54 protein-coding genes (2 of these 54 cut by a window edge) are annotated in these 55,781 nt (G+C 68.5%); 23 read left to right on the forward strand and 31 right to left on the reverse strand.

Annotated elements, in window-relative coordinates:
- Positions 1 to 424, forward strand: the 3' portion of a protein-coding gene (locus tag ABNF93_RS14710; protein ID WP_349328579.1) for an FxsA family protein. 74 nt of this gene lie to the left of the window's left edge; the window shows 424 of its 498 coding nt (coding positions 75-498); its start codon lies beyond the left edge, outside the window; it ends in the stop codon at positions 422 to 424.
- An 85-nt stretch (positions 425 to 509) separates the two neighbouring features.
- On the opposite strand, the gene ABNF93_RS14715 is transcribed toward ABNF93_RS14710, so the two are convergent.
- From ABNF93_RS14715 to ABNF93_RS14725, 3 genes are all read right to left on the reverse strand, one after another.
- Entirely contained in the window at positions 510 to 923 is a 414-nt protein-coding gene (locus ABNF93_RS14715; RefSeq protein ID WP_349328580.1) for an RNA polymerase-binding protein RbpA, read from the reverse strand.
- A gap of 224 nt (positions 924 to 1,147) precedes the next feature.
- Complete coding sequence (locus ABNF93_RS14720; RefSeq protein WP_349328581.1) at positions 1,148 to 2,527, reverse strand: MFS transporter; 1,380 nt, start codon at positions 2,525 to 2,527, stop codon at positions 1,148 to 1,150.
- Between the two features lie 8 nt (positions 2,528 to 2,535).
- A complete protein-coding gene (locus ABNF93_RS14725) occupies positions 2,536 to 3,330 on the reverse strand; it encodes a glycerophosphodiester phosphodiesterase family protein (RefSeq protein WP_349328582.1) in 795 nt (264 codons plus the stop codon).
- A 154-nt stretch (positions 3,331 to 3,484) separates the two neighbouring features.
- Between ABNF93_RS14725 and ABNF93_RS14730 the strand changes: the two genes are divergently transcribed.
- Complete coding sequence (locus ABNF93_RS14730; protein WP_349328583.1) at positions 3,485 to 4,201, forward strand: Clp protease N-terminal domain-containing protein; 717 nt, start codon at positions 3,485 to 3,487, stop codon at positions 4,199 to 4,201.
- A gap of 10 nt (positions 4,202 to 4,211) precedes the next feature.
- Here the strand turns inward: ABNF93_RS14730 and ABNF93_RS14735 are convergent, their stop codons facing one another.
- Positions 4,212 to 7,604: a discoidin domain-containing protein gene (locus ABNF93_RS14735; protein WP_349328584.1), complete on the reverse strand. Its 3,393-nt coding sequence runs from the start codon at positions 7,602 to 7,604 to the stop codon at positions 4,212 to 4,214.
- Positions 7,605 to 7,892: 288 nt separating this feature from the next.
- On the reverse strand, positions 7,893 to 8,816 hold the full coding sequence (locus ABNF93_RS14740; protein ID WP_349328585.1) for a phosphotransferase family protein: 924 nt from the start codon (positions 8,814 to 8,816) through the stop codon (positions 7,893 to 7,895).
- A gap of 110 nt (positions 8,817 to 8,926) precedes the next feature.
- On the opposite strand from ABNF93_RS14740, the gene ABNF93_RS14745 reads away from it, so the two are divergent.
- The 5 genes from ABNF93_RS14745 (at position 8,927) to ABNF93_RS14765 (ending at position 14,758) form a co-directional block, all read left to right on the forward strand.
- Complete coding sequence (locus ABNF93_RS14745) at positions 8,927 to 9,919, forward strand: pirin family protein (protein WP_349328586.1); 993 nt, start codon at positions 8,927 to 8,929, stop codon at positions 9,917 to 9,919.
- A 73-nt stretch (positions 9,920 to 9,992) separates the two neighbouring features.
- The gene (locus ABNF93_RS14750) at positions 9,993 to 10,778 is read left to right on the forward strand and encodes an SDR family NAD(P)-dependent oxidoreductase (RefSeq protein ID WP_349328587.1); all 786 of its coding nucleotides are present in this window, start codon (positions 9,993 to 9,995) and stop codon (positions 10,776 to 10,778) included.
- Positions 10,775 to 12,358, forward strand: a complete 1,584-nt coding sequence (locus ABNF93_RS14755; RefSeq protein WP_349328588.1) for an N-acyl-D-amino-acid deacylase family protein — start codon at positions 10,775 to 10,777, stop codon at positions 12,356 to 12,358. Before ABNF93_RS14750 ends, ABNF93_RS14755 begins: the two co-directional genes overlap by 4 nt.
- Positions 12,355 to 13,680, forward strand: a complete 1,326-nt coding sequence (locus ABNF93_RS14760; RefSeq protein ID WP_349328589.1) for a type III PLP-dependent enzyme domain-containing protein — start codon at positions 12,355 to 12,357, stop codon at positions 13,678 to 13,680. The genes ABNF93_RS14755 and ABNF93_RS14760 overlap by 4 nt, the downstream gene beginning before the upstream one ends.
- A gap of 88 nt (positions 13,681 to 13,768) precedes the next feature.
- Positions 13,769 to 14,758 carry a phosphotransferase family protein gene (locus ABNF93_RS14765; RefSeq protein ID WP_349328590.1) on the forward strand — a complete coding sequence of 330 codons (990 nt, stop codon included), beginning with the start codon at positions 13,769 to 13,771 and terminating at the stop codon, positions 14,756 to 14,758.
- Positions 14,759 to 14,806: 48 nt separating this feature from the next.
- Here the strand turns inward: ABNF93_RS14765 and ABNF93_RS14770 are convergent, their stop codons facing one another.
- Both ABNF93_RS14770 and ABNF93_RS14775 read right to left on the reverse strand, forming a co-directional pair.
- The gene (locus tag ABNF93_RS14770) at positions 14,807 to 15,421 is read right to left on the reverse strand and encodes a TIGR03086 family metal-binding protein (protein ID WP_349328591.1); all 615 of its coding nucleotides are present in this window, start codon (positions 15,419 to 15,421) and stop codon (positions 14,807 to 14,809) included.
- Positions 15,422 to 15,435: 14 nt separating this feature from the next.
- Positions 15,436 to 16,446, reverse strand: coding sequence for a sigma-70 family RNA polymerase sigma factor (locus ABNF93_RS14775; protein WP_349328592.1), 1,011 nt, complete (start codon positions 16,444 to 16,446; stop codon positions 15,436 to 15,438).
- A gap of 176 nt (positions 16,447 to 16,622) precedes the next feature.
- On the opposite strand from ABNF93_RS14775, the gene ABNF93_RS14780 reads away from it, so the two are divergent.
- From ABNF93_RS14780 to ABNF93_RS14790, 3 genes are all read left to right on the forward strand, one after another.
- Complete coding sequence (locus tag ABNF93_RS14780; RefSeq protein WP_349328593.1) at positions 16,623 to 17,048, forward strand: DoxX family protein; 426 nt, start codon at positions 16,623 to 16,625, stop codon at positions 17,046 to 17,048.
- 96 nt (positions 17,049 to 17,144) lie between these two features.
- The gene (locus ABNF93_RS14785) at positions 17,145 to 17,537 is read left to right on the forward strand and encodes a VOC family protein (RefSeq protein WP_349328594.1); all 393 of its coding nucleotides are present in this window, start codon (positions 17,145 to 17,147) and stop codon (positions 17,535 to 17,537) included.
- A gap of 84 nt (positions 17,538 to 17,621) precedes the next feature.
- A complete protein-coding gene (locus tag ABNF93_RS14790; protein ID WP_349328595.1) occupies positions 17,622 to 17,969 on the forward strand; it encodes a TFIIB-type zinc ribbon-containing protein in 348 nt (115 codons plus the stop codon).
- Positions 17,970 to 17,979: 10 nt separating this feature from the next.
- On the opposite strand, the gene ABNF93_RS14795 is transcribed toward ABNF93_RS14790, so the two are convergent.
- The 5 genes from ABNF93_RS14795 to ABNF93_RS14815 all read right to left on the reverse strand — a co-directional run bounded on the left by ABNF93_RS14795 (position 17,980) and on the right by ABNF93_RS14815 (position 23,797).
- Positions 17,980 to 18,738: a Clp protease N-terminal domain-containing protein gene (locus tag ABNF93_RS14795; RefSeq protein WP_349328596.1), complete on the reverse strand. Its 759-nt coding sequence runs from the start codon at positions 18,736 to 18,738 to the stop codon at positions 17,980 to 17,982.
- Between the two features lie 56 nt (positions 18,739 to 18,794).
- A complete protein-coding gene (locus ABNF93_RS14800) occupies positions 18,795 to 20,777 on the reverse strand; it encodes an N-acetylmuramoyl-L-alanine amidase (RefSeq protein WP_349328597.1) in 1,983 nt (660 codons plus the stop codon).
- Between the two features lie 152 nt (positions 20,778 to 20,929).
- Entirely contained in the window at positions 20,930 to 22,150 is a 1,221-nt protein-coding gene (locus ABNF93_RS14805; protein WP_349328769.1) for an ABC transporter substrate-binding protein, read from the reverse strand.
- Entirely contained in the window at positions 22,150 to 22,671 is a 522-nt protein-coding gene (locus tag ABNF93_RS14810) for an ABC transporter substrate-binding protein (RefSeq protein WP_349328598.1), read from the reverse strand. Before ABNF93_RS14810 ends, ABNF93_RS14805 begins: the two co-directional genes overlap by 1 nt.
- Positions 22,672 to 23,197: 526 nt before the next feature.
- Entirely contained in the window at positions 23,198 to 23,797 is a 600-nt protein-coding gene (locus tag ABNF93_RS14815) for a putative glycolipid-binding domain-containing protein (RefSeq protein ID WP_349328599.1), read from the reverse strand.
- Between the two features lie 142 nt (positions 23,798 to 23,939).
- On the opposite strand from ABNF93_RS14815, the gene ABNF93_RS14820 reads away from it, so the two are divergent.
- The gene (locus tag ABNF93_RS14820) at positions 23,940 to 26,945 is read left to right on the forward strand and encodes an AfsR/SARP family transcriptional regulator (protein WP_349328600.1); all 3,006 of its coding nucleotides are present in this window, start codon (positions 23,940 to 23,942) and stop codon (positions 26,943 to 26,945) included.
- A 40-nt stretch (positions 26,946 to 26,985) separates the two neighbouring features.
- Here the strand turns inward: ABNF93_RS14820 and ABNF93_RS14825 are convergent, their stop codons facing one another.
- The 4 genes from ABNF93_RS14825 to ABNF93_RS14840 all read right to left on the reverse strand — a co-directional run bounded on the left by ABNF93_RS14825 (position 26,986) and on the right by ABNF93_RS14840 (position 31,438).
- Positions 26,986 to 27,852 (reverse strand): alpha/beta fold hydrolase, encoded by an 867-nt coding sequence (locus ABNF93_RS14825; RefSeq protein ID WP_349328601.1) that lies wholly within the window; start codon positions 27,850 to 27,852, stop codon positions 26,986 to 26,988.
- Positions 27,849 to 28,289 carry a helix-turn-helix domain-containing protein gene (locus ABNF93_RS14830; RefSeq protein WP_349328602.1) on the reverse strand — a complete coding sequence of 147 codons (441 nt, stop codon included), beginning with the start codon at positions 28,287 to 28,289 and terminating at the stop codon, positions 27,849 to 27,851. Before ABNF93_RS14830 ends, ABNF93_RS14825 begins: the two co-directional genes overlap by 4 nt.
- A gap of 364 nt (positions 28,290 to 28,653) precedes the next feature.
- A complete protein-coding gene (locus tag ABNF93_RS14835) occupies positions 28,654 to 30,786 on the reverse strand; it encodes a S9 family peptidase (RefSeq protein WP_349328603.1) in 2,133 nt (710 codons plus the stop codon).
- Between the two features lie 10 nt (positions 30,787 to 30,796).
- Positions 30,797 to 31,438, reverse strand: coding sequence for a TetR/AcrR family transcriptional regulator (locus ABNF93_RS14840; protein WP_349328604.1), 642 nt, complete (start codon positions 31,436 to 31,438; stop codon positions 30,797 to 30,799).
- A gap of 73 nt (positions 31,439 to 31,511) precedes the next feature.
- Between ABNF93_RS14840 and ABNF93_RS14845 the strand changes: the two genes are divergently transcribed.
- From ABNF93_RS14845 to ABNF93_RS14855, 3 genes are all read left to right on the forward strand, one after another.
- Entirely contained in the window at positions 31,512 to 33,098 is a 1,587-nt protein-coding gene (locus ABNF93_RS14845; protein WP_349328605.1) for an MFS transporter, read from the forward strand.
- Positions 33,099 to 33,291: 193 nt separating this feature from the next.
- On the forward strand, positions 33,292 to 34,623 hold the full coding sequence (locus tag ABNF93_RS14850) for a GNAT family N-acetyltransferase (protein WP_349328770.1): 1,332 nt from the start codon (positions 33,292 to 33,294) through the stop codon (positions 34,621 to 34,623).
- 35 nt (positions 34,624 to 34,658) lie between these two features.
- Positions 34,659 to 35,105, forward strand: a complete 447-nt coding sequence (locus ABNF93_RS14855) for an NUDIX hydrolase (protein WP_349328606.1) — start codon at positions 34,659 to 34,661, stop codon at positions 35,103 to 35,105.
- Between the two features lie 57 nt (positions 35,106 to 35,162).
- Here ABNF93_RS14855 and ABNF93_RS14860 read toward each other — a convergent pair whose 3' ends face one another.
- The 5 genes from ABNF93_RS14860 to ABNF93_RS14880 all read right to left on the reverse strand — a co-directional run bounded on the left by ABNF93_RS14860 (position 35,163) and on the right by ABNF93_RS14880 (position 38,809).
- Positions 35,163 to 35,762, reverse strand: a complete 600-nt coding sequence (locus tag ABNF93_RS14860; protein WP_349328607.1) for a dihydrofolate reductase family protein — start codon at positions 35,760 to 35,762, stop codon at positions 35,163 to 35,165.
- Positions 35,759 to 36,622, reverse strand: coding sequence for a metalloregulator ArsR/SmtB family transcription factor (locus ABNF93_RS14865; protein WP_349328608.1), 864 nt, complete (start codon positions 36,620 to 36,622; stop codon positions 35,759 to 35,761). The genes ABNF93_RS14860 and ABNF93_RS14865 overlap by 4 nt, the downstream gene beginning before the upstream one ends.
- A 169-nt stretch (positions 36,623 to 36,791) precedes the next feature.
- Positions 36,792 to 37,190: an NUDIX domain-containing protein gene (locus ABNF93_RS14870; protein ID WP_502877585.1), complete on the reverse strand. Its 399-nt coding sequence runs from the start codon at positions 37,188 to 37,190 to the stop codon at positions 36,792 to 36,794.
- Positions 37,191 to 37,428: 238 nt separating this feature from the next.
- Positions 37,429 to 37,893 carry an NUDIX hydrolase gene (locus ABNF93_RS14875; RefSeq protein WP_349328609.1) on the reverse strand — a complete coding sequence of 155 codons (465 nt, stop codon included), beginning with the start codon at positions 37,891 to 37,893 and terminating at the stop codon, positions 37,429 to 37,431.
- Positions 37,894 to 38,068: 175 nt separating this feature from the next.
- A complete protein-coding gene (locus ABNF93_RS14880) occupies positions 38,069 to 38,809 on the reverse strand; it encodes a class I SAM-dependent methyltransferase (RefSeq protein ID WP_349328771.1) in 741 nt (246 codons plus the stop codon).
- A gap of 109 nt (positions 38,810 to 38,918) precedes the next feature.
- Between ABNF93_RS14880 and ABNF93_RS14885 the strand changes: the two genes are divergently transcribed.
- Together ABNF93_RS14885 and ABNF93_RS14890 are read left to right on the forward strand one after the other, a co-directional pair.
- On the forward strand, positions 38,919 to 39,371 hold the full coding sequence (locus ABNF93_RS14885; RefSeq protein ID WP_349328610.1) for a GNAT family N-acetyltransferase: 453 nt from the start codon (positions 38,919 to 38,921) through the stop codon (positions 39,369 to 39,371).
- A 107-nt stretch (positions 39,372 to 39,478) separates the two neighbouring features.
- The gene (locus tag ABNF93_RS14890) at positions 39,479 to 40,102 is read left to right on the forward strand and encodes a histidine phosphatase family protein (RefSeq protein ID WP_349328611.1); all 624 of its coding nucleotides are present in this window, start codon (positions 39,479 to 39,481) and stop codon (positions 40,100 to 40,102) included.
- Between the two features lie 165 nt (positions 40,103 to 40,267).
- Here the strand turns inward: ABNF93_RS14890 and ABNF93_RS14895 are convergent, their stop codons facing one another.
- Entirely contained in the window at positions 40,268 to 40,816 is a 549-nt protein-coding gene (locus ABNF93_RS14895; RefSeq protein WP_349328612.1) for a DinB family protein, read from the reverse strand.
- 182 nt (positions 40,817 to 40,998) lie between these two features.
- Between ABNF93_RS14895 and ABNF93_RS14900 the strand changes: the two genes are divergently transcribed.
- Together ABNF93_RS14900 and ABNF93_RS14905 are read left to right on the forward strand one after the other, a co-directional pair.
- Positions 40,999 to 41,478 (forward strand): MarR family winged helix-turn-helix transcriptional regulator, encoded by a 480-nt coding sequence (locus ABNF93_RS14900; protein ID WP_349328613.1) that lies wholly within the window; start codon positions 40,999 to 41,001, stop codon positions 41,476 to 41,478.
- Positions 41,475 to 42,107, forward strand: coding sequence for a hypothetical protein (locus ABNF93_RS14905; protein ID WP_349328614.1), 633 nt, complete (start codon positions 41,475 to 41,477; stop codon positions 42,105 to 42,107). Before ABNF93_RS14900 ends, ABNF93_RS14905 begins: the two co-directional genes overlap by 4 nt.
- Positions 42,108 to 42,122: 15 nt before the next feature.
- Here ABNF93_RS14905 and ABNF93_RS14910 read toward each other — a convergent pair whose 3' ends face one another.
- The 4 genes from ABNF93_RS14910 to ligD all read right to left on the reverse strand — a co-directional run bounded on the left by ABNF93_RS14910 (position 42,123) and on the right by ligD (position 45,136).
- Entirely contained in the window at positions 42,123 to 42,593 is a 471-nt protein-coding gene (locus ABNF93_RS14910; RefSeq protein WP_349328615.1) for an HIT family protein, read from the reverse strand.
- 79 nt (positions 42,594 to 42,672) lie between these two features.
- The gene (locus ABNF93_RS14915; protein WP_349328616.1) at positions 42,673 to 43,182 is read right to left on the reverse strand and encodes a MarR family transcriptional regulator; all 510 of its coding nucleotides are present in this window, start codon (positions 43,180 to 43,182) and stop codon (positions 42,673 to 42,675) included.
- Between the two features lie 172 nt (positions 43,183 to 43,354).
- The gene (locus ABNF93_RS14920; protein WP_349328617.1) at positions 43,355 to 43,939 is read right to left on the reverse strand and encodes a hypothetical protein; all 585 of its coding nucleotides are present in this window, start codon (positions 43,937 to 43,939) and stop codon (positions 43,355 to 43,357) included.
- A gap of 186 nt (positions 43,940 to 44,125) precedes the next feature.
- The gene (gene ligD, locus ABNF93_RS14925; protein ID WP_349328618.1) at positions 44,126 to 45,136 is read right to left on the reverse strand and encodes a non-homologous end-joining DNA ligase; all 1,011 of its coding nucleotides are present in this window, start codon (positions 45,134 to 45,136) and stop codon (positions 44,126 to 44,128) included.
- A gap of 121 nt (positions 45,137 to 45,257) precedes the next feature.
- On the opposite strand from ligD, the gene ABNF93_RS14930 reads away from it, so the two are divergent.
- Both ABNF93_RS14930 and ABNF93_RS14935 read left to right on the forward strand, forming a co-directional pair.
- Positions 45,258 to 46,646: an MFS transporter gene (locus ABNF93_RS14930; protein ID WP_349328619.1), complete on the forward strand. Its 1,389-nt coding sequence runs from the start codon at positions 45,258 to 45,260 to the stop codon at positions 46,644 to 46,646.
- A 42-nt stretch (positions 46,647 to 46,688) separates the two neighbouring features.
- Positions 46,689 to 47,501, forward strand: a complete 813-nt coding sequence (locus tag ABNF93_RS14935) for an alpha/beta fold hydrolase (protein ID WP_349328620.1) — start codon at positions 46,689 to 46,691, stop codon at positions 47,499 to 47,501.
- A gap of 21 nt (positions 47,502 to 47,522) precedes the next feature.
- Here the strand turns inward: ABNF93_RS14935 and ABNF93_RS14940 are convergent, their stop codons facing one another.
- The 5 genes from ABNF93_RS14940 to ABNF93_RS14960 all read right to left on the reverse strand — a co-directional run bounded on the left by ABNF93_RS14940 (position 47,523) and on the right by ABNF93_RS14960 (position 52,502).
- Entirely contained in the window at positions 47,523 to 48,092 is a 570-nt protein-coding gene (locus ABNF93_RS14940; protein ID WP_349328621.1) for a ferritin, read from the reverse strand.
- Between the two features lie 57 nt (positions 48,093 to 48,149).
- The gene (locus ABNF93_RS14945) at positions 48,150 to 49,655 is read right to left on the reverse strand and encodes an FGGY-family carbohydrate kinase (RefSeq protein WP_349328622.1); all 1,506 of its coding nucleotides are present in this window, start codon (positions 49,653 to 49,655) and stop codon (positions 48,150 to 48,152) included.
- A gap of 3 nt (positions 49,656 to 49,658) precedes the next feature.
- Entirely contained in the window at positions 49,659 to 50,711 is a 1,053-nt protein-coding gene (locus tag ABNF93_RS14950; protein ID WP_349328623.1) for a 2-hydroxyacid dehydrogenase, read from the reverse strand.
- 64 nt (positions 50,712 to 50,775) lie between these two features.
- Entirely contained in the window at positions 50,776 to 51,744 is a 969-nt protein-coding gene (locus ABNF93_RS14955) for a 1-phosphofructokinase family hexose kinase (RefSeq protein WP_349328624.1), read from the reverse strand.
- A complete protein-coding gene (locus ABNF93_RS14960; protein ID WP_349328626.1) occupies positions 51,741 to 52,502 on the reverse strand; it encodes a DeoR/GlpR family DNA-binding transcription regulator in 762 nt (253 codons plus the stop codon). The genes ABNF93_RS14955 and ABNF93_RS14960 overlap by 4 nt, the downstream gene beginning before the upstream one ends.
- 196 nt (positions 52,503 to 52,698) lie before the next feature.
- Here ABNF93_RS14960 and ABNF93_RS14965 point away from each other — a divergent pair, with 196 nt between their 5' ends.
- The 3 genes in view from ABNF93_RS14965 to ABNF93_RS14975 are tightly spaced (each overlapping or abutting the next) and all read left to right on the forward strand, a layout consistent with a single transcriptional unit that may run on beyond the window.
- Positions 52,699 to 54,174: an ABC transporter substrate-binding protein gene (locus tag ABNF93_RS14965; protein WP_349328627.1), complete on the forward strand. Its 1,476-nt coding sequence runs from the start codon at positions 52,699 to 52,701 to the stop codon at positions 54,172 to 54,174.
- The gene (locus tag ABNF93_RS14970) at positions 54,175 to 55,101 is read left to right on the forward strand and encodes a carbohydrate ABC transporter permease (RefSeq protein WP_349328628.1); all 927 of its coding nucleotides are present in this window, start codon (positions 54,175 to 54,177) and stop codon (positions 55,099 to 55,101) included.
- A protein-coding gene (locus ABNF93_RS14975; protein WP_349328629.1) for a carbohydrate ABC transporter permease crosses the window boundary here: on the forward strand, positions 55,098 to 55,781 show its 5' portion. Its footprint extends 231 nt past the window's final position; 684 of the gene's 915 nt are visible here — the first part of the coding sequence; the start codon lies at positions 55,098 to 55,100; its stop codon lies beyond the right edge, outside the window. The genes ABNF93_RS14970 and ABNF93_RS14975 overlap by 4 nt, the downstream gene beginning before the upstream one ends.

Here is a 55,781-nt window from a genome sequence, read left to right on the forward strand (position 1 = left end):
CGGCCAGGTCATCGGCGCCTGGTGGACGATCGCGCTGCTGATCGCCGTCAGCGTGCTCGGTTCCTGGCTGATCCGCAGGGAAGGTCGGCGAGCGTGGCGGGCCTTGACGGCCGCGACGGCGGCCGGCCGGCTACCCGACCGTGAGCTGCTCGACGGGGGACTGGTGCTGGTGGGCGGTGTCCTGATGGTGACTCCCGGGTTCGTCTCCGACCTTGCCGGCCTCTTCCTGATCATGCCGCCCACCCGCCCACTCGCCCGACGAGCGGCCACCTGGCTCCTGGGGCGCCAGCTCGCCCGTCAGGTGCAACGCGGTGGCCATCTCGGTGGGATGCCCGGAATGCCCTATCCACCCGGGCAGCCGAGGCCGAGGGACCGGGGAGTGACCATCCCGGGCGAGGTCGTCGACCGCGACGATCGGAGCTGATACCGACGGGCCAAGCTCCACGCGTGGCCGGACATGGCCGAGCCGCGTCACCCGGAGGCGACGCGGCTCGTACCAGGGGATCCAGTCAGGCGGTGCGACGGCGTTGGCGCGGCGCCTTGGGCTTCGAGGACTTGTCGGCTTCTTCCCGGTGCAGGTGGTCGGGCCCGATCTGACCCGAACGCAGGAGTTCGAGCCGCTCGGACAGAAGAACCTCGAGCTCGTCGATGCTGCGGCGTTCGAGGAGCATGTCCCAGTGCGTCCGGGGTGGCTTCACGTGCTTGGGTTCGGGTCGATCACCGTCGACCCGGATGGCCTCGCCCCCGCAGCGTGGGCACTCCCACACCGGAGGGACCTCGGCGTCAGCGGCGAGTGGCAACTCGAAGTGGTGGGAATGTGGGCAGTCATACGCGACCAGCTGGCGTGGCGCTGGGGCAATCTCCCGATCATCCTCATAGCTCGCCGCACCGAGCCGGGAGCCTCGTAGTGCACGCTCCGACATAAGCTCTCCATCCCCCTCCATCGTTGTTCGGGCCGAGCGCCGCAGCCAGGGCACGGCAATTCCATCGCTCTGCGGGCTCAGTGGGCATAACGTCTGGGCCCCCGGCCAGGATTCCCCGCTCCTGTTCCGGCGAACCGCAGCGTCTCCCGTGCCTCACTGCTAGTAGCGCCTATGACCGTAGCGTGACTGGCCCGAGACGCCCACATCGGCACGCAGAGTTCTCCTCAGATGACCTTCGGGAGTTCGTTGCCGGCGTCCCTGATCGCCCGCCGTGGATCGACCCGGAGCAGCAGGACGAACCCGACGACGAAGAAGAACACCAGCGCGATGATCGCCGGCCGGTACGAATGGGTGAGCTGGTGGACGAGCCCGAAGACCAGGGTGCCGAACCAGCTGGTCCCACGTTCTGCGGCTTGGTACAGGCTGAAGTACTCCGCCTCCCTGCCCTTCGGGACGAACTGGCTGTAGAGCGAGCGGGACAGGGCCTGGGTGCCGCCGAGCACGATGCCGATGAACACGCCCAGAACCAGTACGGGGGCGACCTGTCGCACCGGCAGGAAGTACGCGGCGACCACGACACCGACCCACACCCACAGGGCCGCGAGGATGCAACGACGGCTGCCCCAGCGGGCGGCCAGGCGCCCGAACAGCAGTGCCCCACCGAATGCCACGAACTGCACGAGCAGGATCGTGGCGATGAGCACACTCTGCCCGAGGCCGAGCTGGCTGGCGCTGTAGATGGACGACGCGTAGATGACGGTCTGGACGCCGTCGTTGAAGAAGAGGTACGCCACGAGGAACAGCAGCGTCATGGGATAGGCCCGCGCCTCGCGCAGGGTGGTGAAGAGCTGCCCCAGGCTCTGCCGGGCGACACCACCGGGTTCGGGAACGACCGCGATCGGCGGCCGGTCCCGCAACCGGAGGAAGGGTACGAAGGTGAAACCCGCCCACCAAAGCCCGGCCGACAACAAGCTGAGGCGGACGGCCGACGTGGTGGAGAGCCCGAGAAGCGTGTGTCCCTGCACCAGGGCCAGGTTGATCACGAGGAGCAGGCCGCCCCCGAGGTAGCCGAGCGCCCATCCGCGCGAGGACACCCGGTCGCGTTCGTCGGGGGTGGCGATGTCGCACAGGATCGCGTCGTACACGACGATCGACGAGGCGAGACAGAGGTTGCCGACGAAGAGCAGGAGAACGCCGAGCTGCCAGTTCGTACCGGCGACGAACACCATCGACGACGCTGCACCCGCGCCGAGCCAGGCGAACGCGCCGAGGATCCGCTTCTTGTGGTGTGACCGGTCCGTGATGGCACCGACGATCGGGAGCGCCAGGGCGGACAACAGCGTGGTGGCCGTGATGACGTACAGCGGTAACGAGCCGGGCGAGATCGGAATGCCGAGGAGGCGGAGGTCCACCGTGCACGGGCGCTCTGGTGTGCCGGCGGCGCCACAGGCGGCGGTCTCCGCGACGGACGCGAGGTACGGGCTGAACAGCACCGTCAGCACCGTCGTGACGTAGGCAGAGTTGGCCCAGTCGTAGAAGTACCACGCCCGCTGCTCGCGGCGCCGCTCCACCTCGTCCGGGTAGAACACCGGTGTGGTCGTCATGGGATCGCTCATCCCGCCCATTGCCCGCGACTGGTGAGAACCTCACGCAAGGTATCGATCCGGTCGGTGATGAGGCCGTCGACGCCGATGTCGAGGAGGGCGTTCATCTGGTCGGCGTTGTCGATCGTCCAGACGTGGACCTGCTTGCCGAGGGCGTGTGCGCGCTCGACGAAGGCAGGTGTCACGAGGCGGATGCCGGCGTAGCCGACCGGGACCTGGACGCAGGGAGCACGCGAGATCAGCATCCGGCCGAGGGGGTGCGGGAGCGGCAAAGCGAGCAGTGCCACGCCGATCGGGGTCATCCCGGTCACGACGCGGGGGCCCAGCAGGCGGTGTACGGCGTTGACGCGGTGACCGGAGAAGGACGAGACACACACCCGGTCGTGGGCGACCGTCTTGACGACCGCCTCGGCCAAGGGCCGGATCGCGTTCTCCTCCTTGACGTCGACGTTGACGCGGATCTCGGGCCAGGTGCCGAGGACCTCCTCGAGGGTGGGGATGGGTTCGCGGCCCCCGATCCGCGCCTTCGCCACCTCTGCGTACGGCAGGTCGGCGATCTTTCCGGCGCGGTCCGTGACGCGGTCGAGCGTGTCGTCGTGGAAGGCGACGAGGACTCCGTCGGCGGTCGCGTGGACGTCGGTCTCGAGGTACCGGTAGCCGAGTTCGATGGCGTTGGCGAACGCGGCCATGGAGTTCTCGATACCGACATTGGGGGCATAGCGCGCGCCGCCACGGTGAGCGAACGCAAGCGGGCCCGGATGGTCGAGAAACGGGTAGTGGCGGCGGGAGGGCGTCACTGGCACGGGCGGAAGTATGCCGGTTCGCCGCCGCCCTGTCCCTCCTTTCAAGATCGGGTTGTGTTTCGCGATTGTTTCCCTTGGAAGGAGCGGATTCACGAACGGTCAAGCATCAACCTAGGGTTGACGCCCGGGAGTGGGTCAACCTAGGGTTGACCCTATGGCGCCTGCACCCAGCCTCCACGAACTCATCGAGACCGTACGCACGGACGCCGCCAGCGACGACGTGCTCGACCAGCTCGCCGCCGCCCGTGCCGTGGTGGCCGAACTCAGCGAGACCGGAGACGCGGTCCTCGGCCACTTCGTCGACCGGGCGCGGGGCAGTGGCCGGTCGTGGACCGAGATCAGCAAGGTCCTCGGCGTCACCAAACAAGCCGTCCACAAACGCTTCACGAAGCTCAGCTTGTACCTGGACTTGTCAGCGCCAACGTTTGAGCGCTTCACGCCGCGTGCCCGACGTGCGTTCGATGCCGCCACGGAGCAGGCACGGGCGTTGGGGCATTCGTACGTTGGCACTGAGCACCTGCTGCTGGGGCTCCAGGCCGAACCTGACGGCGTCGCGGCGAAGGTTCTCGCAGGCGCGGGCGCCGGACCCGACGCCACCGAGGCCGCGGTGCTCCGTCTCGTGCCGCGCCAGAACAACCCTGTCGAGGGTGAGTTGCCGCACACTCCGCGAGCGAAGGGCGCCCTCGCCGGTGCCCTCGCGCAAGCGATCGAGTGGGGACACAACTACATCGGGACAGAACACCTGTTGCTCGGCCTCTACCGCGAGCCGCAGGGGCTCGCGGCTCGGGTCCTCACCGAACTCGGCCTCGACGCGGACTCTGCCGAGACCCGGACCGTCGAGATCCTGGCCAGCTTCCAGACTCAGCAGTAGGGCGGAGATCTCAGCCGGTGCCGAAGAGTTCCAGTTCGGTGAGGCCGATGTAGACGCCGAAGTTGACCGGGTTCTGGTTCGTACCGACGAGCCGGAACCCCTCCGCCGACACGGGTGCGAACTCTACGGCGTTGAAGCCCGCGGCCGGCGCCTCCGGCGTGCGGGCGGTCTCGGTGACCGGATGCCACACCGACCCGTCCCAGTACTCGATCGTGTAGTCCTTCGGCGGTTGCACTCCGCCCTTGTCGTCATAGAAGTGCAGCGCGATCCGGCTGGCCACGACGGACCGGTCGAACTGCACGGCGTACCAGTCCTGGGGGTTCTTCGAGTTCCACGACGTCCAGCGCGGTGAGTTGGCGTACGACCCGTCGAGCGGGCCGAGCACCGTGTCGCCGGGATAGGTGTACGACGCGGTCGGCGTCACCGTGAGGCCGAGCCCCGAGGCGTCCGAGAGCAGGTTCGAGTTGCGGACCTCGATCTCACGGACCTCGACGCCGTCCCCAGCCCCGTCCGGTTCGAGGAGGACGCGGAGCTTGCGGGTCTTCACCGTGGCGAAGCTCAGCGTGTTGCGACCCTCGACCGGATCGATTGGCCGCGCGGTGACGTTGGCCACGTCGAGCCAGTCGCTACCAGACCAGGACTGGACCCGCAGCGACGCCGGCGCGGCGGATCCGGCATATACCGTCAGCGCGTTCACCGGGCGAGGACGCATCAGGTCGACCGCCACCCACCCGTCGTCGTCGCCGGACCGCCAGCCGTTGCCAGCCTGCACCGATCCGTCGAGCAGCGACCACACGTCGCCCTCACCGGCCGACGCGGAGGGGACGGGTGTGCCGAACGCCGCCGCCTCCCCGGCACCGTTGCCGGCCAGGTTCCCCGCCGACAGGGCGGCCAGCTCGGCAAGCCCGACGCCGGCACCGCCGGTCGGGTTGGTGACGACCACCCGGAGCTTGTCGGTCGACACCGGATCGAACGCGATGACGTTGCGGCCGGTCGTCGGAGCTTCGGGGGAGTGCCGCGCGCTGTCCACCGCCTTCCACGTCCCGTCGGCGGAGTACTCCACGCGGAGCTCGGCCGGTGCAGCGAGACCTGAGCCCGCGGCGATGTCGAGGCGTATTTCGTCGATTGTCCGGGCGACTCCGAAGTCCACGTCGAACGTGTCCTCGGCATGGCCGGAGCCGGCGGTCGACCACACCGCGCCGTCCGTACGTCCATCGAGCGGCGCCCACCAGTCGTCCTCGGCGCCGGTCGACGCCGAGGGCGTCGGAGCACCCTCCGCCGCCTGGTTGAGGGCAACGTTCGGAGCGACGTCGGGAACCGCGGGGGCGTCGGTGAAGGACAGCGCGTCGAGCCAGAGCCGGTACGGGCCGCCGCTGGCGGTGGTGTGCAGTTCGAGCGCCGTCACCGCCTCGAGGTCGGGCGATCCCGTCACCTCGCGGGCCCAGGTGGTGTCACCGCCCAGTGGTACGACCACCCGCTGCCAGCCGCCGCGCGCCTCGTAGTTCGGCAACGACCAGGGGCTGAGGTAGTTCTTCGCGGGCGTGTACTCGACATAGTTGTCGGCATCCTGTATCAGCCGGATCACCGGCTGGTTGCCCTCGAAGCCGTCGCGGATCTCCTGCTCCGATGCGAGCCAGAACTCGAGTTGGTCCGCGTCGGACGCATCGACTCCACGGCTCGGTTGGTATCGCCAGGTGACGTCGTGGGCGCCTCCGGACAGGCGCACCGATCCCTTACCGAGCAGGCCACGCTCGTGATCGGCGGCAACGCGCGCCGCACCGTCGCCGCCCGGTGCCGCCTCGGCTGCCCAGCGGCCAGCGTCGGACGGCTCGGTGCCGGTCTCGTCACCCTCGCCGAGCACGTGGACGTCGAGATGGTCCAGACCGGCCAACGCACCGTCGTCGACGGTGAGGCCCACCCGATGGAAGCCCGGGTCGAGGAACCGGTGCGTCGCGCGGGCGGTCGTCGCCACGTCACCGTCACCGAACTCCCACCGGAAGGACAGCGCGTCACCGTCGGCGTCGGCCGATGTCGACGCGTCGAACGTCACCACCTCGCCAGCGCGCACGACCTTCGATGACATCCGCGCCACGGCCTTCGGGGCGTGGTCGCTCGCCTCGCCGGACAGCTCGAACACGCCGGAAACGTTGGCATCCCTCTTGACCGGACCCGAGCCGTTGCCGGCGATGTCGTTCGCGCCGAGGGTGATCCAGCGGGAGTCGCGGAGGTAGATGCCGTAGGTGTCGTTGTCGTGGATCCGGTTGCGCTGGAGCACCCAGTGGTAGGCCGGGTAGTCCGCGAGGTAGCCGATCGCGACCCCGACAGAGGTGTTGTCGTGCACGTGGTTGCCGTCGAGCACGAAGTGGCTGGACGACCCGTTGACCACGGCGATGCCGGCATTGCCGAACGGCTCGGGGGCGTTGTGGTTGTCGCGGCCGTTGAACGCGGCCTCGTTGCCGATCAGCACGGTGTCGTCGGAGTTGCCGAGCCAGAAGCCGTAGCTCGAGTGGTTGCCCATGTTGCGGACGTAGGTGTTGCCAGGCGACCACGACTCCCATGCGTTGTTGTGCGCCCAGGACGCGTCGTTCTCCTCGAAGTAGTTGCCGGTCGAGACGACGCCGTTCAGCGGTCGAAGGAAGACGCCGTCACCGCCGTGGGTGAAGTCGTTGCGCAGGATCCGGTTGTCGTTGGATGCGGTCTCGATGAGCGCGGACGTCGAGTCGCGGGCGTGGGTCTCACCCGGTGCGATCCGGATTCCCCAGCTGAAGTTGTTGTCCTCGATGCGGTTGCGCGAGGCTGACCACATCTTCAGACAGACGTTGGAGCAGTGCGAGAAGTCGTTGTCGCGTACGACGTTGTGATCGGAGTAGTGCAGCGCCAGGCCGTTCCAGTTCTCGTGTGCGGTGTTGTCGGCGATCGTCGAGTCGCTCACGTGCTCCAGCAACACCGCGCCCGCGAGCTTGCCGTCGCCCCAGCCGAAGTCGGGGTCGGTGTAGTTGCCCGAGAAGTCGTTGCCCTTGATGGTCCAGCGTCGTCCGGACTCGACGTGCAGGGCGCGTTCGAATCCCGAGACCGTGAGTCCGGTGAGGGTCGCGCCCGACACGCCTTTCGCGTGGACACCGGTGCCGACGAAGCTGTCGGGCCCGCCGACCTGGCCGGGACCCTTCAGGACCGCGCCGTTGCCATCGACGCGTACGCCGTCGGCCCCGATGACGATGCCCTCACCGTCACTGAAGTCGTACTCCCCGGGTTTGAATGTCGTGTCCTTCGTGAGGACCATGCCGGGTCGTGGCTCGACCAACTCGGGCGCGGCAGCTGCGGGCATGGCCACCATCGTGACAAACGGCGTGACAAGTAGCGCGACGGCGGCGATGAACGCAGGCGCGTGGCGGGTGACAGGCACGGATGCACTCCTCGACGGACCGCCAGGGCTTGGCATGCATGGCCGTGGGTCCGAGGCTCGGTAGAAAACGATTGCCAGCGTTCCTAGTCTCGGGGCTGCGGCGCGTCAAGAGATCTTGAGCGAACCCGCCGTTCTCGGCACACGTGTCGACTGGCTCTCCGCCGTCCCGAGCGGAGAAACGATTTCTCAACCACTCCAGGGAAACGAGTTTCCCAACCAGACAAGGGAATTGTGGACCCATCTGAGCTACAGAGCTCTACTTCCGCGGACCGGCGCGGGTCGCCCGGCTTACAGGTAGGCGAGGGTGCGCTCGACCCATTCTTCGAAGCGGGCGTACTTCATCCGGGTCTCGGGGTTCGTGGGCTCGGGCAGGTTGAGGATCCCGTCGGCGGCGTCGAGGAGGTCCCAGTACGGATGGTGCCCGTCGACTCCGCCGGCCGCGTGGTAGGTCGCAAGGAAGTGGTCGGCCACCTCCGCGCCGTAGCGGCCGGCAAGGTTCAGTCGCATCCGGGCCAGGTCGATGCCACGCGGGCCGAGGCAGCCGGTCGTCCAGTCGACCACGCCCACCAGCCGCTCACCGTCCCACAGGGTCTGCCCAGGGTGGTAGTCGCGATGGATGAAGCCCATCGTCGCCGGCGGAGGTCCACTGGCCAGCACGCCGAACACCCGGTCCCACAGCTGGAAGTTCCGCGACCAGACCGGCGGTCGGCGGTGCCCGTCCAGCTGTGGGTCGTAGTACGGCCGGTACGGCGGCAGCGCCTTCACGACCGGCAGGTCGACGCGGTGAATGGCGGTAAGGGTCTCCGCGAGGCCGACGAGCACCGCGGGATCCTTCGAGCTCTGGGGAGGTACGCCCGGCAGCCGTGTGGTCAGCAGGGTGGGCACGTCGCACATGGTCGGCCCGGTGTCCGCGCCGAGCAGCCGAGGTGCCGGGACGTCGGTGCTGCCCAGAAGTCCCAGAACGGTGGCTTCGTTCGGAGGGAGATACCACGGGTCGCTGCGGAGGCGGTCGAGGTGATGGAAGCGCCGGAGCGTCAGGTAATGCAGGACGCCGGTCGCGCTCATCACATCCAGGGCATGGAGGGTCGTCGAATCGACGCTCATCAGGCGTACGGACGCGACGATGCTCCCCGGTCCCACGACCTCCCGCACCCACTGGAGCGTCGCCTCGGACGGTGGGGCGGCGCCGTCCTGCCGCTGGTCAGCACTCATTCTGTCCGGCAAGACTACCGACGGTCCGGTTCGGAATATCGCCCCGGCCGGGGCGGCTACACGGTACGCATCGGGACGCATCGGCCACCCGATGGTGAGGAGCCCTGGTCATGCCTGCTGTCACCGCTGACACTCTGACCCTTCCGCGACTGGCCCTGCCGCCTGCCGAGGCGCGGATCCGGGCGGTCCGCAAGGTCATCACCGCGCACCGCCAGACCGAGGGCGAGGGGTTCGTCGTACGCCGGCCGTTCCCGGGTATGGACCTGTCTCTGGCGGATCCGTTCCTGCTGCTCGACCACATGGGAGCGGTGGAGTACGGCCCGGGGGAGGCCAAGGGGGCGCCGTGGCACCCGCACCGTGGCTTCGAGACCGTGACGTACATGCTCGACGGAGCGTTCGAGCACAAGGACTCCACCGGTGGCGGCGGCCTGCTCACCGAAGGCGCGACGCAGTGGATGACGGCCGGGAGCGGCATCCTGCACTCCGAGCTGCCACCGCAGGAGTTCGTGGCCAAAGGCGGGCTCTTCCACGGGGTCCAGCTCTGGGTCAACCTGCCGCGGTCGCTGAAGTGGACACCACCTCGCTACCAGGACATCGGGGCCGGTGACGTGACGCTGCTGTCCAGCCACGACGGAGGTGCTCTGCTCCGCGTGATCGCCGGCGAGTTCGGTGACCACAAGGGCCCGGGCGTGACCTGGACACCGATCAGCTACGTCCACGCCACCCTGGCGCCCGGATCCGAGCTGACCACGTCGTGGCCGGCAGACTTCAACGCCCTGGCGTACGTCCTGGCTGGTCGCGGCAGCGTCGGCCCGGAGAGCCGCCCGGTCGACGAGGGGCAGCTCGCCGTCTTCGGCCCGGGCCACGCACTGGCTCTCCGGGCGGCTGACCGTCAGGACTACCACGGTCGTACTGGCTGGGAGGTGCTCCTCATCGGCGGACTGCCGATCCGCGAGCCGATCGCCCGGTACGGGCCGTTCGTCATGAACACCAAGGCCGAGATCCTGCAGGCGTTCGAGGACTACCAGGCCGGTCGGCTCGGTGTCGTCGAACCGGATCAGGTTCCCCACCAGACTGCCGCTGACGACGCCCTGGACCAGTGAGACCATTCGTCCGCTAGCCTCCGACGAGGTCCGCCGTGGTCAGGTCCGGGTCAGGCGAGGTGGAAGGGGACGGATGCGTCGGTTCGAGGATCGCGTCGCCTTCATCACCGGCGCGGCGCACGGCATCGGTCGGGCCACCGCCCAGCGGCTCGCCCGCGAGGGAGCGTCGGTCGTCGTCAGCGACATCGAGGCCGACGCCGCCGACAAGGTCGCCTCGGCTCTGGCCGGCGACGGATCAAGGGCCCTCGCACTGTGCTGCGACGTCGCCCGGCCGGACCAGGTGGAGGCGGCCATCGCCGCCGCCGTCGACCGATTCGGCCGGCTGGACGTCCTCGTCAACAACGTCGGTGTCGCCACGGACACGGCGTTCGAGGATCTCGGCGAGGAAGAGTGGCAACGCCAGGTCGACCCCACCCTGGGCGGCGCGGTCCGCTGCATCCAGGCGGCCCTCCCGCACCTGCTGGCCGCACCGGGCGGCGGCGCCGTCGTCTCGGTCGGATCGATCAACGCGCTGGCCGCCTTCGGCAACGAGGCCTACTCCGCGGCCAAGGCCGGGCTGGTCAGCCTCACGCAGAACCTCGCGATGCGCTACGCCCGGCGGGGAGTGCGGTTCAACCTCGTGGCCCCCGGGACCGTCCGCACCAGGATCTGGGAACGCCGGCTCGCCAAGGACCCGAGCGTCCTGGAACGGATGACCTCGCTCTATCCACTCGGCCGGATCGGCGAGCCGGAGGACATCGCGGCCGCGATCGCGTTCCTCGCCTCCTCCGATGCGGCCTGGGTCACCGGCACGGTGCTCCGCGTCGATGGCGGCGTCCTCGCCGGCCATACCGGCTTCCTGCGTGAGGTGTTCGAGTGAGCGAGCGAACCCGCGTGAGCGACTACGACATCCTGCTGACCGGCGGCACGATCGTCGACGGCACGGGCGGGTCGCCCTATGCCGCCGACCTCGGCGTGCGGGACGGCACCGTCGCTGCGATCGGCGACCTTGCCGGTGCGAGTGCCGCGAGCGTGATCGACGCCCACGCGAGGTTCCTCATGCCCGGGTTCGTGGACACCCACGTCCACGCCGACGCCGTCCTTGGCCGGGCAGACGTCCAGGAGGCCATGCTCCGCCAGGGCGTGACGTCGGTGGTCCTCGGCCAGGACGGGCTCTCGTTCGCGCCGGCGTCGAGCGGCACGGTCGACTACGTTGCCCGCTACTTCGCCGCCGTGGACGGCACGCCACCGGTGGAGCTCGCGGGCGGGTGCACCGTCGCCGGGCTGCTGGACTTCTATGACCGCCGTACGCCGCTGAACATCGCCTACCTCGTGCCCCTCGGCACCGTCCGCCACGAGGTTCTGGGGGCGGAGGACCGCCCGGCGGGGGAGAAGCTCGCGGACCTGCTCCGCCTCGTGGAGCAGGGACTCGACGAGGGTGCCGTCGGTGTCTCGACGGGCCTGGAGTACGTACCCGGTGTCTTCGCCGACCTCGACGAGCTGACCGCGCTGTGCCGGCCGGCGGCCGCGGTCGACGCCCCCTACGTCAGCCACCTCCGCAGCTACGACGGCGGCCGCGCCCCCGGCATGGTGGAGGCTCGAGCCCTCGGCCAGGCGACCGGCGTACCCGTCCACGTGTCGCACTACCGCGGCCTTGCCGAACCTCTCCTCGACCACCTCGAGGAGGCGGCCACGGCCGGAGTCGACGTGACGTTCGACGCCTACCCGCACCTCTACGGCAACACCATCCTCGCCATGAAGGCGCTCCCGCCCCAGGTGCAGGCCGGTGGGGTCGAGGAGACGCTGCGGCGGCTCGCGGCCCCGGCCGTCCGCACGGAGCTCCAGGCCAGGTGGTTCCCCGCGGCCGAGGCGGCGCTGGGTCCGGCGATCTTCGGCTACATCGCGGGCACCGACTACCAGTGGGCGGAAGGGCTCACCCTCGCCGCCGCCGGCGCGCGGGCGGGACTTTCGTTCGGTGAGCTCGTCTGTGAGGTCCTGCTCGCCAGCGACCTCGCGGTGGGAGCGATCGTCCCGAGCCCAGGTGGCGACGACGCCGACCTGCGGGCGATGATCCGCGACGACCGGCACATGGGCTGCTCGGACGCCATCTATCTCGGCGGGCATCCGCACCCGCGCGGTTGGGGTGCCTTCGCGCGGTTCCTCGGCCACCACACCCGTGAGCTGGGCGACTGGACCTGGGCGCAGGCGGCGTGGCACCTGGCCGGCCATCCGGCGCGGCGGTTCCAGCTCGCAGGGCGTGGGACCCTCTGCGAGGGGGCGGCGGCCGACATCGTGGTCGTCGATCCCACGTTGGTCACCGACCTCGCGACGTATGACCACCCATGCCAACTGGCCGTCGGCATCCGCGACGTCCTGGTCGCGGGCGAACCGGTCCTCACCGACGGAAAGCTCACCGGGGCGACACCCGGCCGGGCGCTACGACGAGGAGAACCCGCATGACCGAACGAAGTGAGGTCAGGGCTCAACACCGCATGACCCATGCCTACGATCCGGCGGCCCTCAGCACGGCGCTGCACGCGTGGCGAGAGCGTCCGATCGAACCGTTCGAGACCGGCTTCACCGGCACCGGTGCCACGACGGCCGCCGAACTGGTCGACCGCAAGGTCCGGCTGCGTGGCGGTGAGCTGACTTTCCCGCTCATGGTGATCCGGGAGAGCGCGCTCTCGTCGAACATCGCGACCCTGGCGGCCTGGTGCGCCGACCAGCGGGTCGAGCTGGCGCCGCACGGCAAGACCACGATGTCGCCCGAACTCATCGCCCGCCAGCTCGAGGCCGGCGCGTGGGGCGTGACGGCCGCGACGATCGGGCAGGTGCGTGCGTACCTCGACTTCGGCGTACGCCGGGTGGTGCTCGCCAACCAACTGGTCGACCCCGCCGGCATCGGCTGGCTCGCCCGGGCGACGACCGAGGATCCGGATCTGACGGTGATCGGGTACGTCGACTCGAGAGAGGGCGTCGCCCTGCTGGACCGGGAGTTGACGCGGCACGGCGCGACCCGGCGGCTACCGGTCCTGGTGGAGCTCGGCCTCACCGGTCGCCGGACCGGCGCCAGGAGCATGGAGGCGGCAATGGCCGTGGCCCAGGCTGTCGCGAACACCTCCACGCTGGCCGTGGCGGGCGCGACCGGGTACGAAGGCGTGGTCGGCCACGGTCGTACTCCCGAACAGCTCGACGCGGTGGCCGCCTTCTGCCGGGACATCCGGGCGTTGGGGCTCCGGCTGCGGGACGAAGGTCTGGTCGACCCGGCGCAGGAGTTGTTGCTCTCCGCGGGAGGCAGCACGTACTTCGACGTGGTGGCGCGCGAGCTCGTCGGCGATCCGGCGACGGCGGTGCTCCGCAGCGGTGGCTACGTCACCCACGACGAGGGCCTCTACGGGCCGTCGACGCCGCTGCCGACAGGCGGCTCCCCGTACGAACTCCGCGCCGCGTTGGAGGTCTGGGCGTACGTCCTCTCGCGGCCGGAGGCCGGCCGGGCGCTGGTGGGCGCCGGGCGACGCGACCTGCCGTTCGACGTCGAGCTTCCGGTGGTCTACCGGATCGTGTCCCCCAAGGGATCAGAGCGGCACGCCGTCGGGGCCGTCGTCAGCGCCCTCAACGACCAGCACGCGTTCATCGACCTGCCGCGCGACGCCGAGGTTGCTGTCGGCGACCTGGTGGCGTTCGGGATCTCGCACCCGTGCACGGCCTTCGACAAGTGGCGGGTCATCCCCGTCCTCGATGACGACGACCGGATCGTGGAGATCGCCCACACCCTGTTCTGACCGGTCCGGAACCCGGTGTGGGCGAGCGGGTGGGTCATTCGGTGTGCTTCCAGACCGTCCGAAGGTGCAAGCTTCTCAAGGGAGCAGCATGGAGTTCCACCCCATCGAGCGCGCGCCGGCCGCCTTTCAACAGACGGTGACCGCTGCCGAGGTGCGAGCGATGTGCCACCGCGCGTTCGGCGGTGAGGTCCGGGTCGCCTCGGCCGTCGAACTCGGCTGGGGGACCTACAACAGCACCTATCGCGTCGACATCGGAGCGGATCGTCCGGTGATTCTGCGCGTGGCACCCGAGCCAGGGAAGCAGTTCCGCATCGAGCGGGAGCTCATGCGCAACGAGTACGCCAGCACGCCGTACCTCGCCCCGCTCGGGCCGCTGCTGCCACGCACCCTCGCCGTTGACTTCACCCACGAGGTCGTCGGGCGGGACTACGTCTTCCAGACGATGCTCGACGGGATCCCCGCGCCGGAAGGCCTCGGCGCCTATCCTCGCGTGGAGTGGGCGTCGTTCTTCGGACAGATGGGCGAGATCGCGCGCCGGATCCACGACGTACGCGGCACGCGCTTCGGGCCGGTGTACGGCCCGGCGTACGCCACCTGGAGCGAGACGGTGATCGCATACCTGGACGACACCGCGGCCGACCTCGACGACGTGGGTCTCGACGCGGCGGACGTCCGCGAGGTCGCCGCGCTGGCCGCACACCAACGCGGGGTCCTCGACGAGGTCGCGTCGCCACGGCTGCTGCACGGCGATCTCTGGACGGTCAACGTGATGATCGACCCCGCGGCGTCGAGGCCCACGATCACCGGCGTCATCGACGGCGACCGAGCCATGTGGGGTGATCCGGCGGCGGACTGGACGATCTACCGGGCCGGCAGACGCCCGGGCACGGAGCGCGATGCGTTCTGGGAGGCCTACGGACCGCCGACGAGCACACCGGCCGCGGCAACGCGCGCGCTGTTCTACCGCGCCCGCCACATCGGCGCCTCACGGCTCGAGCGCCATCGGCTCGAAAACCGCAGAGACCTCCCCGAGACGTACGACGACCTGCGCGAGGTCCTCACCCACCTCACCCGGTGAGGTAACGGCGAAGGCATCCCCGACCGGGGGCGTAGGGCGCCGGACGGATCAGGGCTGGCGACCGAGGAATGCGACCAACCGGTCACTCGGGCTGGCCGGCTCCGGCGGGGTGACGGGCGGAGCGAAGAGCCCTTGGCGGTCGGCGGTCGCGACGAACATCGGCGAGAGCGCGAGCATCTCCTCGGCCAGGGATGCAGGAATCGGCCGCTCCCATCCGCAACCGCGGGCGACGTCCCAGCCGTGGACCGCGACCTCGATCGCGCCGGTCCCGGTGACGACGCCGGTGCTGAGTGGCAGGCCGGCGACCGAGACCTCGTGGCGACCGGCGATGGTGCAGGCGCCGACCAGGTCCCGGGCCCGGGCACGGACATCGTTCACGAAGTCGGCCCGGCCACGGTCGCTGTGCATGCTCCCGGCCCGTCGCCCGACAGGAGGTGAGGTCCTGCCGGGCGCCATCTGTCCACCGTCGACCGCCTCGAACAGCGCGGTGAGCGAGTCGTCCAAGTGCGCCAACAGGGACCCGAGGTCCCACTCGTCGCAGGGAGTCGGCCGGGACAACTCGCCAGCCCCGACCAGGTGCAGGCTGCCGAGCGTGTAGTTGATCGCCCGCTCCAGCAGAACGATTCCCCCTGCGGCGGCCGCCCTCTCACAGACGTCCGTCATCGTCATCTGCCCGGTCAGCCGGCCACGGGTCGCGGCTCTGCCGGCAGAGACTCCGGGAGCCCGAACGTGGCGAAGAGCCGGAGGTCGAAGAAGCAGGAGACGTGGGTGACACCGGTCGGGCCGAGGGTGAGCACCGGCAGGTTGAAGGGTCGGTAGGTGCCGTCCTCGGCACGCATGTAGAGCCCGAACGCCGGCTGGCCGTTGGCCTCGGTGGGGACGAGCCGCATGCCGCCTGGGCCGTCGCAGGGGCAGTGCCTCGCGATGAGCTCGCCAATGTCCTCGGGGCCCTGGTACCAGCCAGCGAAGGGTGGCATCTCCCATACCGCGTCGGCGGTGAACAGCTCCACGATCGCAGCGATGTCCATGCTCTCGAACGCGCTGACGTAGCGGTCGAGCAGCTCGCGTTGGTCGGCGTCGACGGGTTCGACGATGTCGTCCTCGCGCGGTGTCAGCTGGTCGAGCTGCGCCCGGGCCCGTTGCAGGATGCTGTTGACGGCAGTGGTGGTGGTGTCGAGCACCTCGGCGACCTCGGCGGCGCGCCACTGCAGGACGTCACGCAGGATCAGTACGGCACGCTGCCGGGGCGGCAGGTGCTGCAGAGCCGCGATGAGGGCGAGCCGGACGCTGGCCCGGTTTGTGACGATTGCGGCGGGGTCGGCATGGTCGGCGCCGATCATGGCGTCCGGAATGGGCTCGAGCCACGGCACTTCCGGCTGCTCGACCAGGGAGTCGCGCGGACTGGAGCTGGGCGCCCCCAGTCCGGTCGGCATGGGCCTCCTGCCGCGGCTCTCCAGGGCGGTCAGGCACGCGCGGGTGGCGATCCGGTGCAGCCAGGTGCGAAGAGACGACCTGCCTTCGAAACCGTGGTAGGACCGCCACGCGCGCAGATAGGTCTCCTGCACGAGGTCCTCGGCGTCGTGGACCGAGCCGAGCATGCGGTAACAGTGCGCCAGCAGCTCCCGGCGGTAGGGGTCGGCCTGTCGGAGGAAGTCCTCTTCGTCCAGTTTGTCCGTCGTCGTCGTCACAACCCTCTCCCTCTCCCGGGCCGGCCAGGTGGCTCACCCACACGTGTTCTGCGGACCGGTCACATGAGTACAGACTGCGCCGCGGAGAAAACTCATCGCTACGCCGATGAGATTCCGCCAGCGGCCTGGTCCATACCGGCAACCACTCACGGTCCATATCGGAAAGGTAGACCACCATGACCGCTTCCCACGCTGAGAGCCCGACACCGGCGAGCCGCCCCCGGGCCGTCACCATTGCCCTGTGGGCAGGACAGATCCTGCTGGGGGTGTTCTTCGTGGCCGCCGCGGCAGTGCCCAAACTCCTCGGAGACCAGATCGCGGTGGAGATGTTCGACCACATCGGGCTCGGCCAGTGGTTCCGATATCTGGTCGGGATCCTTGAACTGGCCGGCGGGATCGGCCTCCTGATCCCGCGACTCGCCGGACTCGCAGCCCTCGGACTGGTCGGCGTGATGGTGGGAGCCACCATCACATCCGTGTTCGTTCTCGACGCCGGCATCACCTCGATCACGCCAGCCATCCTGGGCGTCCTGGTCGGGCTGATCGCGTGGGCACGGTGGTCGGAGCTCAAGGCGCTGCTCGCCCTCGTCCGCGGACGCTGAATCCCCTGTGCGGGCGTGGCTTCGTACGACCAAGGCCCTGCGGGACCCCGAGTCGTTCCGCTGAGTCATCCAGAACACTCACACCAGGAGAGAGCCATGCGCATGATCTTCGTGAACCTGCCGGTCACCGACCTGAAGGCCTCGACCGACTTCTTCACCACGCTCGGTTTCGAGTTCAACCCGCAGTTCTCCGACGACAAGTGCGCCTGCATGGTCGTCGACCAGAACATCTTCGTCATGCTCCTGGTCGAGGAGCGCTTCAAGGACTTCATCAACGGCGAGATCTGCGATCCCGCGCGGACCGAGGTCATCACCTGTCTGTCGGCGGAGAGCCGGCAGCAGGTCGACGACACCCTGGCGGCCGCTCTCGCCGCCGGCGGCAAGCCGTGGCAGCCGATGATCGAGGACGGTCCGATGTATGGAGCCAGCTTCTGCGACCTCGACGGCCACGTGTGGGAGCTCATGCACATGGACCTCGGATCCGTCTAGCACGTGGCGGCTCAGCGCAGCGACGCGGGTACGGGCATCCGCCCGTACCCGCGTTCTGTCACATCCATCGGTTAAGTTGCCGACATGACCCAACTCAGCTGCCCGAAATGTCACGGCGTCATGCGGCAGTACGAACGCAGCGGCGTGCACATCGACCAGTGCACCGACTGTCGCGGCATCTTCCTCGACCGCGGCGAGCTCGAACGCCTCAGCGACGCGGAGACCCGCTGGCACAGTGAGCAGAGATCCGTCCCCTCGGAGCACCGCGGCCCGTCGGGATACACCCAGCACCGCGACGACCACCGGTACGGCTCCGACGACCGCCACGGCTACGGCAGACGCTACGGTTCCGACGACCGGCACGGCTACGGCGGACAGTACGGACACGGAAAGAAGCGGAAGCGGTCGTTCCTCGACGACCTGTTCGACTGACCTCCGGCGATCAGGGGCGCTTCTTGCGGGTGCGCTTCTGGGCAGTTCGCTCACGGGCAAGCCGTGCCTGGTTCGCCGCCTCCCTGCGGAGCGCGGGATAGCTGAGCCCGGCCTCGGCGAGCACGCGGCCCGCAGGTCGCTGCTCGTCACTGGCAAGGGCGAGCAGCAGGTGCTCGGTTCCGACGTCGTCGGCACCGAGCCGGAGCGCTTCGCGGGTGGCGACCTCGAGGGCGCGTGCCGCCGCGCGCCCCAGGTCGGGACTTTTCGCCGACGCCCTGGTCCCCTCGGCGGCGAGCGTGGCTCGCGCAAGCTTGCGGACGTCCGCGGCTCGACGGTCGAGTCCTCGAAGCAGCACGATCGCGCCGCCGGACCGGTTGTCCAGCAGGGCGAGCAGCAGGTGCAGGTCGGTGACGGTCTGGTGCTGCTCACGAGCCAGGTCGCGGGCGGCCTCGAGCGCGGCGGTGGCCCGTGGGGAGTACGGAACGGCTGCCGGGCTTCGGCTCGCGGCACCGACACCGCCGCCTTCGGCGGGAACGAATCGTTGCTGTGCGGCTTGGCGGGTCACGCTGAGCGCGGCGCCGATGTCGGTCCATGAGGCGCCTGCCTGACGCGCCTCGTCGACGTAGTGCGCAACGACATGGTGCGCGAACGCCTCCAGTCGGGCCGCGACCTCGCGCGCGGCGGTCACCCGGTCGAGGGGTTTGCCTGCTGCCTGCGCCGTGTCGATCGCGGCGATGATCTGGTCGAGGTCCAAGTCGTTGACAGCCATGGTGCAAGATTCGTTCGGAGATCACCCGTTGTCAAGCAATCATTGACGGCGAGCGATCAACGCCAGGACGGTGTGAGCGTGACGTCATCGGCCATCACGTACGCCACCCGGTGACCGAACTGGATCTGGTAATAGACCAGCGAACCGCGGATCACCTTGTGGTTGGTCGGGTCGAACGTCACGGCACGGTAGTACTCCGTGTCGGCCTTCATACCGACGACGTACTCCTGCCCGGCTGGCAACGCGTACTGCAGCGGCACGATGGCCTGCACGGGCACGTCGGGCGGATAGGCGGCGGCTTCCGGATAAGCCCTTCCGTAGACCGGGATGGACGCCTTGCCCGCCTTGGGTGTGGCGACCATCGCCTTCGTCCACACCGCTGTCGGAGACCTGCGCGGGTTGTGGAACCAGCCCTTCTGGCCGAGGTACCAGACCGCGGTCCAGTCGCCGCGCGTCTCGGCGACGGCGAACTGCTGGCCGGCACCCGCCCGGCTGCCGATGTCGGCGACGTCCATCGTGCTCGTCCCGTCGGGCGGGTTGCTGCCGACGTCGAGCAGCAGCGGAGCATCCGCGCGCGGCTCGGTGCGGAGCACGAGGGCAGACGATCCCCATGTCCCGCACTGCGGGGGAATCCCTTCGCCCGGTGGACCGGGGGAGTTCTCGCAACCGGTGAAGCCTGGGTTGTTCGTCGCGAAGTCGGGGTTGATCGTGACGGCGCCTGACGTCGGACCGCCGGAGTTCTCGAACGGCGCGTCGAGGAGGTCGAAGTAGTGGGACCAGTCCCAGTACGGACCGGGGTCCCAGTGCATGCCTTGTACAAAGGGCGGCGTGATGCCCTGGACGGTGTCGTGGCCGAGGATGTGTTGGCGGTCGAGCGGGATGTCGTACTTCTTCGCCAGGTAGGCAACAAGCTTCGCCGACGTGCGGTACATCGCCTCGGTGTACCACGTGCCGCGGGCCGCATAGCCCTCGTGCTCGAGGCCGATCGACTTCGCGTTGACGTACCAGTTGCCGGCATGCCAGGCGGCATCCTTCGCCTTCACGTGCTGGGCGATGTGCCCGTCGCTCGCGCGCAACGTGTAGTGCCAGCTGACGTACGTCGGGTCCTGGACGAGGTTGAGTGTCGTCTCGTACGCGCCCTCGGTGTCGTGGATGACGATGTAGCGGATCTGCTGGCTGTTCGGCCGGTCGGCGAGGTCGTGGTTGCCGTAGTCGCCGTCGCCGAGGTCTTCGTACGGCGCGGGAATCCACTCACAGCCGATGCTGCGCGGGCACTCGACGTCGCCGTCCTCGGCCTCCTGCAGGCCGAGTTTTCCGAGCCAGGTCCGATCCGGTTGCACGGCGTCTGCCGCCAGCGCGACCACCTGGCCGTCGTCGGTCGTACGCCGGGCGCCTTCGGCGAGGACGGAGTACGCCTCGTCGGCGAAGGCCCGCGCGGAGGCATGGTCCCTCGCCCCGCTGTAGCGAGCGGTCGCGCCGTACCATTCACCGGCGTTGTCGGTGCTCGGAGCGCCGATCTGGCGCTGGTACTCGGCGAGCACGGCCGCGCCGCCGCGGACGTTGGCCGTGGGGTCTGTACGTAGGCGGGCTTCGTCGATGCCGGTCAACCGGGCCGCGAGCTCGACAGTGCGCAGCGCGGGACTCGTGACGGGCGTGCGCGCCTGCCGGGAGGAATCGCCTCGGAGTTCCGCGACCTCACCAGTGGCCGCGGCACCACCAGGCTCCGACATCGCGGCCTCGAGGTCGGTGAGGTGCATCGGCCCGTACCCGCCTGCCCGGGAAGGTTGTCCGGCGTGGACGTCCCAGCGGGTCTCGAGGTAGGACACCGCGAGCAGGAGGGACTCCGGTACCCCGAACTCGTGTGCCGCCTGGGTGTAGGCGTCCTGACGGGAGTCCGCGACGGTTGCGGCCGTGGCCTCTGGCGACGGCGCGGCGTTCGCTCCGACGACGGGCGCGCAGACGCCGACGGCGAGGGTCAGCGTCACGGCCGCGACGGCACCGCGGCGGATGAGCCGAAGCATCGAAGGGGTACGGGGCATCGCCGACCTCCTGCCCGCGGTTCCGTCTCCATGGCGAAGCGGTAACCGAGCACCGTGTCCTGTGGACGGGACAAGAGTGGGCCGCCACCCGTGGTTCGTCAATCCCTTACGCCTGTCCAGATTCGCGCGCAGGTAATTACCTCGCCGGCCACTCAGGTGTGCGCGTCCGGGTTCTCCCAGTAGTAGGCCTCCGGGTCGTAGACCGCGGGTGTGGGATGGGCCCAGGTGTTGACCATCCCGCCCAGCGCCAGCTGGTCCCGCGCCGGAACGTTGCGCAGCTCCTTCTTTCGCATGGTCACCTGCGGGTAGTTGGCGACGGTCCCCATGAAGAACGGCCCGTCCTCGATGTGGATCCTCACCATGTCCCAGACGATCCGGTGCCGTGCGAGCGCGTCGGTCTCCGACTTCGCCCGGTCATACATCTCCCACAGCCGGGCGATCGGGCTGCCTGGTTCGGGATCCACGCGTGGCGGTGTGCGCTTCCACGGGTCGACGTCGGTCTCCTGGTTCTCCTCGGGTGTCCCACGCAGCGACCACATCCGCCCGTGCAACGGCGCCCAGCGCGCGGGCTCGATCGGTACGAACCACCACGGGCCGGTGATGTGGTCCGGGCCGTCACCGACCTCCCAGGAGCTCTGTGCCATCAGCTGGCCGTTCTGCCACTGGTCGCCGAACGCCTCGGGCGCGATCGGGTTGATCTCGACGGCGATGTCGAGCTTCTCCCAGTCGGCCTTGAGGAGGTTGTTCTTGCTGGAGTGTTCAGCGCTCACGTCGGCGGGAACGTCGATGCGGATCCGCAGCTTGCCGCCGCCCGGAAGTTCCCTGACCCCGTCACCGTCGCTGTCGACGACGCCGAGCTCGTCCAGCATCTGTGCCGCCTTGTCGGGGTCGAAGTCGACGTAGGCGTCCCGCCAGGTCCGGTAGACCTGCTTGCCCTCGTCGTTCACCTGGTACTCGATCGACTTCGGGCTGTAGGTCCCGGTCGTCTTCTCGCCGGTGTTGTAGTAGATGGCCTTCTGTGCCTCGGCCCGGTTGAAGCCGTACGACAATGCCTGGCGGAACTTCGGGTTCCGGATCAACCTGCGTAGGCCTGGCTCCGGGTAGTCGTAGTTGAAGAAGAAGACCGATCCCGTGCCGGATCCGCTGTCCCACAACAACACGTCCATGTCGTGCTGGTTCTGGGTGCTCTTCATGCCGGAGATGTCTCCGAGCCCGATCGGGATGAACGCGCCGTGGACGTAGTCCACCGAGCCTTCCTGGATCTGCAGCTTCCTCACCTCGGGTTCGGTGACGACCGAGAAGACGACCTCGTCGACGTAGGGGAGCTGGTTACCGTTGGCGTCGACGCACCAGTAGTAGGGATTGCGTTCCATCACGATCTGGCGACCCTCGCGGTAGGACGTCGTGTGCCATCCCGTGAGGGTGGGGCAGTCCGGATCGACGACCCAGTTGGCGTGCTGGTCGTGGTCCTCGAACCAGTTCTTGTCCTCGACCTTCTTGTGTACTTCGGATGGAACCGGCCGAGGTAGTGCTTGGGCACGAACCAGTCGACGGTGTTCACGCCGTTGGCCAACAGCGCGGGAGTGAGCGGAGTGGGGCTGTCGAACGTCAGGAGCAGCGTCGTGTCGTCGGGTGCGCTGAGCGTCATCGGTTTGCCCGAGCCCGAGCGGCCGGAGTCGGGTGGGATGGCGGTGTGCACCTCGTCGAGCACCATGTCCTCCCACCAGTACAACGCGTCCGCCGCCGTCACCGGCTCACCGTCGGACCACTTCAGGCCCTCGCGCAGGTGGAGCGTCCACTCCGACGCGTCGTCATTGGACTCCCACGACTCCACCACGCCGGGCCCGATGTCGAGGCCGTCGTTGAGCCAGCGCAGGGGCGAGCGGCCGTACATGTACTCGTTGATGGCCCGCTGTCGGACTTGTCGACGAGGTTGAGCATCCGCCCGCCGTACTTTCCATCCGTACACCAGCGGTGTGGAACGACGTACGGCCGGGAGGGAAGGCGCTCTGCCACCGGTGGCAGCTCTCCTGCCTTGACCTGTGCGGCCAACGCGGGTGCCTCACCGAACTTCGCGGGCGGCTCCACGGGCTTGGTCCGCGAACCCTTTCCGCCCCGCGTCGACGGATCAGGGTCGCCCTGGTCCGCTGTCGGCCCGTCGGTGGTCGAGCAGGCACCGAGCACCACTGTCGCCGCCGCAACAGCGGAACTGTGCAGCAACCTACGACGGCTGAACTCCTGCGCGTACGGTTGGTCGCTGACCATGCCGGCCTCCCTCGTCAGGCGTTCGAAACTTTCGTCCATCCAGCCTCACGGGCATGTCGGGCATGCACAACCGCCACGGCGACCGGACCCGGTCATGTCCCGAGTCGGTCACTTCAACCGGCGCTCAGTTCAACGGGAGTGTCGGTCGAGGCGGATCACTGCACCCTCCGGGCGATCTCGGGATAGTCGAGGACCAGACCGTCGGCGTCGAAGACGATGTCGGCGGTGAAGTCGTCATCATCGAAGCGCACCACGGACGACTCCGCGGCCTGGCTGACCGGCGTGTAGCGCTGCCGGCTCGCAGTGACGGCGAGGTCGGGCACGGAGACCCAGGGCATGACCAACTCGACGGGATCGCCGCCGGTGAGGAGACCATGCCTGAGTACCGGCATCGTGTTGGTCAAGGGGCACAGCCCGAGATCGCAGTCGTACGCGCCATGGAAGGCCGCGGGGTCTCCACCAGGCTGGGGTGCGTCGAGAGTGCCCTCCGCGTCGGCAACGATCCGCCAGCTGCCGTCGCCGTTGCGGTGCAGCTCGAGCGAGCGACGCCAGCCCACCGCGGATGTGTGGACACGCAACGACGACGTGACGTACGAGTCCGTCGTCGTGAGGACGTACTCCAATCGGTACGGCAGCGGATAGCCACCGATCGCTGCACCGACCGCCGACAGCCGACCTCGTGCCAGCTTGACCTCGGCCAACTCGGCACCACACTCCTTCAACCACACAAGCGATCGATGGACCTCTGCGTTCATCGGTCGTCCTCTCTGCGGGCTTCGACGCGAAGGCTACCCTCACGCGCGCCCGGTCGCATGGCCCGACACGGTTACCCTGAACGTCTCGGTGGAGGTGTCCGGTGCGACCTCCCTCGCGGGGTGTGACGGGGAGGAGGCTGTCGTGCCGACGAAGCTGTCCTACCGTGTTCTCGGCCCGCTCGAGGTGTCTCGAGGTGGACGCGTCCTCACGATCAGAGCTGGCAAGCATCGATCGCTTCTCGCCGCACTCCTGGTGTCGGCCAACCGGCTCGTGCCCGTCGACGAACTCGTCGAACGACTGTGGGGACAGAATCCGCCGCCGACCGCCCGGGCGACCCTCGCGACCTACGTCATGCGGCTTCGCCGGATCCTCCGCACCGGTGCCGGCGACGAGGAACCTCGCCGAGACCCGATCCGCACGCGTCCAGAGGGCTACCTCATCGACGCCGCTCCCGAGCAGGTCGACCTCGGCCGCTTCGACCAGCTGCTCGCCGAAGCCGACCGGCATCCGCACGACCCCGAAGCGGTCCTGGGACTTCTCGCCGACGCGCTCAGGTTGTGGCGTGGTCCCGCGCTCGTCGACATCCCGTCGGAGTCTCTGCAACGCGACGTCGCACCACGACTGGAAGAGCAACGTCTGCACACGATCGAGCGCCGGATCGACACCGAACTCGCTCTCGGCCGGCATGCCGAGCTGGTCGGCGAGCTCACCGCTCTCACCACCGAACACCGGCTGCGGGAGCGCTTCTGGCATCAGCTGATGCTGGCGCTGTACCGGTCCCGGCGGCAGCCGGACGCCCTCGATGCGTACGGCCGGTTGCGTGCCCTGCTGATCGACGAGATGGGCCTCGAGCCGAGTACCGAGATCCGCGCGCTGCATCTCCGCATCCTCGCCGAGGATCCCACGTTGCACGAAGCCGACGGTCACGTCCGCCATCCGGCAGCGGTGACCGTGCCCGCGACCTGGCTGACCCTCTGCCAACTCCCGCCGGACCTTTCCGATTTCGTGGGGAGGTCCGAGCTGATCGCGCAGGCGACGTCGGCGTTGCTACCGGACCATGACCGGACCGGTGTCCCCGTCGTCGCCATCACTGGCGCTCCAGGCACCGGCAAGAGCGCGGTCGCCGTCCGCATCGCCCACAGCCTGCGGCCACGCTTTCCCGACGGACAACTGTTCGTCCGCCTCACGGGGGTGGGCGGGGCGAGCCGCGACCCGGCCGAGGTGCTTGGCGAGCTTCTCACCGCGAGTGGGCTGGGCCGCGACGCGCTTCCGGAAGGCCTGGAAGCGAGGGCGGCCGCGTTCCGTGCCCGGCTCGCCGACCGCAAGGTCCTTCTCGTGCTCGACGATGCGGCGAGGTCCAGCCAGGTCGTGGCACTTCTGCCCGGGACGGCGAGCTGTGCGGTCCTCGTCACCGGGCGCAGGATGCTCAGCGACATCCCGGGCGCGGTCGGCCTCCGGCTGGATTCGTTCGTACCCGCCGACGCCCTTGACCTGTTGGCCCGCTTGGCAGGGTCGGACCGGGTGGCCGAGGAACCCGCCGCCGCACGCGCGATCGTCGATGCCTGCGGTGGGCTACCCCTTGCCGTACGCATCGTGGGGGCCCGGCTGGCAGCGCGCCCGCTCGCCGGCCTGGCCGGCCTCGCCGAACGACTCGCCGACGAGCAACGCCGCCTCGACGAGCTGCGCACGGGGGACCTGGAGGTGCGGGCCGGTCTTGCCCTCAGCTACTCCGGCCTGTCCGCATCCGCCCGTACGGCGTTTCGCCGGCTGGGACTGCTCGGAGCGGTCGACGTCGCCGCGTGGACAGTCGGCGTCCTCGCCGCTCGCACCGACGGGGAGTCGTCCGAGGACGGCTGGGCGGATGGCGAACGGTTGGTGGAGGAACTCGTCGAGGCGAACCTCCTCACCGAGACCGGCCGCGACCCGACAGGTGAGGCCCGCTACCGCCCACATGACCTGATCGCGTTGTACGCCGGCGAACTCGCACGCGCCGACGACGATGCGACCACCATCTCGGCCCTCCGCTGTCTCATGGACGCCCTGCTGGGGTTGGCTGATGCGGCACACCAGAAGCTGTCCACCGTCACGATCGACGAGGCTCCCGTCGAGCCGGCCGACCCGCCGCCCATCCTGCCGGTGCGCATGGTCGACCGGCTCACTGCCGACGGCGAGGCCTGGCTGCTCGCCGAGCAACCGCTGCTCGACTGGGCGATCCGGCGCTGCGTCGGCCTCGGTTGGTACGTCCGGGCGGCTCTGCTCTGCGAGCGTGCACTCGCCAGACTCGACATCCAACTCCCGCACGCCCATGTGGTGGAACTCCTCGATCTCGTCGCCGGCGCGGCCCGCGAGGCCGGCGACGAACGCGTCGCGTGGCGCGCCACCTGGCAGCGCTCGATGCAGATGGCGACCCGACAACTCACCGACGACGTCCTCGAATCTCTCGCCGAAGCCGCCCGCGTCTTCGATCGGCTCGACGCACCGGTTGACCTGGCGTACGCCCTGGCGTCTCTCGCCTACTTCCACAGTGAGCGGCAGGACCGGACGGCCGCCCTTTCGCTGGCCGAGAAGGCGGTGGCGGCAGCCCGAGGGAGTGGGCACCGCCCGGCGTACGCGACCTCGGTCCGAGAGTTCGCCTCCTTGTTGGCTGAGTACGACCGGTACGACGAGGCGGTGCCGCTCTTCGACGAGGCCCTCGCGATCGCCCGTGACATCGGTGGTCCGGTCGACGAGGCACTGGTGCTCCATCGCATCACGAGGTACGCACTGGAGCACGGCGACCTCGACCGCGCCGCCGAGGCCTCCCAGGCCAGCCTCGACGCGGTCGCCGGTGTGACTGAGTTCAGGGCGCGCGCCTATGTCGCCGCGATGGCGGCCCGGGTCGCGTCAGCGCGCGGAGAAGGCCGGCAGGCGGTCGTTCTCGCCGAACGTGCGCGGGAGGAGTTCGGCAAGCTCGGCGACCGGTTCGGGGAGGTCGCCGCGATTGCCAGCCTGGCCGAGGCCTACCTCGAGGTGGGGCGCGCGGCCGAGGTGATCGCGCTCGTGGACGAGACCCTTCCGGCATTCGCCGATGTGGGCGCGACCCGGCACGTGGAACGCCTGACGAACGCGTGCGCTGCCGCCCGTCGCGCACTCGGCGGCCAGTCGTAACGGGGGAGCGTCGTGATCGCGCGTGCCGCGGTTGGCGCGGTTACCCCTGCCCGGTGCTCGTCAGGAACTCGAGTTCCGCGGCCGGGTGCGGGGGAACGAAATGACCGATGCCGGGGAGCAGGCGCACGGTTGCGTGTGGTGCGGCCGCTTCGAGCCGCCGCTTGGTCTCGGCGGAGTCCATCATGACGTCCAACTCCCCGACAAGCACGTGCAGAGGCATGGTCAGCCTGCGCAACGCCCGGTCGTCGAAGACGGGAAGCTCGTCCGTGCGGAATCGGTAGTGCTTCGACACGGCCAGAACCTGCTCGACGATCGATGTTGCCACCGCTGGCTCCAACGTCGACAGCCCTGGGCCGAGCACCCCCGTCACCGACCTGCGCCGCCCCCACCGACCGAGCGGGCTCAGCAACATCGCCTTGAGCAGGAAGCCCTTCTTCTGCCTGCCGACGCCGGCCGGGCACGACAGCGACAGGCGTTCCACCCGGCCGGGCCGCCGCGTGGCGTAGTCCAACGCCAGCCAGCCGCCGAGGGAGTACCCCATGACCGACACCCGATCGAGCCCGAGGAAGTCCAGGACGGCATCCAGCCACACGGCGTATCTGTCCGACCTCAGAGGCGGCCGAGACGGCGGGCTGAAGCCCGGCTCGCCGATCATGTCGATGGCGTACACGCGGAAGGACGCGGCGAGGTCGGAGATCCAGCCGATCCACTGCGCCGAGTTGCTTCCGGAGCCGTGGAACAGCACCAGTGGAGGAGCGGTCGCGGGACCGGACGCGATGACGAACGTCTCGCCCTCAGGAGTCGGCACGCGTAGCTGTTCGTGGTCGACCGGCCAGGCCTCCAGCGCCTTGCGATACTGCTCGTGCAGCAGGCGGCGCCCGGCCTCGGATCGGTAGATGTCGCTCACGCGTCCGCCTCCTCGATGACGGCGCTGATCAGGCCGAAGATGTACGCACTGGTGGTGAGGCTGCCCAGCACGACGATCTTCAGGTGGGCCCGCCGTTCGTCGTAGATGGTCTCCAGGCGCAACTGCTCGTCGCCCTCGCGGCGATGGGCGGTCGCACCGGTCAGCAAGGTGCTCACCCGGCTCGCTGTCTCAGGGCTGATCGCATCGATGTCCACGATGCTCGACACTCCTACATGGCGATGGCGGGAGACTGACTCCCGCACGGCAGGCTCGACGGGTTGGCCGGTGAATGCCTCGAGGTCCGCGCGCGCGATCCGGTACTGCTTGCCGATCCGGACAGCCTTCAGCCGCCCGTCCCTGACGTAGTTGCGCACCGTCCGCACGTGCAGGCCGAGCCGCTCCGCAACCTCGTCTGCCGTGAACAACTCTTGCTGCATGCGGCTTACCGTAACATACCTCAGACTTCCCTATCGAGCCTCTTCGAGAGGTAGTTTACGGAGTTCCTCGCTCGGCTCAAGCGGTTCTGGAGAGGTCGTCGATGCGGGGAGGCGGCTACCAGGCGCTCAGCGGGCCCGCCGGAGGAAGGACTTTGGCCGCGTCAGCGATATGTCATCGGCGTGCTAGCGGTGCCGTGCATCCTGTCGTACGCCTCATCGGCGGCTGGGCCCAGTACCAGCCTGGCCGGCCCACGTCGGAGGGAGGGGCCGGACGTGTAGCACAAGGCACGCTGCTCTCTCGGGGGAGCAGCGTGCCTTGGGCTCCACCTCCCGTGACCCTCCGGGCAGGCGGCCACGTGGACTCTCAGCTGGCGTCGCTACCGGTGTCGCCCGCGTGGACCCCGGCCTCGGTGTTCACGCCGTTCACGGCGTCGAGAACGAACGCATGCACGCCAGCCTCGTCCTTCCAGGCGTCGTAGCGCCCGGACGGACCGCCATGCCCGGCGCCGAGCTCCGTCTTCAACACCACCGGTCCACCGCCGGTCATCCGGTCCCGCAGCCGCGCCACCCACTTCGCGGGCTCCCAGTAGCTCACCCTCGGGTCGTTGAGACCGGCCGTGGCGTAGATAGCGGGGTAGTCGCGTTCGGCGACGTTGTCGAAGGGGGCGTACGACTTCATGACGGCGTACACCTCGGGGTCCTCGACCGGGTTACCCCACTCGTCCCACTCCCGCACCGTGAGCGGCAGGGAGGGGTCGAGGATGGTCGTCAGCGCGTCGACGAACGGCACCTCGGCGACCGCCGCCGCACACAGGTCGGGGCGCAGGTTGAGGACCGCACCGATCAGCAGGCCGCCAGCCGATCCGCCACGGATCGCGAGCCCGTCCCGACTCGTCCACCCGGTCTCGACCAGATAGTCGGCGCAGGCGACGAAGTCGGTGAAGGTGTTGGGCTTTTCCAGCCGCTTGCCGTGTTCGTACCACGCGCGTCCCAGCTCACCACCACCACGCACGTGTGCGATCGCGAACGCCAGGCCGCGATCGAGCAGCGACAGCCGCAGGGTCGAGAACCACGGGTCCATCGAATGTTCGTATGACCCGTACCCGTAGAGCAGCAGCGGCCCACCGGCGGGCCGGTCGTCGCGCCATACCAGCGAGATCGGGATCTTGGTGCCGTCGGCTGCCGTCGCCCACTCTCGCGCGGACCTGTACCTGCCGAGGTCGACGTTCAGGACAGGTTGCTGTTTGCGCAGCTCCCGGCTGTCGGTGTCGAGGTCGATGTCGATGACCGAGCTCGGCGTGGTGAGCGACGCGTAGTCGATGCGGAGCGTGCTCGTGTCGAACTCCCGGTTGACGCCGACGTCCACGGTGTAGATCGGCTCGTCGAAGCGGAGCCGGCGCCGGCTTCCCGCCGCGAGGGGTGCGCCCTCGCGCGGGTCACCCGCGAACGCGTCGGCGGCGATGATGTCGAGCTCGGTACGGCCGTCCTCTCGCAGGGACACCACGACGTGACGCGCGAACGCGTCGACCGACACGATGCGTACGCCCTGCTGGTGGGGGATGACGTCCACCCAGTGGTCGGGTCCGGGATCGTCAACCGGGGCCTGCGCGAGCCGGAAGTCCGGCCCCGCGTCGTTGGTGACGATCAGGAACCGGTCGCCGTGGTGGTCGACGGAGTACTCGACGCCAGGTCGGCGAGGCGCCACCGTCCGCCAGTCACCCTCCGGGTCGTCAGCGCGCAGGATCCGTACCTCGCTGGACTCGGTCGCGTGCAGACCCATGACGAGCCACTCGCGCGAACGGGTACGCCCGATGCCGAGATAGAACGCCTCGTCGGACTCGGTGTGGACGCACACGTCCTCGCTCGGGTCGGTGCCCAGCCGGTGTCGCCACAGCTTCCACGGCCGGTGTGCGGCGTCGAGCGTGGTGTAGAAGAGGTGCCGCTCGTCGGCCGACCACGCCGCGCCGTAGCCGGTCGGCGTGATGACATCGGGCAGAAGCTCGCCGGTCTGCAGGTCCTTGACCCGCAGCTCGAACTCCTCGCTGCCGTTGGTGTCGGCGGAGTACGCAAGGAGCCGGCCGGCGGCGGAGACGGCGAACGCGCCAAGGGCGAAGTACTCCGTGCCTTCGGCGGCCTGGTTGCAGTCGAGGAGCACCTGCTCCTTGTCGCCGCCAGGCTTTCCCGCGCGCAGGGGCTGTCGGGCGAAGATCGGATACTGCAGGCCCTCCACGGTGCGGGTGTAGTACTCCCACGCGCCGTCACGGGCAGGCACATCCTCGTCGGTCTCCTGGATGCGGGAGCGGAACTCCTCGAACAGTTCGCCGCGAAGCCCCTCAAGGTGGGACAGCGTCTGCTCGGTGTAGGCGTTCTCGGCCTCGAGGTGGGACAGGGTCGCGGGGTTGTCCCGCTCGCGCAACCAGGCGTACTCGTCGGTCCGCTCGTCGCCGTGGTGACGGTGGACCACCGGGCGCTGGGCGGGTCGGGGTGGTGTCGGCATGGCGACGACCCTACCCGTGGGAGCGCTGCCCCTGCGGGGATTGTGCGGCCATCAGGGCGCGCCACGCCTGGCCCAGCTCCTGGGCGGAGGGCGTGCGTTCGGGATCGATCAGCCACTGCACCATCAACCCGTCGATCAGCGCCATGTGGAACGATCCGACCGCCCGGGTCGCGAGGTCCACCCCGGCCGCCTGTCCGGCGCCCGGCTGCCCGGCAACCTCCTCGTCGGACAGGTCGAGCTCAGCGGCGGTGGAGACGTACTCCGACCGGGACCTCTCGTAGTAGTCGGCAAGTTGTTGGCGAAGGGCCGGGATGTGCTGGGCCTGCGCAACCGCCTCGAGATGGGCGACCATCAGCGGCCGCAGCCGGTCGAACGAATCAACCACCCAGGTCCAGATCGTCTCCCACTGTTCAACCAGGCTCCCGCCTCGCTGCGCGGTGGTGCGGGCGAAGCCGACGAACTCCTCGTCCCACTCGCCGAACGCCTCGATCAGGGCGGCCAGGAGCAGCGCCTCCTTGGAGCCGAAGTGGTAGCCGATCGAGGCGAGGTTCGTCCCGGACGCGGCAACGATGTCCCTCGCAGTCGTCCGCGCATAACCACGCCGCTGAAGGCACTGCTTCGCTCCGGCCAGAAGCTGCTCCCGATGACCCATGACAGCGATCCTAGCCTGCCGTCTATACGTACGTCCTATACAAACGTATAAGACGAGCGTACAGTCGAACGTCATGGACGATGGGCAGTTGGGGACGGCCGCCGGGCGCGGGCGGAGCAGCCAGGCGGGTCATACGGCCCCGGACGAAACGGACAGCGAGCACGGGGCTCCGCGAGCCGGGCGGGGGGAGTGGGTCGGGCTGGCCGTCCTCGTACTGCCCTGTCTGCTGGTGTCGATGGACATGTCGGTGCTGTCGTTCGCGCTGCCGTTCCTGAGCGCGGATCTCGAACCAGACAGCTCCCAGCTGTTGTGGATCATGGACGTCTACGGGTTCCTGCTGGCCGGACTGCTGATCACGATGGGCACTCTCGGCGACCGGATCGGGCGTCGGCGGTTGCTCCTGATCGGCGCGGCGGCGTTCGGGCTCTCGTCGATCCTCGCGGCGTACTCCACCAGCGCCACCATGCTCATCCTGAGCCGTGCCGTCATGGGCGTGGCGGGTGCGACGCTGGCACCATCCACGCTCTCGCTGATCCGGAACATGTTCCACGATCCCGCGCAGCGGCGTGGGGCCATCGCCATCTGGACCGCGGGCTTCTCCGGTGGCGCGCTCGTGGGGCCACTGGTCGGCGGGCTGCTGCTGGAGGCGTTCTGGTGGGGCTCGGTCTTCCTGATCAACGTGCCGTTCATGGTGCTGCTGCTTGCTCTCGGTCGGTTCCTGCTACCGGAGTTCCGCCCTGCGCGGGCAGGTCGCTTCGACCTCGCGAGTGCCGCGCTGTCCACGATGGCCGTCCTGATGGTGATCTACGGTGTGAAGGAGTACGCCGAGGGCGGCCTCGGACCGGTCGCGGCCCTGTTCATCGTCTCCGGCCTCGCGATAGGCGCAGCCTTCGTCATGCGGCAACGCCGGTTGGTCGAACCGCTGATCGACCTGGGCCTGTTCGCCCATCGGGCGTTCGGGACGGCGATCGCGGTGAGCACCGTGACGATGTTCGCGATGGTGGGGTTTCTGTTTTTCACGTCGCAGTACCTCCAGCTGGTCCTTGGGATGCGGCCGTTCACTGCCGCGCTGTGGAACCTGCCGGTGGTCGCGGTCATGCCGGTGGGCGCGCTGGCAGCGGCTTCGCTGGTACGCCGGACCGGCGCCGGCACGGTTGTCGCTGCCGGACTGGCGATGATCGCAGCCGGATTCGCCGTCGTGACGCAGGTCCGGCCAGGTTCAGGTCTCGCGGTGCTGCTGGTCGGGCTCGGCGTGATGGTGATCGGCATCAGTGCCGTCATGGCACTGGCGTCCGATCTCGTCGTCGGTGCCGCTCCGCCTGATCGCGCCGGTGCCGCGTCCGCGATCTCCGAGACCGGCGCCGAGCTTGGCGGCGCCCTCGGGATCGCCCTGCTCGGAAGTGTCGGCACCGCCGTCTACCGGGCGGAGCTGGGCGAGTCGGCACATTCAGCCGGCCTGCCATCTGGGGTGATCGACATGGCGCGGGAGACGCTGCCCGCGGCCGTCAAGGTGGCCGACCAGCTGGCCGCACCCCTGGCGGAGGCGCTGCGCGATTCTGCGTTCGCGGCGTTCACCCAGGGAATGCAGGTGGCGGCGATTGTCTCGGCCCTCCTCATGGCGGGCATGGCCGTTTTCGCCGGCGCACTGCTCCGGCGCTGACGCCGGCCACCCCCCGACCAAGCACGCTTTCCCAAGCGGACAAGACTCCGCGATCCTCGCGCGAAACCACGGTGAAGCGGGAGCGCTCAGCCGGTACGGTCGCCACCATGGCCCGCCTGAGCCGTGGTCGGTGATGTGCCCCAAGGTTGCGTCACTTCCACTGACGATGCGAAAGGATCACATGAGCACAGACATGCGACGCGATCTGGGCGAAGGCCTGGTCCTTCGTTGGACCACAGCGGCCGACACCGAGGCCGTCGCCGCACTCGTCGGGGCGGTCTTTCGGGGTCGCGAGGACGAGGAACCGAACCACGGGCTGATGGACACAGTGCGCCGCTACATGCGGGTCGACTATCCGTTCATGGGCCCCGACGACTTCGTCGTGGTGGAGGACACGAGCAAGGACGGGAGTCCGATTGTCGCCTGCACCTGCTACCTGCGCGAAGAGTGGTTGTTCGACGGCATACCGATTGCTGTCGGCCGGCCGGAAATCGTGGCGACAGAGCCGGGCTATCGAAACAGGGGCCTGATCCGAGCCATATTCTCCGCGGTCCACGAACGCGCCGCGAAAGACGGGACCCTGATCCAGGGCATCACCGGAATTCGGTACTTCTATCGGCAGTTCGACTACGAGTATGCGATCGACCTTGGCGGCGGCGTCACCCTTCCGGCCCCGCTCCTTCCAGAGCTTCGAGACGGGGGAGAGGAGCCCTATCGCCTCCGTCAGGCCACTCGCGCTGACATTCCCTTCATCGCTGCCTGTTATCGACATCAGCAAAGGGACAGCCTGGTGACCTGCGGCCTTCCTGAAGAATTCTGGCGCTACCACATCGACGCCGAGCATGCGGGAGACGCACTCGAGGCTCATTCCCGGATCCGCGTCATCGAGGCCGCTGGCGGGACACCCTGCGGTTTCCTGCTTTCGCCGTACGGCCGGCACGGGGACAGCTTCGGGCCCAGGCTGCTTGGCTTTCAGGCCGGGACCAATCTCCATGCCGTGGCGCCTTCGCTGCTGCGCGGACTGAAGGACATGGGGGAGAAGGTGCCGTCGACGCGCGATAAGCCCGTGGCGAGAATAGTGCTGGATCTCGGCCCCACCCATCCCTTCTATCAGGTACTTTCGGCAGACTGGGCGCCGCGCAACGATGGCCCGTACGCATGGTATATCCGAGTGCCTGACCTGCCTGCTTTCGTGCGGACGATCGCGCCGGTCCTCGAACGACGCCTTGCCGCATCATCGCTCGTCGGATACAGCGGGGACCTGGCGTTCGACTTCTACCGGGGCGGCCTGCGGCTCACGTTCACGGCCGGCACATTGCAGGACGTCGAGAGCGCCGAGTTCGGGCCGTATGACACGTCCTCGAACGGCGGATTTCCTCCGCTGGTCTTCCTGCGACTTCTGTTCGGCCACAGGTCATTGGACGAGCTGCGATCCGCCTATCCCGATGTCTGGGCCGCATCCGAGATCAGGCCGCTGATCGATGTGCTGTTTCCCAAAGCCAGCTCCCGCCTCTTCGCCCTGTGACGTGCCGCGTGGACGCCCAGCAGCATATGCCGACTGTGAACAAGGTATCCGCGTTCATCACTCATGGAGACCAGTTGCTGGTGTTCCGCAAGCCTCACCATCCAGGAACCGGAACCCAGGTCCCCGCTGGCACGATCGAGCCTGGCGAGACGCCGGAACACGCGGTTCTCCGCGAGGCGTGGGAAGAGTCCGGCCTGACGGGCTTCCACCTGTGCGGCCTGCTGGATCATCAAGTCGTCGACATGCGGCCCTACGGCTGCGACGAACTACACGACCGCTGGTACTTTCACCTCCTCTCGCCTTCCACGGTGCAGCGGGCCTGGCGTCATGGCGAGTCAAGTCCGTCATCGGGGGCGGAGGAGTTCATTGCGTTCGACTTCTTCTGGATCGACGTCGATCGCGCCGCACACGAACTCAGGGCAGAGAACCACACAGCTCTTCAGGTCCTGAGTCATCGGCTCGAGGGGATCAGGCGCCCCTGACGATCTCCTGCGCCGGGTCGTCGGGCGAGATGGTCTGCGGCGCGCAGTTCGGCCGGCTCAGCGAACTCGGTCGTAGACGAGAGCCAATGTGCCGTGCTCGCCCGCGTTCTGGCTGACGAGCGCCCACTGCCCCGCAGGCAGACCGTCGTCGAAGAGGCGCGGTCCGCTGCCGAGGAAGACGGGAAAGATCGTGATCGCCAGCCGGTCGACCTTGTCATCGGCCAGCAGAGCCTTGATGACGCTCGCGCTGGAGAGCACGAGAATGTCGCCGCCTTCGGTCGCCTTGAGGTCCGCGATCACCTCGGTGGTCGGCTTGTCGACGATCGTCGTCCGCTCCCACGGCGCGTCGCCAAGGGTGGAGGAGAGGACCACCTTGTCAGTGTCGACGAGCCACTTCGCGAAAGCCTCGTCACGCGGGTCGGCACCCTTCATGCCGATGACGGTGGGCCAGAAGCCGAGGAACCCCTCGGCGTTGACGCGCCCGAGCAGAGCCGTCGTCGCCGGCTCCCAGAGGCTGGTCAGGTGGTCGCGGGCGATGTCGGTGATGGCGTACGGCATCACCCAGCCCATGTCCTGCGGGTCCGATCCGGCGTACTGGCCGTCGAGGGAGAGGGCCATGTTGGTGACGACTCTGCGGCCGCTGGTCTGCTCTGTCACTGCGTGCTCCTGGATTCCGTGTGGTGCTCGGTGTCGGTGCCGTGTGAGTCCGCGGCGAGGATCGCCGCGAGCTTGTCGAGACTCTGGCCGAAGCCGATCTCGATGCCTGCGATGAAGTCCGCTGAGTCGACTGTGCTGTCGGTGATCCGGTGCTGGACCTCGAGGTCCGTACCGGTGTCGGTGGGTCGGAGGCCGAAGTCGACGTAGGCGGTGAAGGCGATGCCGCCGTCGGGCAGCGCAGGGGAGAGGTGGTAGGAGAGGTGCTCACCGTGGCGTACGGCGTCGACGAGTCCTTCCCCGCGTCCGGCCACCAGGTCGGAACCGTCGGCATCTTCTGCGTCGCGGTACTCCAGGACGATCCGCCCACCCGGGCGCGCCTCGAAGACGAGTTCGGAGACGCGGAGGTCGTCGGGCGTCCACCATCGGGCGAGCAGCGAGGGCTCGGTCAGGTGGCGCCAGACCTCCTCGGGGCGCTCGGTCAGAGACCGGACGAACCTGAACGAGCGGCCGTCGGCCCACCCCGACTCCTCCGCGGCGAGCCGCTCTGCGTGGAGGCTGAGCCCGTAGCGGTCGTAGGTCTCGCGCGCGCCACCTCCCTGGTCCGCGGTGTCGGCGAGCCGGCTGAGTGCAGCAGCCAGGTCACGCAGGGGAGCGGGCTGGAGCGCGTAGATGCGGCGCTGGCCGGTGCGCTGGGAGGTGACGATCCCGGCGCGCTCGAGGGTCTGCAGGTGCTTGGTCGTCTGCGGCTGACGCGCCTCGGCGAGCTGGGCGAGGACGCCGACCGACCGGGGCCGCTCGGCCAACAGGCCCACGAGCCGCCAGCGGGCCGGGTCGGCCAGTGCGGTGAGGAGTGCGTCCATGCGGACAACTATTCACCACAGCGAATATTCGCGTCAAGGAATATCTAGGGATCAATTCTCGGGCTGGCGAATCGCCGAGTGGGCGGCCACGTTCGACGTGGTCTGATTGCCATCGAAACGCTGTCGCCGGCACCTCCTGGCCTTGCGCCGACATCTGCGGTCGCGTCCCTCAGGAGGAGGCAGGCGGGTATCCGTTCTCCAGATAGGCGACGATGCCGGTGTTCCTGGCCTGAATGCCAGCACTGATCCTGCGTGCATGGAGCGCAGGATGCATTTCGCGGACCTGCTCCACGGTCCAGAAGTCGAACGCGCCGAGCTCACTTTCCTGAAGTCTGATCGACGAGATCTCTTGTGGAGTAAGAACTCCGCCATCGAACACGGTCATCAGCCCTTCGATGGGGATGGTCTCGGTGCGGGGTTCCCAATCCACGACCAACAGCCTGCCAAGCGACCGAGCCAGGCCGAGTTCCTCTTTCACCTCGCGGACGGCGGCCGCATGTGGAGGCTCATTGACCTCGACCACACCGCCGGGGTAGGCCCACCCGTCGCGGTAGGTCGGCTTGACCACGAGGACGCGGCCGGCCGAGTCGAAGAACAACGCACCCGACGCTTCGCGCTTGCGTGGCAGCTCAGGCTCCAATGGCCGTCAGGCGGCTCGATCGTTGACATCCGGCGGAACATACCAGGATCGGTCCGCGAGGTCGCCCGGTCTGATGTGAGTTGACTTGCAGGAGCGGGAGTTCATGAGACGGGAATAGCACGGGTGCGGCCACAGAACGGCGGCAGCGCAGCGCCTTGACTGCGAGTCAGATGAGCCGCGCCGGGCCGACATGCTCCACAGCGGTCACTATCCGTTCTAGAAGGCTGGGCCTCATCGTGGGCAGGTCGGTGAGGAGGAACCAGCGGACCTCGAGCGACTCGTCGTCTGCCACGTACGGGGTGCCGGCGACGTATCGGCACCGGAAGGTGTGGTCCAGGTACTGAGCGTGGTCGCCGTTGACGTGAACAGTCGGATCGCTGACGTTGACCCAGACAAGTTCCTCGACAACGCAGCGGATCCCGGTCTCTTCGAGCACCTCTCGCACCGCTGCCTTCGCTGGGTGCTCGCCAGGATCGACTATGCCGGTCACAGGAGCCCAAGAACCGTTGTCGGAACGCCGAACCAACAGGACTGCGCCGTCGTTGAGGACGACAGACGTCACGCCAGGCAGCCACAGAAGGTCATGACCGATCCGCTCACGCAGGCGAAGGATGAACTCGGGAACTGGCACGCCTTCACGGTAATCGCTCAACTCACCGGACTCGGACACCTGCGGGTTGTGAGTCTCCATAGCTGATCGAGCCTGGGAACGACCCTCGAGAACGTAGCGCCGATAATGAACATTATGTCAAGTACTTGGCCCCGCCACGCCCTCAGGCGCATCAGTAGCCCGTAGCGACGCGCGGCTACTGACCGGAATGGGTCCGGAGCTTGAAGATCAGGATGCCGAGGTACTTGTTCATCCACGCCTGCTTGTGCGGGTAACGGCGTCGGGCGTCCTCGGATAGTTGAGGCTCTATCGCGGTCTCGATCCACAGCCCTGCGGCACTGAAAGCGTTGATCAGGTCAGAGATGGTGTAGGGACGCTTGGTGAGGGTGATCTGGTCGTTCCAGCCGCTGAGGTAGGAGAACCGCGCGGTGGAGAAATACTCATCGCCCAAGGAGGTCTCATTCTGTTCGGCCCGTTCGACGGCGTATCGGATCGGTTGCGTCTTGGTCAGCAGGATGAATCCATCGTCGGCCAGCATCGCGCGCGCTGCCTGCAGGGTGCGAACTGGATCGTTCGCGTAGCCGAAAGACTGCAGGAACAAGATCCGGTCGAAGGTGCGACCGGCAAGCCCTGGCATCGAATCCAGCTCATTGAGATCGCCCCGGATGAGCTCCAAGCCAGGCGGCGGCGCACTGAGGAAGTTGCCACTGACATCGACACCTACGGCGTCGGTCGCGCCGTCTCCAACCAGCTCAGCCAGCTTGCCTCCGTTGCCGCAACCGACATCGAGCACCGACCGTCCGGCGACATCGCCCAGAAGGTCTCGCTGCGCAGGCCACTCGACAAGCCGATCCAGCGAGTCCTCCCTGCTTCGGGCCCGCTCGTAGTCTGGAGCGAGTTCTGGCCACGGCTGGCTCGGATCGCCAGGACGCTCCATGTCAGAGCCCGTCGCCTTCTGTGAGTCGTCTGACGCCGCCACGAGACACAACCTAGCCGTCGCAAAGTCGCCGTCCTCCCTCCGGTCGACCAGCTGGCAGACTCACCTCGTGAGGATCAGTCAGGCGAATGCGGATGACGTCGCAGATTTGGCCCGGCTGTTGTGGCTGGACACCCATGATGAGGAACCAGCACAGCGGTCCGTTGACGCATTCGCAGTGGAGCTCGCGAAGTGGTGGGCCGCCCACCAGGACTCGCACCTGGCGTTCGTCGCCCGACTCCTCCGACCGGAGATCGTCGGCATGGCCTGGGTCGCGCTCGTCCCCCGCGTCCCGAGACCTGGAGCGACGAGTCGGCTATCCGCAGACATCCAGAGCGTCTTCGTCAAGCCCAACCAGCGAGGCCACGGGATCGGCTCGGCGCTCGTGGAGGCCGCTTCGGAGCATGCGACACACCTCGGGGCCCTCCGCGTGACGGTCCACTCTGGTCGCAAGGCAGTGCCGGTGTACGAACGGCTGGGCTTCGGGTCGTCCCGACAGATCCTCCAGCGACCACCGGCCTGACAAGTCGCACCTCGCGCAGGCACCTTCGTTTCAACTGTCATGGGTCACGTCCCAACACTCGGCACAGACACACGTGCAGGGTCCACAACGAGGATTTCGAGGTCACAGTGAAGAACATCTATGTGGTCACGCATCCGGAGGCAACCCACCACGTAGACGGCCTCGTCGGCGGGTGGTTCGACTCCGATCTGACCGAGCGAGGCATGCGTCAGGCTGAGTCGATCGCCGAAGCGCTGTCTGAGCGCCTCGGCGACGCTGACGTCGAGACGATCACATCCGACCTGCGCCGCGCGCAGCGGACCGCAGAGGTCATCGTCAAGCGGGTCGGCGGCGCTCTGAAGTTGGACCCAGACCTGCGGGAGAAGTCGTACGGTGAGGCGGGTGGCCGACCCAAGGCTTGGCTCGAAGAACGCCGCATCCCGACTCCGGAGTTCGGCGAGCGGCTACGGCACGACGAAGGTGTGGACGGTGCTGAGACACGGATGGACCTCGCCGTCAGGGCTTATGCGGCGATGGATCGGATTCAAGAATCCACGATGGAGAACCAGGTAGTCGTGACACATGGAGGTACTGCCACTCTCCTCCTGGCAGCGTGGATTGGCATGCCCTTGGAGGCATCGGGCCGTGTCCAATTCCGTGTCACTTCAGGCGGCATCACCTACTTGCGCAAGGACGACCGAAACTACAGCCACCAGATCGCCCAGTTGAACGAGACCCGCCACCTGAACTAAGTCCGGCGGGAGCGCCAAGCGGTGGACGACACCGCCCGACCAACCGGGCCTCCGGAACGTACTCCCAGGCGTCGGCCCCTTCTCCAGCTGCGGGCCCGCCGACGCACCGACAACCGCTGTCGGGCCGGTCACGTCAGGGGCGCGGATCAAGGGGGCTGTTGCTTGTTACTGCCCCAGCCTCCCGTCGATCCGCTCCCGCAGCAGGTCGGCGTGCCCGTTGTGTCGTGCGTACTCCTCCACCATGTGCACCAGGACCCACCGCAGCGTCCTCGGCCCGCCGTGAGCGGTCCCGGCCACATCGAGGTCGGGCGCCTGGGCGATGAACCGGTCCGCGAACTCGATCTCGGTCCGCCACGCGTTCCATGCCTCGGTGACGGCCTCGGCCGTGGCCACTGCGCCGTCGAACTCCCCGTCACGATCGGTATCGGAGTAGAAGTACGGCGGAGCGTCCTGACCTGCCATCACCGTCCGGAACCAGATGCGCTCAACCTCGGCCATGTGGCGTACCAACCCGAGCAACGACAGCGTCGACGGCTCCACCGATCGACGGGCAAGGTCCTCGACTCCCAAGCCGCTGCATTTGAGTTCCAGGGTGTCGCGCTGCCAGCGCAGGAAGCCGGCAAGGGTCGCGCGTTCCTCGCTCGTGGTCGGCGGGTGGACGCGTGGGTCGGTGTCGCGATCGATGAACATGGTTGCTCTGGGGCTGCTCCTCATGCCCGCAATCATGGGCCGTCCGCGCATGATCCACCACAGCTGTCCGGCGCGACCTCCGCTTCCGGGCGGTGCGACCAGCTGCGGGTGGCTTCTCCCTCATGCGTCCGCGGGAATCTCGCCGTGCAACCGCTCGCGCAGGCTACGATACGTGAAGCACCGACATAGTGAAGGGACTTCACGATATGTCTGTTGAGAGTTCTCGCCGCCAGAAGCAGCAGGCAGCACTCGGGCAGCTGCTCCAGCTCGCGATGCTCATCAACGAGGACATGGAGCACGGTCTCGGCCGTGTCGGGCTCACCCCTTCGCGGGCGACCCTCGTCTGGGAGCTGCTCCACCGCGGGCCCAGCACACAGCGGGTGCTCGCGGGTGCAATCGGCGTGAGCCCGCGAAATGTCACCGGCCTCGTCGATGCCCTGGTGGACACCGGCTTCGTCGTTCGAGAGCCGCACCCTACCGACCGTCGGGCCGCGCTCGTGTCGTTCACCGAACACGGCGCGCGCATCGCCGAGCAACTGAAGCGCGACGGCGAGCAGCTGGCGGACGACCTCTTCGCCGACATGCCCGACCGGCAGTTCAGCGCCCTGGTGAGGGGTTTCGACGTGCTGATGGCGCGGCTGTGTGAGCTGATCGCCGAAGCGAAGGAGAAGGAGGCACAGCGGTGAACGTCATAGGCCCGCCGGTGGCACTAGCCAGGCACGCCATCCGGTTCGAGCTCGGTGTCTGGCGCAGTCTGTACTTCCTGGTGCGACGGCGAGACCCCGGCGCCGGTCCCGGTGCCGAGAGGTTCAGCTATGTGAAGGCGGTCGAGCTCCTCTTCTGGGTCTTCATCATCGTCTCGGCGATCGAGATCCCGATCGCCCACATGCTGGTGCCGTGGGAGCCGGTGAAGATCGCCCTGCTGGCCGTCGGTTTCTGGGGATTGATGTGGATGGTGGGGATGCTCGCCGCGTACAAGGTCCACACGCACCTGGTCGAGCCGGTGGGCCTACGCCTCCGCAATGGCTTCACTCTCGACATCACCATCCCCTGGGAGGCCATCAGCTCGGTGTCGGTTCGAGAGCGGAGCCGCGAACGCTCGCGGGCGGTACAACTCGACGAGACCGACACCGGAACGACCCTGAACGTCGTGGTCGCCAGCCGGACAAACATCGACCTGATCCTGCAGCGTCCCTTCACGGTGACGCTCCCCCGTGGCGTCCAGACCGTGACGACGGTGCGGTTCTTCGCCGATGAGCCCCGCACACTCGTCAAGCGGATGCGTACGAACCTCGCCGCACAGGTGCAACGCTGAGCGGTGACGGGCGCGTCACTCCCCCGGATGTCTGAGATGCGTACGCAGCTTGTCGGCGTACGGCCGGCGACGTTCGGCGGAGACGAAGGCCGGGTACGGTTTCGACCCGTAGAGGTCATCGCCTCGATAGCGGGGAAACACGTGCACGTGATAGTGCCACGTGTCCTGGTAACCGGCGGGCTCATTGTGTTGCCGGGTGGAGATTCCCTCGCACCCGTAGGTGTCCCGGATCGCGCGGGCGATCGTCCGGACACCGTCGTGGACAGCGTGACCGTACTCCGCCGGAAGGTCGTAGATGTTCTCGTGGTGGGCGTTCGGCACGACCAGCACATGACCGTGGTTGTTCGGCCACCATCGGGCGCAGATGAATGCCGTCGCCCGTTCCGACTGCCACACGATGTCCTGCTGGCCGCTGACGTCGGTGGTCCCACCGGCGACCAACGCGCAGATCGGACAGACGTAGCCGGGCGGTGCGTGGCTGATCATGTGCGAATCCTCCGTTCGATCAGAGCCCGAGCCAGGTCCTCCGCGAGCCTCGCACTGACGGTGGGACCTGACCCCGCGATCATGCCGGCTGGGAGCCGTCCGGCGGTGCGTTGGCGAGGTCGGCGGTCGCGACCTGCCCCGCCTCGTTCGTACGCCGCAGAAAGTCGGCGATGAGGGCGAGCTCGGACTCGTCGTAGCCGGCGCAGATCGTGCCCATCGACGCATCCATCCCCGCGTAGAGGCGGAAGAGTTCGGCGTTGCGGTCCCGCAGAGCACGAACGACGACAGCGCGCCGGTCGGACTGGTCACGTTCGCGGACCACCCAGCCGCCGCGTTCGAGCCGATCGAGGATGCCGGTGATCGTGGCGGGGTGCAGCCCGGCCCGACGTGCGAGTGTGGTTGGGCCGAGCGGCCCTTCCCGGTTGATGAGGTCGAGGCAGTGGAGATCAACGTCCTTGAGCGCGAGGTTGGCGGTCACCTGGTGGTTGAGCAGGGACAACTGGATGGCCAGCCCGCGCAGCGACTCCTTGATCGTGATGGTCAACCGACGACGGCGCCGGGCGGCCTCCCTTGCTGGTTCCGCACTCATCTGAACGGTCTCTCGTACCCCATGGTGAGGAAACCCTATCCGCCGGGCGCTTCGCCACCGAGGAACCGTCCCGCACGGCTTTCCGCTGCCCAACCGCGGCGACCGCCGAGCCGGGGCCCTGGCTCGGAGATCGCCTCACATCCGAGCCGGGCCCCGAGGTCGGGCGAGCCGATCAGTTTCCGGTGTCTGGGTTCAGGCCGCGCAACCGTGGCCGGAACTTCTCCCAGGTGGCCCTGCGGTCCGATACATCCGCGACCCGAAGCGCCGTTGCGGTGTCGCCGCTCACGACCGCCGCCACGTGCACGTCATCGCCCTCGTCGACCGAGCCGATGCCCTCGCGGTGGGCGTTGACCAGCGTCTCGTCATCGACGACGTAGGACCTCGAGTAGCCATCCTCACTCTTCACCGTGATCGAGGTGTCGCTCACCGCCTGCACCTCGCCATGTTGGACGGCCACGGTCTGGTAGCCGCCGTCCTTCTTGGCCGTGACGAACTCACCATGCAGAGCCCATCCCATGAGCCCCGGAGCCCGGTGGCCCCGCATTACCGGCCGGTCCTTCGCGTCCGGACGTGGCTGGTCGCTCGTGGCAGCGGTCGCGTCGTTGCCGGACTCCGCCACGTTGTCGGCAAGGGCGATCCCGCCCACCGCCAGCGCCGTGATCGTGGCGGTCGACACCGCCACCGCGAGCACCGTGGACCGGTCCGACCACCGCCGGTTGGCCCATCGCCTTTTGACCCACTGCCCGTTAGGGCGCATCGCGGTCTCCCTCCAGTCGTGGATGTACGAAAGCAGTCTCCACCCTCGCTCTCCTGGCTGGGACCGCCCTGAACGCCACCTGGAGATTAGCTGGGAACTCCTCCCGCCTCGGCTCCCCCTGCCAGCTCCTGCCAGCTCCTGCCAGCTCCTGCCAGCTCCTGCCAGCTCCTGCCGGCTCCCGACGGCTCACTGTTCGCGGACGACCTCCGAGGCGTCCTTGTCCGTACGTAGTCCGACGAAGCGTGGATGGCGGAGCTTTCCGTCGCTGGTCCACTCGGTGAAGCCGATCTGGGCGACCAACTCGGGGCCCACCCAGTGGGCGGAGCGCTCGCGCACCGGATCGGCGAACGGCGACGACGACTGGGCGATCTTGTCCATCCGGGCCCGCAGATCCCGCAGCATCAGTGCGTTGTAACCCGTACCCACCTTGCCCGCGTAGCGCAGCCGGTTCCCTTCGTAGTAGCCGACGAGCAACGCGCCGAACCCCTGCCTCGACCCCTCCGGATCGGTGAACCCGCCGATGACGAACTCCTGGTCGCGTACGCACTTGAACTTCAGCCAGTCCCGAGACCGGCGACCGGTCTGGTACGGCGCGTCGGCGCGCTTGGCGATCAGGCCCTCCCACCCTCGCGCGCACGCGTCGGCGTGGAACCTCTCCCCCTCGGTGTTGCGGTGGGTGGAAAACCGGACGCGGTCGCCGAACTCGAACGTCGTGCGCAGCACCCGCTTGCGGGCCCGCAGCGGCAGTCGGGTGAGGTCGGCCTCACCGACGACGAGCAGGTCGAAGAGGTAGAGGTAGACGGTGACGCCGGTCGCGGGTATGCGCCGGGGATCGGCGAGATTGATCCGTGCCTGCAGCTTGGCGAAGCTCGTCTGCCTGCCGTCGAAGGCCACGATCTCGCCGTCGGCCACGAAGTCCTGGGCCTGTTGTGGCGCGAATGCCTGGACGATCTCGGGATAGGTGTTCGTCATGTCCTTGTGGTTGCGGGACCACAGGGTCGTCTGGCCGCGGTTCCTGACGGCGATCACGCGTACGCCGTCCAGCTTGCGTTCGTAGATCCACCGCTCGTCGGAGAACGGCTTCTTGGTCAGGGTGGCGAGCATGGGAGCCTGCCAGCCGGGGCGTGGCGCCCGACGCAGGAGCTTGCGTTCGTCGTCACCCAGCACATCCAGCGGGTCGGGCATTTCCTTCGCCACAGTTCCTCCACTCGGGCGGAAGGGGCTTCCTCGTCACACATCCCCGCTTAGGGTTGCCTGGAACCAGGACGCGGGGAGTGCCTGCCCACGGCGGGACGTGGCAGTACGGGGGGAAGTCACCATGGGTCCGGCGTCGTCGGCTCCTACGCCGGATCGCGCCGAGAGCCGCCGGTTGCGCGGAGTGCTCGCCGCGGCAGCGCTGGCGATGTTCTGCGTCCAGCTGGACTTCTTCGCACTCACCCTCGCCCTGCCGCGGATGGCCAGCGACCTGCGGGTGACGACGACCGACCTGCAGTGGGCGCTCAGCGGCTACATGCTCGCGCTCGGTGCCTTCCTCGTTCTCGGTGGGCGGCTCGGTGACATCTTCGGGCGGCGCCTCGTCCTCGTTGTCGGCCTCGGCGTCTTCGGCGCGGCGGCCGTACTCTGCGCGCTGGCACCGACGGCCGGGCTCCTGATCGCGTTCCGCATTCTGCAGGGCATCGGGGCCGCTCTCATCTTCCCGATGACGGTCTCGGTGTTGTCGAGCAGCTTTCCGGAGCAGTCCCGTGGCCGGGCAATCGGCCAGGTGTTCGGGCTCGCCGCCGTCGGGACCGCGCTGGGCCCGTTCGTCGGCGGCCTCCTGACCGCCGGACCCGGATGGCGATGGATCTTCTGGTTCCTGGTGCCCTTCGTGGTGGCGGCCGCTGTCGTCACTCTCGCGGCGACCCGTGAGTCACGCGACGAGTCGATGCCGCGTCGACTCGACCTCGTCGGCGCGATCGTTCTCAGCGCCGGGGTCGCGCTGGTCACCTATGCCGTCGACCGGATCCCGACCTCCGGGCTTGCCTCACCCCTTGTCTGGGCGACTGGTCTCGCCGGGCTGGCGCTGCTCGTGTCCTTCCCTCTGGTGGAGGGGCACGTCCGCCTGCCACTGATAGACATGGGCCTGTTCCGCAACATCGCCTTCGTTCTCGTCACCGCCGTCGGGACGATGGCAAACGTCGCCTACGCCGGAACCGTCTTCCTCGCCACCCTGTACCTGCAGGACGTCCGCGGCCTCGGCCCGCTCACGGCCGGCCTCGTCTTCCTCGGCCTGTCGGTCGCCACGGGTTTCGCGGGGCCGCTCGCCGGCTGGCTCGGCGTACGCTACTCGGCCCGGGTCGTCATGACGATCGCCAACAGCATCGGCGGGCTGAGCCTGCTCGCCCTGACCTTCAGCCGGGCCTGGGGTGCGTACGTCCCGGTCTTCTGCCTGTGTGGGCTGGGCTTCGGGCTCGGCTGGTCGTTCGCGAACATCGGCACCCAGCGGGTGGTACGACCCGAACGCAGCGGCGAAGCCGCAGGCGTCACGCAGACCGTGCTCATCGTCATCGCCGGCATCGGGCTGGCCGCGACAGCGACCACGCTGGAGGCACTCCAGTCGGCTGGCCACGCGCCCTCGGCATCGATCGAGGTCATCCTCCGCGTCCTCGCAGGCGGGTTGCTGCTCTCGGCCGCCCTCCTCGGGGCGTTCGGCCGCCACGCCCGCTGACGCCGTCGCAGGTGTGGTCGCGGTCGTTGGCATGCTGAGGGCGTGCACGCCTTCCGCCTTCCTGCATACGCCTGTTGGATCCGCTATCTCGACCTGCCGGGCGGCCCGGACAAGCCGACGCCCGAACCGGTGTGCGTCTACCTCGCCGGGCTGGGTTCGGCTTCGACTGTGGACTTCCCGGAGATCGTCGCCCGTCCCCCGCTACGCGGGCGGCGGTCGTTGCTGGTGGACCTCGCCGGCACGGGCTGGAGTGACCCCGCCCCGGCGTCCTTCGGCTACACGATCGAGGAGCACGCGGACGTGGTCGCCGCGATGCTGGACGCAGCGCACCTGCGTGGATGCCACATCATCGGGCACAGCCTCGGTGGCTCGGTGGCGATCGCACTGGCCGATCGCCGGCCGGACCTGGTCGCCCGGCTCGTGGTCGCCGAACCCAACCTCGACCCGGGCGTTGGCACGTTGAGCAGGCACGTCGCCGACCAGTCCGAGGACGCGTTCGTCACGCGCGGATACAGCGCTCTTCGTGCCGTCCTCGCGAGGGAGGAGGATGCCGCCGTCACCTCGGTGTTCCATGCGACGACGGGTCGCTGGTCGCCGGCCGCGATGTACCGGACCGCGGTCTCGCTGTTGGCCGAGCGCACACCGACGTTCCGCGACATGCTCGCGTCCGCCTCGATGCCGCGCGCGATCCTCGTCGGCGAGCGTTCCGAGGACGTCGACCTGGAAGGCCTCGCGGACTCAGGCGTGGCGGTTCACGTCGTGCAGGGTTCGGGACATGTCATGACCTACGACAACCCGGAGGTATTCGCCCGGACCATCGCAGCGGCACTTGACGGGCCTACCGACCGCCCTTGAGGCAGCCGGATCTCGAACGCGTCAGAGGGCTCCACCAGCCGCCGCCGGAGCGGCACTGGGCGTACCGCTGTCGCCCACCGTCTCGCGGGCCAGGAACTCCTCGACGTGGAACAACGTGTCGCCGGCCCGGTCCATCACCGTCAGCAGCGTGGACATGGACGAGACCTCCTCGACCTGCTCGTGCAGGAACCACTGCAGGAACTGCTCGCCGATGTAGTCATCTTCCGCACGCGCCGCCTTCGCGAGCGCGACGAACTGGTCGGTGACTTCCTTTTCCTGGGCGAGTGCGAGGGCCACCAGGTCGCGTGCGCTGGTGAAGTCGTTGCGTACGGGATCAACGCCTGGAATGACGACTTTGACGCCTTGGTCGAGGAGGTACCGCACAATCATCATTGCGTGGTTTCGCTCCTCCAACGCCTGCCGATAGAAGTACGCGGCGAGCCGAGGAAGATCTTCGGCGTCGAACCACACCGCCACAGCGATGTATTGCTGGTGGGCGTTGAACTCGTGGCGGATCTGGGCCTGCAGCAGCTCGAGGAACCGGGAGTCGCGTGCTGAGTTCTGCTGGGGATTCTGCTGGAGGACGGACATACCCGCATGCTAGCGCCGCCCACGGACGCGGCCACGCCGGCGAATTTCGCCGCCTCGTCAGCCGAGCCCGCGCCAGATCTCGCCGAGGCTTGATGCGGCTGCGACAAAGCGACCGTACGCGTCATTCAACACCGCCGTACGCGCTGCGACCGGGTGAAAGCGGCGTGCAATTCTGCCGGTGTTCGCCGCCTCGTCCAGGTCGGAATACACACCGATGCCGAGACCGGCAAGAAGGGCGGCACCGAGGGCACCGGTCTCGGCGCAGTCGGGCACCTCGATCTCGACGTCGAGGGCATCGGCGAACATCTGCGACCAGACGCCACTGCGGGCTGCGCCACCGGTGAGCCGAACCGGTCCGGACAGGGCGAACCCCTCGCGCAGGGCGTCGACATGCACCCGATGCCCGAGCACGACTCCTTCCAGCACTGCGCGTACGACGTCGGCTCGGCGATGCCACCCCCGCAGACCGAGCAGCCCGGCGCTCGCCGTCTCGCCGTACGGAGAGCCGTACAGGAACGGGTGGTACAGCAGCGTGCTCGGACCATCGAGCGCCCCCGCGGCCTCGCGCTCGAGCAGGGAGTACGCCGACTCGTCCGCAGGCAGTCCGAAACTTGCTCGCCACCAGTCGAGGTTCGTCGCCGACGACGCCGACGTCGACATGTTGAGCCAGCGCCCAGGTTGGACGAAGCTGCGCGCCTGCCAGCGTTCGTCGAGGGCGACGTCGGCACTTACGACCTGGTTGATGCTGAACGTGCCGGCGGCCAGGCTGAGCATGCCCGGCCGGACCGCGCCCGTGCCGACCGCACTGCCGTCGACGTCATGGGCACCGGTGACGACCGGCGTGCCGGCGGCCAGGCCGGTCGCTGTCGCTGCGTCGGCGCTGACCTCCCCGGCGATCGCCTGGCTCGGACGAAGCGGCGGCAGCTTGCCCGCCACCATCGTCAGGCCGTAGAGGTTGAGTGCCTCGTCGGCGTAGTCCTGCGTCCGCACGGAGGTGAAGGCCGCGCTGGCCTCACTCGGGTCGGTCGCGATCGCGCTGGTGAGCCGGAACCGCAACCAGTCCTTGCAGAACAGCACCCACCGGGTGCGGTCGAGGATCTCCGGGGCGTGCCGTGCGAACCAGGCCAACAGGGTCGAGGGAGAACCTGCGAACGGCACCTGGCCGGTCACGTCGAGGACCCGTGCCCACATGGGCGTCGTACGCCATGTGTCGAGCACGTCGTGCGCACGGGTGTCCATCGCGGTGACCGCGGCACGCACGGGGTGGCCGGCATCGTCGACGAGGTAGAGACCGTCGTTGTGGCCGACGATGCCGACCGCTGCAATGCGGTCACCCGGTGTGCGTGCGTCGTCGAGGGCGGCGCGGATCGCCGCGGCGGTCGCCTGCCAGACCTCGTCCATGTCGCGTTCGACCCAGTGCGGGTGTGGACTGGCGACCTCGACGCGGGCGCTGCCCGAACCCCGCTCCTGACCCTCGCGATCGAAGACGCACGCCTTGGTGACGGTCTGGCCGGCGTCGACGCCGAGCAGGAGGGTCTCGTCCGGTCGGGCGGAATCAGTCACCGCTCACACCCTCCACCCGAGCGCGGCGGCGTTCACCGCCGTGGTGATCCGCCCGGTGCGGTCCAGCTCGGCGACCGCTTCCGCCACGAGGTGGGCGGACCGGGTGATCGTGGTGGTCGTGTCGCCGCCGAAGTGCGTGGTGATCGTCACGTTGTCGAGGCGACGCCACAGGCTGTCGGCCGGCAGCGGTTCGGTATCGAAGACGTCCAAGGCCGCGCCGGCGATCCGATTCTCCTTGCAGGCAAGGAGAAGAGCGGCGTAGTCGACGAGCCGGCTGCGCGAGGTGTTGACGAAGTAGGCCGTGGGCTTCATCGACGCGAAGTGCTCGGCGGTGATGAACCGCTCGGTCTGCGAGGTGAGCCGGGCCAGGACGTGGACGAAGTCGGACTCGCGGAACACCGTGTCAAGGCCGGCTTGCCTAGCGTCATGGGCGCGGAGGACGCCGGCGTCGACGAACGGGTCGTGGACCAGCAGTCGTACGTCGAAGCCACGAAGCTTCCGGGCGAGCTCGCGCCCGACGTGGCCGAAGCCCACCATTCCGACGGTGCTGCCACCGAGCTCGCGGCCGGGACCACCGAAGTCCTTGCGCCAGCCCCCGGATTTCACCGACGCGTCAGCACGGGCGATGTCACGTGCTTCGCTCAGCATCAGGCCGATCGCGAGTTCGGCGACGGCGGAGGCGTTGCGGCCATGGACGGGAACGACCGCGATTCCCCGAGCCGTCGCCGCTTCGATGTCGATGTTCTCCAGCCCTGTGCGGGCGACGACGACAGCTCGCAGGTTCTGGCCGGCGTCCAGCACCGACGCCGGAACGGGTGCGAAGTGCAGGGCGAGCACCTGTGCGTCGCCCACGGCATCACGCACCTCCGCCGGCGCCGGAACCGCGTCCGGTCCCTTGTGTTCCATCTGCTGCTGCGCGGTGTGCTGGTCGGCCTTGCTGCCGGCCCAGTCGACGGTACGAATGCCCGCGGAGTCGATGCCGACGTCGCTCAGGGCATCGACGTAGCGCTCGGCCGGGATGAAGTGGTCACCGACCACCAGGACCCGCGTGGTCATGAGACCTCCTTCGTCGGTCCCATGACCGGGGTGCTGTACCTGTTCATGACTTCACTTCGTCCGGTCACGACAGCCTCCGGTCAGGATCGGGGGCGGTGTGCATGCGTACGCTCCTCCGGTCGGCGTCACCCACCCGCCGCCCGAGGCTGCCTTCGGACCGGACGGCGACCGAACCCCACGCCACTGCCTCGCGAAGTGCACCCGCTCTGCCAGCCCTGTCCCTCCTGTCAACTCGGGCTTGCGCCGCGGCACTGAGGTACCCAGCCAGGAAGTTGTCACCCGCACCCACCGAGCTTCGGACGGTCCCCACCGGCAGTTCGGCATGCAGGACTGGCCCGTCACCGTCGACCAGGACGCCACCATCGGTGCCCAGGCTCACCAGCACGACTCCCCCGGCCCGTTTCCGTACCGTCTCCGCCGCCGCGATCACCTCGCCGAGCGTCCGCAACGGCGTACCGACAAGTTCGGCGAGTTCGTCGCGGTTGGGCTTCACCAGGTCGGGCCAGGCCTCGAGACCTCGACGTAGCGCCTCGCCGCTGGAGTCGAGCGCGAACCTGGCGCCTGCCTGCCGGGCTCTGGTGACGAGCTCGGCGTAGAAATCGGCCGCCACGCCACCAGGCAGCGCTCCGGACCCGACCACCCAGTCGCCGCGTCCGACCACTCCCAAAACGCCGTCGGCAAGTGTCTCGGCGTCGGCCCACGTCAGTGTGGGACCGGGTTCGTTGATCTTCGTGACGATTCCGCCGGGACTACGAACCGAGATGTTGACTCGCACCGAGCCGGTGATCGGCAGGGCGACGTATGGCACGTCCTCGTCGTCGAGCAGGCCGGCGAGCTGGCTACCCTCCGGACCGCCGAGGGGAAGTACGGCCGTCGACCGGATCCCGTTACGCAGGAGGGCCCTGGTGACGTTGACACCCTTCCCGCTCGGCTCCACCTGCCGGCTCGCGGACCGGTTGACCTCGCCCAGCCTGAGTGCCGAGACCTCGAGGGTGCGGTCGATCGCGGGGTTGGGTGTGACCGTGATGATCACGCCCGGACCACCTTCGGGCCACACGACTCCAACTCGGCCGCGGCGTCGTCGTCGACCTCGGTGCCGGTCACGATGACGTCGAGGTCCTCCACGCCGGCGAACTTGCAGAAGCTGTCCCGCGCCACCTTCGAGTGATCGGCCAGCAGGATCCGGCGCTTGCCGGCCTGCACCATCGCCGACTTGACGGCCGCCTCGGTGGGCAACGGAGTCGTGAGCCCGCGGGCCACGCTGAGCCCGTTGGTGCCGAGGAACGCCACCTCGACGGAGATCTCGGCGAGTTGCCGGCGGGCCCAGTCGTCGACGGCGCTGTGCGTACGTCCGCGAACGAGGCCGCCGAGGCACCAGACGGCGAGGTGGGACCGGTCGGCGAGGAGGGTCGCGATGGGGAGGGAGTTGGTGACGACGGTGAGTTCGCGGTCACGTGGGATCAGCCGCGCGAGTGCTTCGGGCGTCGAGCCGCTGTCGAAGAGCACCGCACCTTCCTCGGGCAGTTCCTCCAGCGCGGCCCGGGCGATGCGCAGCTTCTCCTCGGCGTACTGCTCCCGGCGGGTGGCGAGCTTGGGTTCGTAGTCCAGGCGTTCGACCGGGATCGCACCGCCGTGCACCCGCTTCAGCAGGCCGCGACGCACGAGCACGCTGAGGTCTCGCCGGACGGTCTCCTGAGTCACGTCCAGCGCGCCGGCGAGCCCGGCCACGTCGACCCGGCCGACCGCGCGTGCGCGGGACAGGATCTCGAGCTGCCGCTCTTCGGCGTACATGAGGTTGTGCCCGTTCGTCTGTGGCTCTGCCCGGTCGTGGTGTGTGCGTTGAGCATGACAGCGAAGTGCACGCGGACGCAAGCGGAACCTCACGTCAGTCCAATGTCTGTTCCCACCCGAATCTGCCCGAATCTCTTGACTTCGGTTTGAGTGCGGGTCCAGGCTGGAAATCTCCCACACGGAGGGTGCCTCCCCCATGACTCACTCGACCGTGACTCCCTCGAACCAGACCGCCATGCGCCCGCTGACCCGCCGCAGCGTGCTTGCCGGCTCTGTCGGCGCGGGCGCGGCGCTGCTGCTCGGTGGCTGCGGCAGCCGGCGCGACGTGACCAGGCGTACGACCGACGACCCGTGGCGGCAGTTTGCCGGCACCACGCTCAACTTCATCTCCGAGAACACCGCACCGACCGCCGCGATCGCCGCGGACCTCGCGCCGTTCACCGAGCTCACCGGCATCCGGGTCAACATCGTCACCCTCGAGCTCAGCGCGCTGGTGCAGAAGGTCGCCCTCGACCTCGCGTCCGGCCAGGCGCAGTACCAGATCGTCTACGCCGACCCCTACCAGGTGCTCGCACCGTATTCGAAGGGGCTCGTCGACCTGCGCGAGCTCGCCGACGATCCGTCCCTGCCCCGGCAGGAGGGCGGCTTCCGCGACTTCATCCCGACCCAGCTCGACGCCGCGGGGCGATTCGTCGACCAGGACAAGGTGTTCGCGCTCCCCTACGACTGCCCCACGATGATCTGGCAGTACCGCGCCGACCTGTTCGACAAGTACGGCGAACGCATGGCCGACGACCTCGGCTTCGACCCCACGCCGAGCAACGACAGCACCTGGGCGCAGTACGCCGCGACCGCCCGGTGGTTCAACGACAACGCCGACGAGGTGCTCTTCGGCACCGGGCACCAGGCGAAGCAGCACGACTCGTTGATGTGCGACTTCTCCAACGTGTTGTGGGCGTACGGCGGTGACTACTTCGACGACGGCGACGCGGTGGGGCGGCTCGGCCGGGTCGATCCCGGACCGTGCCGGCTCGGCAGCGAGGAGGCGGTCGCGGCCGCGGAGTTCTACGCGGACCTGCTCGCGGTCGCCGACCCGGCGTCCCGCACGTGGGACTGGGACGGTGTGGGTGCGGCGTTCAGGGCCGGACGGATCGCGATGTGCCCCAACTGGCACGAGTTCGCGGCGAGTAACGAGCAGGCCCTTCCCGGCAAGGTTGGCTATGCACGTCTGCCGAAGGGCCCGGCACGCTCTGCCAACCACTACGGCGGCACGGGGATCGGCATCAGCGCCAACACCCTGCCCAACGAACGCAAGGCCGCCTGGCTGTTCCTGCTCTGGTCCACCGCACCGGACAGCCAGCTCGCGAACCTGAAGAGCAAGGCGGGCGGCGGCACGCCGACCCGCACGTCGGTCTATGAGCTGCCGGACGTGGTGCGAGCCGAACGCCGGCCGTCGGCCATGCCCAACATGCTGACCGCGGGTGCCGTCCAGCAGGCATGGAGACCTGCCAACATCGGCCTGCGCCCGAAGATCCCGATGTGGAACGAATGCGATACGGCCATCTACACGCAGCTGTCCCGCATGCTCGTCGGTGACGCTACGCCGGCCGAGGCGATGCGCGAGACGGCCAGCCGGTTCGACCGGATCGTCGCGCGAGGGTGGGTGGGATAGATGAACGCGACCGTTGCCAAGACATCGCAGCCGGCGCCGACACGGCGGCGGGCCGCTCCCCGACGCAGGCTCGCCTTCGAGGGTCGCATGATGGTGCCCGGCGTGGTCATGCTGGCGGCCCTCTCGATCATCCCGTTCCTCGCCATCGTCTGGATGAGCTTCTCCCGCGTACGCCTGCTCGGCGGTGTCGCCGCGGACTGGGTGGGCTTCGCTAACTGGGGGCGCTTCTTCACCGACGCCGACCTGGCCTGGGCCTGGATCCGTACCGCCGTCTTCTTCGTCCTCACCGTCGGCCTGGAGATGGTCGGCGGCGTCGTCCTCGCGCTGTGCCTGTGGCGGGTGTTCCGCGGGCGCAACCTGCTGCTGAGCCTGCTCCTGCTGCCGATGTTCGTCGCGCCGGTCATCGTCGGGCTGCTCGGGCGCTTCCTCACCGACTCGACGTTCGGTCTGTACGCATGGATCCTGCGCCAGCTCGGCTACCAGGGCGACATCCTCGGCAGCACGTTCTCGGCATTCACCGCCGTCGTCCTCATGGACGTCTGGGAATGGACGCCGCTCATCGCGCTCATCACCCTCGCCGGCCTGTCGTCGGTGCCGCTGGCCGTGCGCGAGGCGGCCGCGATCGACGGTGCCGGCGGGTGGAAGGAGCTGCGATACATCGTCCTGCCGTCGATCTCGAGCATCCTCCTCGTGGCACTGCTGATCCGGTCGATGGACGCGATCCGCTACTTCGACATCATCTGGGTGACTACGAACGGTGGCCCGGCCGACGCTACGAAGACTGTGCCGGTGCGGCTCTATGAGACCGCGTTCCGGTTCTTCGACCTCGGCTACGCCGCCTCGATCGGGTTGGCGATGCTCGTCGTCTCGATCCTCATCGCCCGGGTCTTCGTCCGCCTCCTCGACCAGAAGGGACTCGCCCGATGAGCGCAGTGCCCTCGCCAACCCCCCGCGGGCTCCGCCCGCCTACGCCCGCCCCCACCGCCAACGCGTCGATGAGTCCGCTGGAGCGCGGCACCCGGCGGACGCGCATCCTCGCCTGGGCACTGCTCGGGGTCGGCCTGGTCTGGACCCTCGTGCCGCTGGTCTGGATGCTGGCGTCGTCGTTCAAGTCCGACGCCGATGTCACGGCCGCGACACCGCAGGTGTTCTTCGTACCGACGCTCGACAACTATCGGGGCCTGTTCAGCGGCGCGAACGACCTCACGCCGTATCTCTGGCACAGCATCCTCGCGGCAGGTCTCTCCGCGGTGCTGGCCGTCGCACTGGGAGCGCTCGCCGGCTACGGCCTCGCGCGGACGGCGATGCGCGGCAAGAAGCACATGTCGTTCTGGATCATCTCGACCCGGATGGCCCCGATCGCCGCCGTGGTGCTGCCGCTGTTCCTGATCTTCCGGCAACTGGGGCTGATCGACTCGATCCCGGGCCTGGTGCTGGCGTATCTCACGTTCGACCTGCCGTTCGCGATCTGGTTGATGAGTGCGTTCTTCGCCGACATCCCGCCGTCGCTGGAGGAGTCGGCACTCGTGGCGGGATGCTCGCGCTGGCAGGCGTTCTGGCAGGTCGTGCTGCCGCTCACCAAGGCGGGTCTGGTCACGACGTTCGTG

It is taken from the genome of Actinopolymorpha sp. B9G3, from assembly GCF_040120725.1.
Classification (GTDB): Bacteria; Actinomycetota; Actinomycetes; order Propionibacteriales; family Actinopolymorphaceae; genus Thermasporomyces.

What these genes read in the sequence shown, in the direction of transcription:
- ABNF93_RS14715 (WP_349328580.1), bottom strand. Translation starts at nt 923, where the DNA reads ATGTCGGAGCGTGCACTACGAGGCTCCCGGCTCGGTGCGGCGAGCTAT.
- ABNF93_RS14720 (WP_349328581.1), bottom strand. Translation starts at nt 2,527, where the DNA reads ATGACGACCACACCGGTGTTCTACCCGGACGAGGTGGAGCGGCGCCGC.
- ABNF93_RS14730 (WP_349328583.1), top strand. Translation starts at nt 3,485, where the DNA reads ATGGCGCCTGCACCCAGCCTCCACGAACTCATCGAGACCGTACGCACG.
- ABNF93_RS14740 (WP_349328585.1), bottom strand. Translation starts at nt 8,816, where the DNA reads ATGAGTGCTGACCAGCGGCAGGACGGCGCCGCCCCACCGTCCGAGGCG.
- ABNF93_RS14745 (WP_349328586.1), top strand. Translation starts at nt 8,927, where the DNA reads ATGCCTGCTGTCACCGCTGACACTCTGACCCTTCCGCGACTGGCCCTG.
- ABNF93_RS14750 (WP_349328587.1), top strand. Translation starts at nt 9,993, where the DNA reads ATGCGTCGGTTCGAGGATCGCGTCGCCTTCATCACCGGCGCGGCGCAC.
- ABNF93_RS14760 (WP_349328589.1), top strand. Translation starts at nt 12,355, where the DNA reads ATGACCGAACGAAGTGAGGTCAGGGCTCAACACCGCATGACCCATGCC.
- ABNF93_RS14765 (WP_349328590.1), top strand. Translation starts at nt 13,769, where the DNA reads ATGGAGTTCCACCCCATCGAGCGCGCGCCGGCCGCCTTTCAACAGACG.
- ABNF93_RS14770 (WP_349328591.1), bottom strand. Translation starts at nt 15,421, where the DNA reads ATGACGGACGTCTGTGAGAGGGCGGCCGCCGCAGGGGGAATCGTTCTG.
- ABNF93_RS14780 (WP_349328593.1), top strand. Translation starts at nt 16,623, where the DNA reads ATGACCGCTTCCCACGCTGAGAGCCCGACACCGGCGAGCCGCCCCCGG.
- ABNF93_RS14785 (WP_349328594.1), top strand. Translation starts at nt 17,145, where the DNA reads ATGCGCATGATCTTCGTGAACCTGCCGGTCACCGACCTGAAGGCCTCG.
- ABNF93_RS14790 (WP_349328595.1), top strand. Translation starts at nt 17,622, where the DNA reads ATGACCCAACTCAGCTGCCCGAAATGTCACGGCGTCATGCGGCAGTAC.
- ABNF93_RS14795 (WP_349328596.1), bottom strand. Translation starts at nt 18,738, where the DNA reads ATGGCTGTCAACGACTTGGACCTCGACCAGATCATCGCCGCGATCGAC.
- ABNF93_RS14800 (WP_349328597.1), bottom strand. Translation starts at nt 20,777, where the DNA reads ATGCCCCGTACCCCTTCGATGCTTCGGCTCATCCGCCGCGGTGCCGTC.
- ABNF93_RS14805 (WP_349328769.1), bottom strand. Translation starts at nt 22,150, where the DNA reads ATGGAACGCAATCCCTACTACTGGTGCGTCGACGCCAACGGTAACCAG.
- ABNF93_RS14810 (WP_349328598.1), bottom strand. Translation starts at nt 22,671, where the DNA reads ATGTACGGCCGCTCGCCCCTGCGCTGGCTCAACGACGGCCTCGACATC.
- ABNF93_RS14815 (WP_349328599.1), bottom strand. Translation starts at nt 23,797, where the DNA reads ATGAACGCAGAGGTCCATCGATCGCTTGTGTGGTTGAAGGAGTGTGGT.
- ABNF93_RS14830 (WP_349328602.1), bottom strand. Translation starts at nt 28,289, where the DNA reads ATGCAGCAAGAGTTGTTCACGGCAGACGAGGTTGCGGAGCGGCTCGGC.
- ABNF93_RS14835 (WP_349328603.1), bottom strand. Translation starts at nt 30,786, where the DNA reads ATGCCGACACCACCCCGACCCGCCCAGCGCCCGGTGGTCCACCGTCAC.
- ABNF93_RS14840 (WP_349328604.1), bottom strand. Translation starts at nt 31,438, where the DNA reads ATGGGTCATCGGGAGCAGCTTCTGGCCGGAGCGAAGCAGTGCCTTCAG.
- ABNF93_RS14845 (WP_349328605.1), top strand. Translation starts at nt 31,512, where the DNA reads ATGGACGATGGGCAGTTGGGGACGGCCGCCGGGCGCGGGCGGAGCAGC.
- ABNF93_RS14850 (WP_349328770.1), top strand. Translation starts at nt 33,292, where the DNA reads ATGCGACGCGATCTGGGCGAAGGCCTGGTCCTTCGTTGGACCACAGCG.
- ABNF93_RS14865 (WP_349328608.1), bottom strand. Translation starts at nt 36,622, where the DNA reads ATGGACGCACTCCTCACCGCACTGGCCGACCCGGCCCGCTGGCGGCTC.
- ABNF93_RS14880 (WP_349328771.1), bottom strand. Translation starts at nt 38,809, where the DNA reads ATGGAGCGTCCTGGCGATCCGAGCCAGCCGTGGCCAGAACTCGCTCCA.
- ABNF93_RS14895 (WP_349328612.1), bottom strand. Translation starts at nt 40,816, where the DNA reads ATGAGGAGCAGCCCCAGAGCAACCATGTTCATCGATCGCGACACCGAC.
- ABNF93_RS14900 (WP_349328613.1), top strand. Translation starts at nt 40,999, where the DNA reads ATGTCTGTTGAGAGTTCTCGCCGCCAGAAGCAGCAGGCAGCACTCGGG.
- ABNF93_RS14910 (WP_349328615.1), bottom strand. Translation starts at nt 42,593, where the DNA reads ATGATCAGCCACGCACCGCCCGGCTACGTCTGTCCGATCTGCGCGTTG.
- ABNF93_RS14915 (WP_349328616.1), bottom strand. Translation starts at nt 43,182, where the DNA reads ATGAGTGCGGAACCAGCAAGGGAGGCCGCCCGGCGCCGTCGTCGGTTG.
- ABNF93_RS14920 (WP_349328617.1), bottom strand. Translation starts at nt 43,939, where the DNA reads ATGCGCCCTAACGGGCAGTGGGTCAAAAGGCGATGGGCCAACCGGCGG.
- ABNF93_RS14930 (WP_349328619.1), top strand. Translation starts at nt 45,258, where the DNA reads ATGGGTCCGGCGTCGTCGGCTCCTACGCCGGATCGCGCCGAGAGCCGC.
- ABNF93_RS14940 (WP_349328621.1), bottom strand. Translation starts at nt 48,092, where the DNA reads ATGTCCGTCCTCCAGCAGAATCCCCAGCAGAACTCAGCACGCGACTCC.
- ABNF93_RS14950 (WP_349328623.1), bottom strand. Translation starts at nt 50,711, where the DNA reads ATGACCACGCGGGTCCTGGTGGTCGGTGACCACTTCATCCCGGCCGAG.
- ABNF93_RS14960 (WP_349328626.1), bottom strand. Translation starts at nt 52,502, where the DNA reads ATGTACGCCGAAGAGCGGCAGCTCGAGATCCTGTCCCGCGCACGCGCG.
- ABNF93_RS14965 (WP_349328627.1), top strand. Translation starts at nt 52,699, where the DNA reads ATGACTCACTCGACCGTGACTCCCTCGAACCAGACCGCCATGCGCCCG.
- ABNF93_RS14970 (WP_349328628.1), top strand. Translation starts at nt 54,175, where the DNA reads ATGAACGCGACCGTTGCCAAGACATCGCAGCCGGCGCCGACACGGCGG.